Genomic DNA, 57671 nt, shown 5'->3' on the forward strand with positions numbered 1-57671 from the left:
CGGGTGAACTGCAAGAATTTCGCCGAGATGGCCTCGCATGCGCCCGAGCGGGTGATCCAGACCACCTGGGGTGCCCCGGCGCGGGATACGGTCTATCCGGTCGATATCTTCGTGCTGGCCAGTGATCGTCAGGGTCTGCTGCGCGATATCTCCGATATCTTCCTGCGTGACAAGATCAATGTGATCGGGGTGAGCACGCAAAGCGTGAAGGGGCATGCACGCATGGCCTTTACCGCCGAGATCGGTTCGACCGAACAATTGCAGAAAGCCCTGACGGTGATCCGCGATGTGAAGGGTGTGATCGAGGCCAAGCGACAATAGGGGAGGGCGAGCAGGGAAGGATTGCGGGGTAGGGGGTGGCAGGAGGTATGGAAATTATTTTAATTTTTCATCATTTACCTCTTGGCAAATTTTGAAAAGCCTCCTATACTCTCGCTTCTTCGTTAGGCGCGTAGCTCAGCTGGTTAGAGCACTACCTTGACATGGTAGGGGTCGTTGGTTCGAGTCCAATCGTGCCTACCAATCTTTCTTCCCTTTTGGGGGTGTTGGGTTGGGGCGAAGCCAACTGAAAAGGAGGCGCATTCTTGGCTTCCTTTTTTGTTTTCTCATCGGTAATTCTTCGATAGGCGCGTAGCTCAGCTGGTTAGAGCACTACCTTGACATGGTAGGGGTCGTTGGTTCGAGTCCAATCGTGCCTACCAATTCTTCTGTTGCAGTATCGAACGGGTGAGTTGGCGAAGATAAAAACGCAAAAGGAAGCGCATCGGCGGCTTCCTTTTTTGTTTTGTGGCCCCGCATTGACATCTCCCATTGTTCCCGTCTTTCTTTCCCGTATTGCGGGAGATTTGGGGTATGGCTGTTACGCTGTTTGGGCATAGCAGGGCGGAAGAGGGTGTTTTTACGTGTTTGCGTGACATATGTTTCGCGAAAGCATCTAAAAATGCTTTACACTTGCGTCGAATTTTTTGTGAGTTTGCTCCTCAAACTCATATTCTCTACGGATGAACGAATTTTCCTATGGCAGCAGATGATCAGTATTTCCTCGTGGTTGATGACTTTTCGACGATGCGTCGTATTGTCAGTGGCCTGCTGAAGGAACTTGAATACACCAAGATGGCGGAGGCTGACGACGGTACGTCCGCCCTGAAAATCCTGGAAGCAGGTGCCATGCCGATCACGTTCGTGTTGACTGACTGGAACATGCCTGGCATGGATGGCCTGACGCTGCTCAAGAAGATTCGCGCCACGCCATCCATGGCGCATCTGCCGGTGCTGATGATCACGGCCGAAGCCAAGAAGGAAAACATTGTCGAGGCCGCGCAGTCGGGCGCCGATGGTTATATCGTCAAGCCCTTCAATGCGGCGACGCTGAAGGACAAGATCGAGAAGATCCTGGCGCGACGCGCCAGCCTGGCCAAGGCCTGAGGCTGGTAGGTGGTCGGTGAGCAAAAAACGGCATCTGCGGATGCCGTTTTTGTTTTTTGGTGCGGAGGATGGAGGGGCGGGATTCAGGCCAGGCCGAAGTAGCGGGCCACATCGCCGCGCGTCCAGGATTTGATGACATCTCCGTCAAGTAGTACGCGGTACTCCTCATGGCGCTCGCCGTTCTCCAGTTCCACGGTGCGACTCTGCAGGGTGTATTCCCGGTTGTTGATCACGGTCTGGTGCTCGGTGTGATTTTTCTGGTCCGACATGATGCTGGCCTCCCTCTATGGACTTGGATGCTAGCACGGTGGCGCCCCTCTGCGTACGCTGTGGCAAGGGTAAGTTGTGTCGATGGTCGAGGGAATTTGCTATAATAGCTAGCTACGGTCGAGGTCACCTGTCAGTGGCGGCCTCCCGAATATCGATTCATTCCAATCTGTAAGAGCGAGAAAGGCAATCCGGTTATGACACCGCGAACTACCACCGAGGTTTTCACGCGACGCTAGTCGGGTTCTTTTTCGTCCTTTGAAAAAGCGCGGCTGGTCCGCGTTTTTTTTCGTCCGTTTTTTCGCCATTTTCCTTGGCGACCCTCTTTTACCCTCAATAGGCAAGGCAGTCACGCTGCCGACATGGAGTGCACAATGGTTTCAGTTCGTCTTCCCGATGGTTCGCAACGCCAGTTCGACAACCCGGTCACGGTAGCGCAGGTCGCCGCCAACATCGGCACCGGTCTGGCCAAGGCAGCCCTGGCTGGCCGCGTCGATGGCAAGCTGGTCGATACTTCCTACCTGATCGACAAGGATGCCGAGCTGGCCATCATCACCGACAAGGATCCCGATGGCCTGGAGGTGATCCGTCACTCCACCGCCCACTTGCTGGCATACGCGGTCAAGGAGTTGTTCCCGGACGCCCAGGTCACCATCGGCCCGGTCATCGACAACGGTTTCTACTACGACTTCTCGTACAAGCGCCCCTTCACTCCGGAAGACCTGCAGGCCATCGAAAAGAAGATGGCGGAGCTGGTCAAGAAGGATGAGCCGGTGACCCGCAAGGTGTTGCCGCGCGACGAGGCAGTGGCCTATTTCAAGTCCATCGGCGAAGCCTACAAGGCCGAGATCATCGCTTCCATTCCGCAGAACGAGGATGTCTCGCTCTACACCGAGGGCAGCTTCACCGACCTGTGCCGTGGCCCGCACGTGCCCTCCACCGGCAAGCTCAAGGTATTCAAGCTGATGAAGCTGGCCGGTGCCTACTGGCGCGGGGACTCCAACAACGAGATGCTGCAGCGGGTCTATGGCACCGCCTGGGCCAAGAAGGAAGACCAGGAAGCCTACCTGCACATGCTGGAAGAGGCGGAAAAGCGCGATCACCGCAAGCTGGGCCGTGCGCTGGACCTGTTCCACTTCCAGGATGAGGCGCCGGGCCTGATCTTCTGGCATCCCAAGGGCTGGACCATCTGGCAGCAGGTCGAGCAATACATGCGTCGCGTCTACCAGGACAACGGCTATCAGGAAGTGAAGGCGCCGCAGATCCTGGATCGCTCGCTGTGGGAAAAGACTGGTCACTGGGAAAACTATCGTGAAAACATGTTCACGACCGAGTCGGAAAACCGAGCCTACGCGCTCAAGCCGATGAACTGCCCGGGCCACATCCAGATCTTCAACTCCGGTCTGCACAGCTATCGCGACCTGCCACTGCGCTACGGCGAATTCGGCCAGTGCCATCGCAACGAGCCCTCGGGCGCGCTGCACGGGATGATGCGCGTGCGCGGCTTCACCCAGGACGATGGTCACATCTTCTGTACCGAAGACCAGATCCAGGAGGAAGTGGCTGCCTTCAACCGCGTGGTGCGCGAAGTCTACGATTGCTTCGGTTTCAAGGAAGTGGCGGTGAAGCTTGCCCTGCGCCCGGAAAAGCGCATTGGTGCCGAGGAAGTCTGGGACAAGGCCGAGAACGCCCTGCGCGAAGCCATCCGCGCCTCCGGTTCGGAGTGGGAAGAGCTGCCGGGTGAGGGCGCTTTCTATGGTCCCAAGATCGAATACCACCTGAAGGACTCCATCGGTCGCTCCTGGCAATGCGGCACCATGCAGGTGGACTTCTCCATGCCGGCCCGTCTGGGCGCCGAGTATGTCACTGAAGACAACAACCGCAAGGTGCCCGTGATGTTGCACCGGGCCATCGTCGGTTCGCTGGAGCGTTTCATCGCCATCCTGATCGAAAACCACGCCGGCGCGATGCCTTTGTGGCTGGCGCCAACACAAGTTGTCATCCTGAATATTTCCGACGCGCAAGCGGATTATGTGCAAAACGTTGCACAAACGCTGAAAAAACAAGGGTTTAGGGTCGAGACCGATTTGCGCAACGAAAAGATTACCTATAAAATACGGCAGCATTCTATTCAGAAGCCGCCCTATATCCTGGTTGTCGGCGATAAAGAACGGGATGCAAACACTGTGGCCGTGCGTGCGCGGGGCAATGTCGATCTGGGCGTCATGTCCATCGACACCTTGGTGGAGCGCCTCAAGGATGAGGTTGCCACCAAAGCCTGAGTCGGGGAAGCCTAGGGCTTCCTCCCAGCGCAAGAGCACGGCTTAATTTATTGGATTTTAAAAGGAAACTGCAATAGCTACTGACAAGTCGCATCGCCTCAACCGCGAGATCACTGCGCCGGAAGTACGCCTTTCGGGTGTTGAAAACGAGCCTCTGGGCATCGTCAGCCTGGCTGAAGCCTTACGTCTTTCCGAGGAGGCTGAAGTCGATCTGGTCGAGATTGCGCCGACCGCGCAACCTCCCGTCTGCCGCCTGATGGACTACGGCAAGTTCAAGTACCAGGAGCAGAAGAAGGCGCACGAGGCCAAGCTCAAGCAGAAGGTCATCCAGGTCAAGGAAGTCAAGTTCCGCCCGGGTACCGATGATGGCGATTACAACATCAAGCTGCGCAACCTCACCAAGTTCCTGGAAGACGGTGACAAGACCAAGATCACCCTGCGTTTCCGCGGCCGTGAAATGGCTCACCAGGAAATCGGCATGCGTGTGCTGGAGCGTCTGAAGGCAGACCTGGAACCTTACGGCCAGGTCGAGCAGTTTCCCAAGATGGAAGGTCGCCAGATGATCATGGTGCTGGCGCCCAAGAAAAAGAAGTAAATCTTTTTCTGTTGTTCAGTCTCAAGCAGTTAGCCGTATCAGGACGACATCTCTCCGGTGTCGTCCATGCCGCGAAAGCCGCGGCAGCGTAAGGCCGACAAAGGATTTGCAAGGCGCAGGCGACTGCGCTGGGCAAAAGCAGCGGGATTACCCGCTGTCAAATAAGTGAGAGCAGGCATCAAAGAGCAGCGAGTATTTGCTGCCACCTGCAATCATCAAAAAATGGAGCTGTCCGGAAGGACAGAGTTGCTATGCCTAAGATGAAATCGAAGAGCAGCGCGAAGAAACGTTTTCGCGTGCGCCCGGGCGGTACCGTCAAGCGCGGTCAAGCCTTCAAGCGTCACATCCTGACCAAGAAGACCACCAAGAACAAGCGTCAACTGCGCGGTACCGAGGGCGTCCATGAGACGAACCTGAATTCCGTTCGCGCAATGCTGCCGTTCGCTTAACCTCACCATACACTAAGGAGCTACTATGCCTAGAGTCAAACGTGGGGTAACAGCACGTGCCCGCCACAAGAAAGTCCTCGCACTCGCCAAGGGTTACCGCGGCCGTCGCAAAAACGTCTACCGTATCGCCAAGCAAGCAGTCATGCGCGCTGGTCAGTACGCGTACCGTGACCGTCGTAACAAGAAGCGCGTGTTCCGCGCACTGTGGATCGCCCGTATCAACGCCGCTGCGCGTTCGCACGGCGTGACCTACAGCGTGTTCATGAACGGCCTGAAGAAGGCTGCGATCGAACTGGATCGTAAGGTCCTGGCCGATATGGCTGTCACCGACAAGGCTGCATTCGCTGCCATCGTCAACCAGGTGAAGGCCAACATCGCTGCCGCCTAAATCGACAGCGCATGTGCGGTAGCCGGCCGCAACATCCACGACGCAAGTCAGACGAGCAGCCGGCGCTGCAAAATCCTGCGGGGCAGAGGTGTCACACCGATGCCCCGTATGTTTTTGATCCACGGTTTCGTGGATTTTTTTCCTTTTCGACTTCGTCGTCGGATTTTCGATTGGAGCGAGACTTACCGCATGAATCCCCTAGACCAACTCCTGGGCCAACTGGTCACGCAGGCGCAGGCTGATTTCGCCGCCGCGCCGGACGCCGCCGCACTGGAAAACGCCAAGGCCAAGTACCTCGGCAAGACCGGCCAGATCACCGAGCAGATGAAGGGGCTGGGCAAGCTGGCGCCGGAAGAGCGCAAGGTACAAGGGGCGATCATCAACGTCGCCAAGGAACAGATCGAAAACGCACTGACCGCACGCCGTGATGCTCTGGTCAATGCCCAGATGCAGGCGCGCCTGAATGCGGAAGCCATCGACGTCACCCTGCCTGGTCGTGGTCGCGGCGTGGGTGGTATCCATCCGGTGATGCGCTCCTGGCAGCGCGTCGAGGAAATCTTCCGTTCCATCGGCTTCGATGTCGCCGACGGTCCCGAGATCGAGACCGACTGGACCAATTTCACCGCATTGAACAGCCCCGAAAATCACCCGGCGCGCTCGATGCAGGACACCTTCTACATCGAAGGTCACGATACCCAGGGCAAGCCCCTGCTGCTGCGTACTCACACCAGCCCGATGCAGGTGCGCTACGCCCGCATGAACAAGCCCCCCATCAAGGTCATTGCCCCGGGCCGCACCTACCGCGTGGACAGCGATGCCACCCACTCGCCGATGTTCCACCAGGTCGAAGGCCTGTGGATCGCCGAGGACATCAGCTTCGCCGACTTGAAGGGCGTCTACCTCAACTTCGTCAAGGCCTTTTTCGAGACCGACGACCTGCAGGTACGTTTCCGTCCTTCCTATTTCCCCTTCACCGAACCCTCGGCCGAGATCGACATCGCCTTCGGTAGCGGTCCCCTCAAGGGGCGCTGGCTGGAAGTCTCCGGTGCCGGCCAGGTGCATCCCACCGTGGTGCGCAACATGGGGCTGGACCCCGAGCAGTACATCGGTTTCGCGTTCGGCTCCGGCCTTGAGCGCCTGACCATGCTGCGCTATGGCATCAATGACCTGCGCCTGTTCTACGAAGGCGACCTGCGCTTCCTGAAGCAATTCAATTAATCCGATCAAGAAGGGCGCCGCGCCATGTCGCGACGCGCCTCTGGCTGATAGCTGAAAGTCTGAATCATGCAATTCTCTGAAAACTGGCTGCGTACCATGGTCAATCCGACCATGACCTCGGATGAACTGTCGCATCTGCTGACCATGTCCGGCCTGGAAGTCGAGGAAGTCGAACCGGTCGCGCCCCCCTTCACCAATGTGGTGGTGGGTGAAGTGCTGGAAGTGACCAAGCACCCGGATGCGGATCGCCTGAACGTATGCCGCGTCAACGTGCACACCGGCACCATCCTCAACATCGTCTGCGGCGCGCCCAACGTGCGTGCCGGCCTGAAGGTGCCTTGCGCGATGGTAGGCGCGGTGCTGCCCCCGGGCGCCGATGGCAAGCCCTTCGAAATCAAGGTCGGCAAGCTGCGCGGCGTGGAATCGCAGGGCATGCTGTGCTCCGCGCGCGAACTGAAACTGTCGGAAGATCACGGCGGCCTGCTGGAACTGCCGGACGATGCACCGGTGGGTCAGAATTTCCGCGACTACCTGCAATTGAACGATCTGAAGTTCACCATCAAGCTCACCCCCAACAAGGCGGACTGCCTGTCGGTGCTGGGCGTGGCGCGTGAAGTGTCGGCCCTGACCGGGACGCCCCTGAAGGCGCCGGTATATCAGGCGGCGGCGGTCAATCTCGACGAGAAACTGCCCGTGCGCATTTCCGCGCCTGAGTTGTGCGGCCGTTTCGCCGGCCGCGTCATCCGTGGCCTCAATGCCAAGGCAGCCACGCCGCAATGGATGAAGCAGCGCCTGGAGCGCAGTGGTCAGCGCTCGATTTCTGCACTGGTGGATATCTCCAACTACGTGATGCTGGAGCTGGGTCGTCCCTCGCACGTGTTCGACCTGGACAAGATCCATGGCGGCCTGGATGTGCGCTGGGGGCGCAAGGGCGAATCGCTCAAGCTCCTCAACGGCAATACCGTGGAAGTCGATGAGTGGGTGGGCGTGATCTCCGACGACAAGGAAATCGAATCCCTGGCCGGTATCATGGGCGGCGACGCCACTGCAGTCTCGCTGGAGACCAGCAACATCTACCTGGAAGCCGCCTTCTGGTTCCCGCAGGCGATCCAGGGCCGGGCACGTCGCTACAACTTCTCCACCGATGCGGCGCATCGCTTCGAACGTGGTGTCGACTTCGCCACCGTGGTCGATCACATCGAACGCATTACTGCGCTGCTGCTGGAAATCTGCGGCACCAGTGACACCCGCGTCGGCCCCATCGACGACCAGATCGTCAACCTGCCCAAGCGCGAGCCTGTCGCGCTGCGCACTGCGCGTGCAGCCAAGGTGATCGGCGTGGAGATCACCGATGAGATGGTCTCGGACATCTTCAAGCGCCTGGGCCTGTCCTTCGACTATCAGCCTGGCCTGTTCTCGGTCACGCCGCCGTCCTATCGCTTCGACATCGAGATCGAGGAAGACCTGATCGAGGAAGTCGCGCGCGTCTATGGCTTCGAGAACATCCCGGCGCTGCCGCCGGTGGCCGCCAATGCCATGCGCATCGCGCCCGAGAACACCCGCTCGCTGTTCGCCATCCGGCGTCTGCTGGCGGACCAGGACTACCAGGAAGTGGTCAATTTCAGCTTCGTCGATAGCGCCTGGGAAGCCGACTTCGGCGGCAACGCCGATCCGATCAAGCTGCTCAACCCCATTGCCAGCCAGATGAGCGTCATGCGCTCTTCGCTGATCGCCGGGCTGGTGGCCAACGCACGCTACAACGTCAACCGCAAGGCGTCGCGCATCCGCGTCTTCGAAGCCGGTGCGATCTTCCGCAAGAATGCCGATATCACCGATGGCCCGCTGTCAGTGGCCGGTTTCGAGCAGCCCAAGCGCGTGGCCGCTCTGGCCTACGGCCCGGTGGCCGACGAACAATGGGGCCAGCCCAGCCGCAACGTCGATTACTTCGACGTCAAGGCCGATCTGGAAGCCTTGTTCGCACCGCGCACCTTGCGTTTCGTGAAAGCAGAACACCCAGCGCTGCACCCCGGCCGTACTGCCCACGTGCTGCTGGGCGAGCAGGTCATCGGCGTGATCGGCGAACTGCATCCGAAGTGGCAGCAGAAGTACGAGCTGCCGTTGGCACCGGTGGTCTTCGAAGTCGATGCCGATGCTCTGCAGCAGCGGGACCTGCCGGTCTACACCGAGATTTCCAAATTCCCGGCCGTCAGCCGTGATATCGCACTGGTGGTCAAGCAGTCGATTGGCGCCCAGCAATTGCTCGATGTTTTCGCTGCCGAGAAAGAGGCCAACCCCGCATGCGCCATCTTGCAAGCCCTTGTTTTATTTGATGAATATCAAGGCAAGGGTCTGGAAGGCGACGAAAAAAGTCTTGCGTTCCGCTGCACCTTGCAAGATACTCAAAACACCCTTCAGGATGACAAGGTCGACCTTGCCGTGAGTGCGCTGGTGGCCGCTGCGGGCAGCAGGCTTGGCGCCAGGTTGCGTGCCTGACGTGATGTCCGAGAGCGAAAATAATTACAGACCGGAATCGGTTGAGGCCCAGTCATTCATCGCCATGAACAACGTGAATTCGAACGAATTTCAATCCGTGCTGGACGCCGACCTGCATCGCGCCGTGATGGAATCGCAGGCACGCTCGCAGGCCGACAAGAACCTGCCGACTCTGACCAAGGCCGAGCTGGCCGAACTTTTGTTCGAGCAGGTCGGTCTGAACAAGCGCGAAGCCAAGGACATGGTGGAAACCTTCTTCGACGAGATCCGCAACGCGCTTGAGCGTGGTGAGGCCGTCAAGCTTTCCGGCTTCGGTAATTTCCAGCTGCGCGACAAGCCGCAACGGCCTGGCCGCAATCCCAAGACAGGCGAGGAAATCCCGATCACGGCGCGCCGCGTCGTGACCTTCCATGCCAGCCAGAAATTGAAGGAAATGGTGGAACTCTCCAGCGGTAGCACCGTTGAAATGTCCGTCTAATCTATGAACGATCGTGTCAACAAGCCGGCGGCCATCGTGCTGCCGCCCATCCCGGCCAAGCGTTATTTCACGATAGGTGAGGTCAGCGAGCTGTGTGGCGTCAAGCCGCACGTGTTGCGCTATTGGGAGCAGGAATTTACCCAGTTGAAGCCGGTGAAGCGACGTGGCAACCGTCGTTATTACCAGCATCATGAAGTGCTGCTGATCCGTCGTATCCGTGAACTGCTCTACGAGCAGGGCTTCACCATCAGTGGCGCCCGCAACAAGCTAGATGGCACCCATGAGGTCGAGCAAGCGGAAGAGCCACAACCGCCCGCCATCAGTCTGGACGAGGCGGCCATCGACAGCCTGCGTGCGGAGCTGCAGGCGGTTCTGGAGACGCTCAAGCCGGGTGCGGCAGCCTGATGGGCTGATGGGCGACGCTATTCGTATCGGGGTGTCCTGCCTTCGGCAATAGCCTTATCCCGGTTCCGACTGACATTGCAATTCGACGCGCCGCACGCTGGTCCTTATCGACCGCCGTGCGGCGCGTTTCCTTTCAGGCCCGCCATCGCAAGGATGCCGATGGCAAGGGAGATCAATCATGACCCATTACCAATGGCGTGCGATGAAGGCGGACGACTTGTCGCATGTGATGGAGATCGCAGCGCTGGTTCACGCCGGTTACTATGAGGCCCGCGAAGTCTTTGCCGAACGACTGGCCTTGTTCCCGCAAGGCTGCCGCATCGCCGCCCACATGACGCCAGCCGGTACCGAGGAAGTCATCGGTTATGCCTTCATGCATCCGACCCGCCATGGTCAACCTCCCGCCTTGAACCGCTTGCTGCTGGAGCTCGAAGAGCGGGCGGACTGCCTGCATCTGCATGACGTCGCCTTGTTGCCGCAAGCCCGTGGTTCGGGGCTGGGGCGCGCGTTGGTGGAGGAAATCTGCCAGCTTGGTCGCGCCATTGGTCTGCAGCGCGCCACATTGGTGGCCGTCCATGATTCCGGAGATTACTGGCGCAATGCCGGATTCGAGAGCGATGATCGGGCCCATCTGCAAGGGGTCGATGCAATCTCCAGCTATGGAGTTGGCGCTCGCTACATGTCCAGAACCTTGCGCTGACCACTCTGCTTCCATGCGGTGGGAAACTTGATTATTGTCAATGTGGCAAAATTTTCACAAGGACGCGATACTTCATCTTCCTACTTGATCAAGTGACAACTAAACCCTTAGAATTGATAAAAAATTTACAACTATTTGTGTGAATTTACGCGGTGTTTGCCGCGATCAATTCTTGCCTGCGCCAGTTGGGAGATCTGACCGGGCATCACTTCATTGAATCGGGGGTTTCATGCTTGTCCGTTCCAAGTCGGTCCTGGCCACGTTTGCCATCGCGCCGTTGTTGTCGCTCGGTCTGTCCGAAGCCGCCCAGGCGGCCACGACGTCGCTGACTGGCGCCGAAGCGCTCCAGCAATTCAATCTGGTCGTGCTCGGCAGCGCCACGTCCAATTCGCACGTCGATGGTCGTGCCTGGATCGGCGGCTCGCTCACCGGCGGCGATTACGTGCAGCATGTCGGCGACACTCCGGCCTCCAGCTATGCCGGCCTGACGGTCATGGGTACCGCGACCAATGTGCACGTCAACGGTCTGGGCTCGGCTATCGGCGGCTCGCTGGTCAATTCCACGGTCAACACCGGCTCCAGCTACATCGGTGGCTCCGTCTCCAATAGCAATCTGAACGGACCGGCTTATGTGGTCGGTGGCAGCACCAGCACCAATTTCAATGGCGGCCATCTGTCCGCGCCATCCTCGCTGATGCAGACCAACTTCGATGCAGCGAGCTCCACCAATTTCGGTAGCACGCTTGGTGCGCTGTCCAACACACTCAAGAGCGCAGTCGCCAACAGCACGGTTTCGCTCAGTGGTAACAAGGCGACCTTCAATGCCGTTGCCGATGCCAAGGGTGTGGCCGTCTTCAACCTGGATAACACGACTAGCGCTTCGGTGTTCTCGGCCGGCGAATTCTCTTTCGCTGCCAATGGCGCCAGCACCATCATCATCAATTCGAGCGTGAGTTCGGCAGTGATCGGCGCCAACTTCCTGGGCGGACAAGCGCAGTCGCTGGGCAAGTCCATCGTCTGGAATTTCTATAACGCCAGCAGCCTCACCATCAACAACCAGTTTGGCGGCTCCATCCTGGCCACGCATGCCAGCCTGACCAATAACCAGAACATCGAGGGCGGCGTCTTCGTCAACAGCCTGACCCAGAATGGCGAACTGCACCTGCAGTCCTTCACCGGCAACCTGGCAGCCGTGGCTCCGGTCCCGGAGCCCGAGCAATATCTGATGATGCTGTCCGGCCTGGCGATCGTCATTGGCGTGGCAGCGCTGCGTCGCAGGAATGTCCCGATGCCGGCGGCAATGGCTGCCTGAGGGTCGCAGTCACCTGGCAGATAGACGTGATGCGCAAGACATGCCGTTCAGCGGATTGCTGAACGGCATTTTTCATGGTGAAGGGCAGGGCGCCGGCAGTGCAGGCTTACAACGGTTCGTGACGGAAATAGACCTCCGGGCGCCCCGACAGATTCTTGGCCAGTTCCTGCAGGAAGCTCTGTGTGGGTGCCGGTTTGTCGAAGCCGGTCATCAGCAGTGCAGCCGCCAGGCCCAGTGGCAGCAAAAGATGGCGCCAGGGTGGGGGAGAGCGATGCAGCGACAGGCTGAACGCCCAGGCCGCGCCGGCGCCCAGCAGCAGGCCCAGCAACACCTCGGATTCGGAGTGCACCTTGATCATCAGGCGTGAGACGCCGATCGCAGTCACCGCCAGTGCTGTCAATGCGAGCACCAGCGAGCGGCGAGGGCGGCTGCAACCTTGTGTCAGCACCAGCGCAATGGACAGATAGAGTGCACTGGAAGAAGCGGTATGGCCGCTGAAGCCAGTGAAGTTGAGCATGGGAGGGGCGATGTCCCATCCCATGAACAACAGCTTGCTGACGACGACGATGAACATTGCTGTGCCGAAACAGAGCAGCCACGCCAACATCGGACGCCACATCCTGTTCAGGCCCAGCCAGAGCGCAAGGATGCAGGCAGCCGGGATGGTAATGGCGCTGTCGCCGAAGAAGGTGATGGTATGCCAGGAGAGATTCATGGAAGACAAGGAGGTTTGCAAGGCAGTGCGGAGAGGATCTTATCCGCTAGAAGGGGGCTGCGAAAGCGCTGGGACGCTTGATAGGAGATAAACGTTCAGTTTTTGTTGCGTCGCGATATAAATAGTTTATGGTTTTTCTCGCAATAGTTATCAAAATTGAAATATCCCGTTTGTCCTACAAAGGCATCCGTCATTGTCTGATTGTCCCGATTCTAGGGGTGCGTATCCTTACCGCATTGTTTTCTGGAGGGCAATCTTCAGCACAAATTTTTGCCTAAATATCAAAAATGATGCATGATTGACTCTAAATTTTTTCGTGTTGCGATGCAGCAATTCGGATGCAAAATATTGCCATTGTTTTAAAAGTAAAACTAAAAAAAGAAAGGGCGCTGATTCGTGATGCCACGGCAGTTTCGCAATAGCAGCAAGCGCAAGACCCGGGTGCAAGTGTGTGCGCTGCTGGTGTCCGTGACCTGCCCTTTTGCCTACGCGGCAGACCCCGGTCAGGTGGTTGTTCCGTATGTGCAGTACACCTATTTGCATGACGATAACCTGTTGCGCTTGAATAGTCCCGAGGCGGCCCAGGCAGCGCTCGGTTCGTCCAAATTGTCGGACAACGTGCAGAGCCGGCTGGCCGGGATCCGTATCGACAAGAATCTCAGTCGCCAACACATCTATCTGGATGCGAGTGCGACCAAGAACACGTTTGATTATTTCAGGCAGTTCGACAACGACGCGCGTGATCTGAAAGCGGACTGGGGTTGGGCCCTTGGAGAGCGTTTCTCAGGCAACGTCGGTTACGTGTATTCGCGTTCGTTGACACCTTTCCAGAACTACCGGGTGCTGGATCTGAACATCCGCACGATGAGTACGAAATACGCGAACTTGGCATGGCAATTGCATCCCGATTGGACGTTGCGGGTCCAGGCATCGCGGTTTGGCTTGGCGTATGACCTGAGTACCCAGAAGGCAAACAGTTTTACCCAGAACCTGGCTGAAGTCGGACTGGACTACAACCCTGCCAGCGGCAGCATAGCAGGGGTGCAGGTACGTAAGACCACGGGCAATTATCCGTATGACTCCGTGGTCAGTACCGGGACGATCAATAACTCGTTCAGCCAGGAAGACTACAAGGCCAAGATTGTCTGGCTTTACAGCGGCAAGACCAAACTTCAGTTTCTGGGTGGTATCACCCAGCGTGAGCGAAATTCAGCCGCTGATGCCGGTTATCGTGGATTCAACGCTCGCCTGATTGCAGACTGGGCGGCCACTGGTAAGACCAGTTTCAAGGCCAATCTCTGGCGTGAGATCGGTGGCGTGAACGATGTGGATGCGAATTTCGCGCTGACCAATGGCGTCAGCGTTGCGACGACCTATTTACCCACGGCCAAATTGCGCGTGGATGGTTTGATCGATTATGAAAAGCGCAACTACAACGGTGCCTCAATCGTGACTGGTGTGACTCCCACGAATCGGCGAGACAACTATGAGAAGGCGAGCCTGAGTCTGACTTATTCGCCGACCACGTCCTTGTCGTTGATGTTGTCCATCTATCGAGAAAACCTGCAGTCGAACATCAATACCTTCAGCTACCTCTCCAACGGCATTTCCCTGACTTCGCGCTATGAATTCTGAGGCCCCCAAAATGAGTGACCTGCATGATGGCCTGCCGTTGGTCAACGTCAAGCCTAATACCATCACCATGGTATTCAAGCGCTTTGTCGAGCCTGCGCTGATCGTGGCCTATCTGTGGGTTCTGGTCCGCCTGCATGGTCACACCTTTACTGGCGATTACTGGGTGCTGGCCATCATGGCCTTTTTCCTCTCGTCTTATTTCTTCACCGAATTGCATCAGCGTCGCTTGCGCCGCAATCCCAAAGGCCCCTCCGTGCTGGCACCGGTGCTGGACTGGATGGCAGTGGCTGCGGTGCTGGTCCTGGTGGCCTATATCTGCGAGTTCTACCAAAGCTTCTCGATGCGTGCGATCTTCTTCTGGGTGGTCAGCACGCCCATCGGTCTGATCATTTCGCAGCATGTGCAATCACGCGTCCTGCGCGACCTGCATACCAAGGGCGAGGTACGCAAGGCTATCATCATTGGTGTCAATCCGGCTGCGCTGAAGCTGGCAGACCGCATGGAGAAGTATCCCTCCCTGATGATCAAGCTCATGGGCTTCTTCGATGACCGCGAGTTGAACCGCCAGCCGGCTGGCACCTTTACGCCGCTGCACGGGAAGATGTCGGACGTGGCTGCCTACGTACGTCAGAACAACATCAACATGGTCTACATCAGCATGCCGATCTCGGCACAGCCGCGTGTGCTGCAGATGATCGACGAATTGCAGGACACTACCGCGTCCATCTATTTCATCCCGGACATCTATATCTTCAACCTGATCCAGGCCCGCTTCGACTATGTGGGTGGGATGGCGGTGATGGCGATCTGCGAAACACCCTTTACCGGAACCAACAATCTGGTCAAGCGCGTGAGCGACGTGATTCTGGCCTCTGCCATTCTGCTCATGTTGTTGCCAGTGATGATGGTCATTGCCATCTGCGTCAAGCTTACCTCGCCGGGTCCGATCATCTTCAAGCAGCGCCGTTACGGCCTGGATGGCGAAGAAATCGTGGTCTACAAATTCCGTTCGATGACGGTGATGGAAGACGGCGGCAAGGTCACGCAGGCCACCAAAGGGGATATGCGTCTGACCAAGATCGGCGGCTTCCTGCGCTCCAGCTCCCTTGATGAATTGCCCCAGTTCTTCAACGTCCTGCAAGGTCGTATGAGCATTGTCGGACCACGTCCACATGCGGTGGCCCACAACGAGCTGTATCGCAAGCAAATCAAGGGCTACATGCTGCGCCACAAGGTCAAGCCGGGCATCACCGGCTGGGCCCAGGTCAATGGCCTGCGCGGCGAGACCGAAACACTGGACAAGATGAAAGCCCGTATCGAGTTCGATCTGGAGTATCTGCGTCGCTGGTCGCTGGTATTCGATCTGTGGATCATCTTCCAGACCGTACGCATGGTAGTGAAGCGCGACAACGCCTATTGATGGGCGATGCTTCTTAACCGGCGAGTGCGCTCAGTATGAGGTGTACTGGCGCCTGGGCAACAAGTGGTAGCGAATAAACAGAATGAAAAAATCGAGAGCTTGGTGAAATGAAAATCGGGAACGAAGCGGTGATAAAACATAACAAAATGGCGACCAGGATGCTCGTCTCGACCATGCTCTTGATCGGCCTTGCTGCCTGCGGCGAGAAAAAGCCGGCTGCGGCGTCCTCCAGTCAGGTAGTAGCCATCGTCGATGGTCAGGAAATCACGATCCACCAGGTCAACAATGAATTGGCCAAGACCGGTGGTCAGCAGGTCACCAAACAGTTGCTTGATGGCCTGGTCGCGCGCCAGCTATTGATCAATGCCGCCAAGAAGGACAAGCTCGATACCGATCCGGCCGTGCTGGCCGACATGGAGCGCGCGCGCAATCTGGTGCTCGCCCAAAGTTATGCAGCCACCAAGGTGAAGGCGCCTGCCCGGCCCCTGGATCAGGACATCGACGACCTGTATCGCAAGAACCCGGACTGGTTTGCGCAGCGTCGCCAATTTGAGTTCGCACAGTTGATCGTCGCTGGCTCCAGTGTCACACCCGAGCTGCGTGAGTTGATGGATCAGCGTGGCAAGAGGCTTGAGGACGTCGTGGCCTGGCTGGACGCGCATCGTGTCCAGTACGTCCGCCAAAACGTCATCAAGAGCTCGGCAGACCTCCCGCCGCAGATGAATGCCACCCTGAAGAACATGGAGCGAGGAACACTGTTCATCGTGATCGAAGGTCAGACCTCGATCCTGACCTCGTTGCAGGACGTCAAGAATGCGCCCGTATCGTTGGCCGTGGCGACACCTCAGATTGTGCAATATCTGGTGACGCAGAAGCAGAATCAGGCCTCTGAACAATTGCTGGATCGTCTCAAGAGCGAGGCCAAGATCGAGTATTCCGAGCAGGCGAAATCGTTCAAGGATTTGAGTGTCGCGAGCCCTGCTGAAAAGGACGATGCCGGGAAGACAGCCGAGAGTGTCAAGAACGATGCAATATCGCGCGGCGTGGCCAGTTTCAAGTAAGGAAGTATTGATCAACATCCGGGCGTCCGACGCCTGAATCAAGAACCTGATGTACTGCGGAGTAATGACAATGATGAGAAAAATGGTATTTCTGCTGGTCGGCCTGTTGCTCGCCAGCACCAGTCTGTTTGCCAAGGCCGATGACATCCTGCTGGGTGCGGGTGACGTCATTCGCGTCAAGGTGTATGGCAGCGACGACCTGAGTCTGGAAACCCGGATCAGTGAAGCCGGTGTGATCAGCTATCCGCTGGTGGGCGAAGTCAAGGTTGGAGGCCTGTCCACGGCGCAGGCGGAGACCAAGATCGCCAGTCTGCTCAAGAACGGTGGTTACCTGAACAATCCGCAGGTCAACATTCTGGTTACCGTGCCGCAAAGCCAGATGATCTCGGTGCTGGGCCAGGTGACCAAGCCGGGTCGTTACCCGCTGGATGGCCGACGCAACGTGGCTGACGTGATTGCCTTGGCTGGTGGCGTCACCCCCGACGGTGGCGATGCCGTGACCATCGTGCGCCCGGATGGCAAGGGTGGGGTGACCAAGCAACTGGTCGATATCTACAACATCACTCACAGCGGCGATACCACATCTCTGCCGGAAGTCGGCGCCAATGACGTGGTCTATGTCGAGCGTTCGCTGCGCTTCTACATCTACGGCGAAGTCCAGCGTCCCGGTGTCTATAAGCTGGAGCGCAACACCACTGTGTTGCAGGCCTTGTCGGTGGGCGGTGGCCTGACCCAGCGTGGTACGGAGCGGGGCCTGATGGTCAAGCGCCGTGATCCGGATGGCAATCTGCAGGAAGTCCCTGTGAAAAAGGATGATCTGCTGCAGGCCGACGATATCGTCTATGTGAAGGAAAGCTGGTTTTAAACCCGCAATCCCGGCAACGACAGATGTGCGTTTTTTCTTTTAGTGACTGAATACGCCAACCAGGAGGCGTGATCCTATGAACCTATCCCAATTTCTTCTGATCCTTCAGGCCCGTCGCAAGGTGATCCTGCTCATTCTTGCCGTCACGGTGGTCGTGACGCTGGTGGTCAGTCTGGTCTTGCCCAAGCAATACAAGGCGACATCGTCCGTGGTGCTCAACTACAAGGCTTCGGACCCGGTCACCGGTCTGGTGGTCTCGCCTCAGGCGCTACCCGGTTTCATGCCGACGCAGGTGGCCATCATCAACAGCCCCTCGGTGGCGCTGGCGGTGGTCGACAGCCTCAAGCTGACGCAGCAGCAGGCCGTCAAGGATGCCTATGAGGCCGATGATCACGGCGAACTGGACATCCGTAACTGGCTGGCTGCGCTGTTGCTGAAAAAGCTTGATGCCGTTGCCTCCAAGGAGAGCAGCGTGATCGATATCACCTACAGGGCAGAAGATCCGCAGTTTGCCGCACTCGTTTCCAATGCCTTCGCCGCTGCCTACCAGAATGTGAGCATGCAGCTGAAGCTGGACCCGACCCGCAAGGCCTCGGTCTATTTCAACGACCAGGTCAAGGTTCTGCGCGACGCGTATGAGCAGGCTCAAACCAAGCTGTCCAAGTACCAGGAAGAGCACGGCATCACCAACCTGGACAACCGTACCGACGTCGAAAACAATCGCCTCAACGATTTGTCGACCCAACTGGTCATGGCTCAGGGGGCTCTGGCGGAAGCCCAGTCCCGTCGCCGTCAGGCCAGCGGTGGTGGCGCCGGTGAATCGCCGGACGTCAACTCCAACGCCTTGATCCAGAACCTGCGCGCTAATCTTGCCAGCTCGGAAGCACGCTTCGAGCAAGCCGCCAAGCGACTGGGTACCAATCATCCGGACTACCAGTCGGCCAAGGCCGAGCGCGATGGTCTGCGTGCCCAGTTGGCAGCCGCCACTTCCTCGATCTCGGCTTCGGTGGGCAGCAATGCGACCATCCTGGCCAAGCGCGAGGCAGAAATCCGCGCAGAGTTCGAAGCGCAGAAGCGCAAGGTCCTGGAGATGAATCGCACCCGGGACGAACTGTCAGTGCTTACCCGCGAACTGGAAAGTGCTCAGCGCGCCTACGAGTTGACCACCCAGCGCTTCGCACAGACGAATCTGGAGGGGCAGTCCAACCAGTCGGATATTTCCCTACTGTCGGCAGCAGTGCCTCCTGCCAATCCGTCCAGCCCCCGTATTTTTGTCAACCTGGTGCTGTCGATCTTCGTCGGTACCATCCTGGGAGTGATGGCAGCCCTGGGTCTGGAACTGACCAATCGTCGTGTGCGTTCGGAACATGATCTGGTTGAAGAACTGGGTCTGCCGGTGCTGGGTGCCATTACCCGCCCCGTCGCTGCGACACGTCGCGGCCGGTTCGGCTTTGGCCGCTGCAAACCAGTGTGAGTGCGGACCGCTCTCGTTCATCGATAAAAAATATGAATCCCCGGGAATAACATGACTACTGCAACGTTGACCTTCAATGAAGGCGCATCCCTGCCGAACCGCTCCATCGGTGCGATCCTGGTCGATAGCGGCAAGCTCTCCCCCGAGAACGCGGAACGTATCCTGCGCCTGCAGCGCGAGCGCGGTTTGCGCTTTGGGGACGCGGCGATCCAGTTGGGACTGCTGACCCAGTCCGATATCGATCAGGCGCTGTCGCGCCAGTTCGACTACCCCTATCTGCTCAAGGGCGAGAGCAAGGTCAGCGAGAAAGTCGTTGCCGCCTACAACCCGTTCAGCAAGCAGGTCGAAGCCCTGCGGGCACTGCGCAGCCAGTTGATGGTGCGTTGGTTCGACGTCGACGGCAAGCACAAGTCCCTGTCGATCGTGAGCCCGGAGAGCGGGGAAGGGCGCAGTTTCATTGCCTCCAACCTGGCGGTGGTGTTCTCGCAGCTGGGCGAACGCACCTTGCTGATCGACGCCGACATGCGTCATCCTTGCCAGCACGAATTGTTCGGACTGGACAATCGCAATGGTCTGTCGGGCGTGATCGCCGGTCGTTGTTCCGCAGCCGATGCGCTTCAACGCGTGCCGGATCTGCTGGATCTGTCGGTGCTGCCGGCGGGTCCTACGCCACCCAATCCGCAGGAGCTGCTGGGACGTCCGAACTTCACGCAGATGCTCACCGACCTGGCGCAGGAGTTCGACATCATCCTGGTGGACACGCCCTCTGGCGCCCAATACGCCGACGGCAACATGATCTCGGCCCGCACCGGTGCCAGTCTGGTGGTGGTGCGCACCAATGTGACCCATATTTCTGCGGTGCGTACGTTGACGGATAACCTGACCAGTGCGCATGTGGCCGTGGTCGGCAGTGTCGTCAACGAATTCTGACGGCTGTTTATCCGCCGGAGAAAGTCCAGATGACTGCAGAGACCGTCCGCCCGATGCCCGAACCACGATTTTCCGGCCTGCCCTGGCTGGTGATCGCGGCAGGTCTGGCGGCGATGTACATTCCAAGTTTCATCGATCTGTTCCATGGAGTGTGGGGGACCGAGCGTAACGCACACGGTCCGATCGTTCTCGCTGTCGCCTGCTGCTACCTGGTGGTGCGGGTCCGCCAACTGTTGCAGGAAGGATTGATCGAACGCCGCCCTGCGCCAATCCCGGGCATGGCGTTTCTGTTGATCGGGATACTCAGTTTTGTACTCGGGCGGTCGCAGACGGTACTGTTTCTGGAAGCCGGCTCCCTGATTCCTATCCTCATGGGAATCGTGCTGCTGCAATTTGGCGTGCGTACCTGTCGTCGGCTGTGGTTCGCGTTTTTCTTTATGCTCTTCATGGTGCCGCTGCCCGCCTCGGTGGTCGATCTCCTGACGCAGCCGTTGAAGATTGGGGTGTCCTATGTGTCGGAGCAGGTGTTGCGCCTGCTCGGCTACCCCATCGCACGCAGTGGTGTGATTCTCTACATCGGCCCATACCAGTTGCTGGTCGCCGATGCCTGCGCCGGCCTCAATTCGCTGTTTACGCTGGAGGCACTGGGACTGTTGTACATGAATCTGGTGCGCCATCAGTCACTGTTGCGAAACGTGTTGCTGGCGGTTCTGATCGTGCCGATTTCTTTCACCGCCAATACCGTGCGCGTCATGGTGCTGGCACTGATCACCTACTATCTGGGCGATGCCGCAGGGCAGGGCTTCCTGCATGGCTTTGCCGGCATGCTGCTGTTCCTGGTCGCTCTGGGACTGATCATTGCATTAGACGGACTGCTACGCTGGATCGCTGTGCGTTATGCGAACTGGAAGGGGCGGGTCGCGCCGATGCCAGTGCAACGCGAGAGGGTGGACACCAGCCAAGCTGTCCGCGACAAGTTCGTCATGAACATTCGTCTGGCCGTACCGGTGGCCATCGTCATGGCAGTGTCGGTAGCGGTCGCAGGCCTGCTGGTACCCCATGAGATGCAGACCGTGAAGGCCGCCAAGCTGTCCGCCGTCGTGCCGACCCAATTCGGCGACTGGCGGGAAATGCCGTCGCCTTTCTTGCAGGTCGACGTCGGACTGGATGACGGGACCGGTCGCAATTCGGATCAACCTTACGACGATGTGCTCAGCCGCACCTACGTCAACAGCCACGGTCAGATGGTGATGCTGGCTCTGGCCTATGCCAACGAGCAGACCCAGGACGTCAAGATCCACCTGCCCGAGGTCTGCTACGTCGCCCAGGGATTCAAGCTCAGGGATGAGCAACGGGTTGAGATGCCGATGCGCGGACAGGATCATCCGATTGCCGCTTCGCGTTTCGTGGCCACTCAGAAGAATCGTGTCGAGGCGGTCAGCTATTGGGTGCGCATCGGTGATGGTTTCCCCAATGGGGGCCTGGCTGCGCGATGGAAGATTTTCAAGGATGGCATGGCAGGTCGGGTCTCGGACGGCATTCTTGTGCGGGCCTCCAGTTTGATGGCGGAAAAGGATGACGAGGCCGACGCCTTTGCCTTGCAGCAGAAGTTCCTGCAAGACCTGGATGCCGCTGTGCGTGTTGGCCAACCTGGCCTCTTGGTGCCGGTCTGAATTTGGCTGGCAGTCAGACCGATGGGGAGTTTCTCCTGATTCGCAGGCGGCTCCAGCCCCGATTGCAAATGGGCGGATGGTCCCGGTGAAACCGAGGCAGATGCGTATTGCCTGGGCAGACATGATGATTGATCGAATGGCCGGTATGGCAGCCATTCGCCAAGGAAGAAATGATGAGAAGAATCAACCTCCCACCCTCTGAGCTGAAGTTCCTGCTTGCCGCCTGCGTCATTGCAGCCATGGCGGGTCTGGTCCTGCCTGTGGTAGCCGGCCTTCTGGAAGGTAGCTATGCACGCCTCGCTGCATTGCCGGCACTGCTGATCTTCGGGGGGCTGTTCCTCTTCAACAAGCGCCTGCTCTTGTTGATCGTGCTTCTGCTGCGTGCTTCCGGGGACATCGTGCTCGAATCCACGCGTGTCGGTTCCGGCGGCAGTCTGTCGCTGGGTCTGGGCGGGGCTATCAACGGCTTGATCATCCTGATGGCTTTCCTGTTCTTTATCGAGAAGCCCAAGCTGCTGCCGCGCAAGGCATGGCTCTACTGGATGATATTGATGGTCGTCGCCTTTGCGGGTATGGCCGTCTCGCCCGACAAGGGGGCGGCACTCAAGATCGTTCTGGGCCTGTGCTCCTATTTTGCCGTGTTCGTCTGCGCGTTCTACCTGGTGCGTACGCCTGAGGAATTCAGATCGATGGTATTGTTGATCCTCGCGTCTTCACTGATTCCTGCAGTCTACGGCCTGGTCAGCACCGCGCTCAATGCACGCGGTGGACTGAGCGGATTTCGTCTGCAAGGCACCTTCGGTCACCCCAATATCTTCGCTTTCTATCTGACCCTGGTCATCGCGCTGGGCCTGTATGTGATCAAGAGTGCCGAATTCAAGCTCGACCAGTTCAAGCGTTTCGTACTGGCGGGCTATCTGGGCGTGCTCTTCCTGCTGTTGTTGTTGACGCAGACCCGTAGCGCCTGGGTGGCGTGTTTCCTGATCTTCTTCCTGTACGGCGTGAAGTTCGAGCGGCGCTACCTGGTGTACATGCTTGTGCTGGGCACCTTGGCGCTGATGGTCCCCAGTGTGCAGGAGCGTATCCTGCAACTGGATTCGGGCAATACCGTCACGACCTACGCGAAGCTGAATTCCTTCGCCTGGCGAACTTATCTCTGGCAGTCGGGATTGAACTGGATGACGCCTTCGCACTACATCTTTGGCTACGGGGTCGAAGCCTTTCCCTTCTATTCGGGTATGTTCTTCCCCCTGGCCGGCGGCGTAAAGTGGGGGGCGCACAGCGTGTTCGTGCAGTGGTTCTTCGATACGGGATTGGTGGGTATGGTGGCCTATCTCGCCATCTTCTATCAGGTCATGCGGGTGCTCCTTCGCTATTACTCGGTGGACAAGCTCGGCGCCGTGATCCTGATCTGTACGCTGATTGAATACCTGGTCGTTTCGGCGTCGGACAACATGCTTTCCTACCTGGCCTTCAACTGGTATTTCTGGTTGGTGATGGGCATGGGCTGGTCGGTCTATGCCAACAGCGAGGCCGGCAAACAGGAAGCCATGAAGAAGAAACGCACCGCGCTGCAACCGGTTCCCGCCGTATCTTCCTGAAACCAGGTTCGGTCGCTCCATTCCGAACCATCGATATTCGTACTCCGGCCTCGCCGCCGGGGCATGCACTCGCCATCGAATCTGTCATGACAAAAAAAATCGCCTATTTCATCAACCAGTATCCCAAGGTCAGCCACAGCTTCATCCGCCGTGAAATCGCTGCGGTGGAACTGCAGGGCTTTGCCATCGACCGCATTGCGCTGCGTGGCTGGGACGCCGAAGTGGTGGATGAAGACGATCGCGCTGAACGTGACCGCACGCGCTATATCCTCAAGCGTGGCGTGTTTGCCTTGCTGGCGCCGATGCTGCGCCAGGTGCTGAGCAACCCCAAGGGCGCGCTGGCCGCACTGGGACTGGCTTTCAAGATGGCGCGTCGCGGTGAGCGTGGGCTGATCTATCACCTGGTGTACCTGCTGGAAGCAGCCCAGGTGGTTGAATGGACCCGGGATTTCGGTGCTACTCACATCCATGCCCATTTCGGCACCAATTCCACTGAGATCGTGATGCTGGCGCATTGCCTGGGTGGCCCGACCTACAGTTTCACCGTGCACGGCCCTGAAGAATTCGACAAGCCACTGGCCTTGGGCCTGGACGAGAAGATCCGGCGTTCAGCCTTTACAGTGGCCATCACCTCGTTCTGCCAGAGCCAGCTGTATCGCTGGGTGGAGCAGAGCGTGTGGTCCAAGGTGGCGATCGTTCATTGCGGACTGGATCGCGGTTTCTATTCGGATGCGCCGGCACAGGCTCAGGTTGCGGCGCGCCTGGTGTGTGTCGGACGCCTATGTGAACAGAAGGGGCAGTTGCTGCTGGTCGAGGCTGCAGCAGCGCTCCATCGCAAAGGCCTGTCCTTCGAGCTGGTGCTGGCCGGCGACGGTGAGATGCGCCCGCAGATCGAGGAGCGCATCCGTCATCACGGACTGCAGGAAAAAATCCGTATTACGGGATGGATCAGCAGTCGCCAGGTGCGCGACGAATTGCTTGCCGCCCGTGCCATGGTTCTGCCCAGCTTTGCAGAGGGATTGCCGGTGGTCGTGATGGAAGCCATGGCGTTGCGCCGGCCCGTGTTGACGACTTTCATCGCAGGCATCCCCGAATTGGTGATCGATGGAGAGAACGGCTGGCTGTTCCCGGCAGGTGACGTGGAGCGCCTGGTGAATTCCATGCAGGCCTGCCTGCAAGCTTCGCCTGAACAACTGGAACGCATGGGGGAGGCGGCCCACGTCCGTGCAGTGGCCCGTCACTCCATTGATACGGAGGCGGCCAAACTTGCGGCTTTGTTCTCCGGCCATTCCGGGCAAGCAGTCGCTTCCCTGGGAGCAGTGGCATGAGCATGGTGCATACCAAGCATCAGGACATCGCTTCGCTGGACGGGTGGCGTGCTGTTGCCATCATCATTGTCGCAGCCAGTCATGCGGGCCTGGGCAAGATCGTGCCGGGCGGTCTGGGTGTGACCATATTCTTCTTCCTGAGTGGCTATCTGATCACGACCTTGCTCCTGCGGGAATATGCCGCCAGCGGTGCGATCAACATCAAGCATTTCTATCTGCGCCGCTTGCTCCGTTTGACGCCCCCCCTGCTGCTGGTACTGGTGGTGACGTACCTGTTGACCTACTTGGGGTGGTTCAAGGGGTATGCAACCTGGCAAGGTTTTTTTGCACAGCTTTTTTATTTTGCCAATTACTACGGCTTGTTCTTCGACGCCGCTCATACGGTTCCATTGGGGACGGGCGTGTTCTGGTCGCTGGCGGTGGAAGAGCATTTCTATTTCTTCTTCCCCGCCTTGCTGCTGCTGATGCTGCATCGGGCCCAGCGAAGACATATCCCGATCTACCTGGCAGTGGCGTGCTTGTTGTTCCTTGCGTGGCGCTGCTATCTGGTCCTGGGTGTGGGCGTGTCGGTCGAGCGGACATATTACGCCAGCGATACCCGTATCGATTCCATGCTGTACGGCTGCATTCTGGCCACCGTGCAAATATCCGAGCGCTGGCAGCAGACATTGCAGAGGCCAGTAGTTCGTCATGTTGCCGTGCTGTCAGGCCTGATTTTGCTGTTGGCTTCGCTGGTCGTGCGTAATGATGCTTTTCGCGAGACCATTCGCTATTCCCTGCAGGGTATTGCACTGCTTCCTCTGTTCTATTATTCGGTCAACAATCCTGGAATCTGGCCGTTTCGCTGGCTCAATATCGGGTGGATACGCCGTATCGGCATCTATTCCTATTCGATCTATCTGGCCCACTACGTCATGCTCAACAACGTTGACTGGATCTCTCGTCACGCTGTAGTCAACGTCCTCGTTGCACTGATTATTTCCTGCCTGTTTGCCATCGCGGTAGATCGCTTTGTCGATGCTCCATTGCGCGTGCTCCGAGCGCGGCTTCGTTAGTCCGGCACTGGTCGAGAAAGCCCATCACATGGTCACACACAACGAAAATCCTGTTATTGAGAAAGACGCGGCGGATTTGTCTGCGCCTCCCATCACATCGGGTTCCGCCTTGCCCCAGCTGCACCCTAAATACCGCGCCGATATCGATGGCCTGCGTGCTATCGCCGTCGGTTCGGTAGTGATCTTCCATGCCTTTCCGGAGTGGTTCAAGGGGGGCTTCATTGGCGTGGATATCTTCTTCGTCATTTCCGGTTTCCTCATTTCGCTGATCATCTTCAATAATCTGGAGCATGGTCGCTTCAGCATCGTCGATTTCTACATCCGCCGTGTCAAACGTATTTTCCCGGCATTGATGACGGTGATGGTTCTGTGCGCGGTGGTCGGTGGCATCATTCTTTTTGCCGATGAATACCGTCAGCTTGGCAAACACCTGCTGGGTGGCTCTACCTTCATTTCCAATATCCTTTTCTGGCGCGAGAGCGGTTATTTCGACAACTCCGCCGAAACCAAGCCCTTGCTCCATCTCTGGAGTCTGGCCATCGAGGAGCAGTTCTATCTATTCTGGCCGCTCCTGCTGGCTTTCGTGTGGAAACGCAAATGGGGCTTCCTGCGCATCATCGGCGTGATCGCACTGGCATCCTTTGTGGTCAATCTGTATCTGATCGAACATGACCAGACAGCCGCCTTCTATTCGCCCTTCGCCCGCTTCTGGGAATTGATGGTGGGTGGGGCCTTGGCGTATATCAACCTGCACAGGGCTGATCTCAATGCCCGCTACAAGGATGTGCAGTCCTGGCTGGGCGTGATCTTCCTCGCGGTGGGGTTCGTGCTGCTCAACGCGTCGCGCAGTTTCCCCGGATGGTGGGCGCTACTGCCGTGCGTGGGGACCTTCCTGCTGCTCTCTGCCGGTCCGGGCGCCTCGTTCAATCGCAAGGTGTTGGCCAGCAAACCGATGGTCTGGATCGGACTCATCAGCTACCCGCTGTATCTCTGGCATTGGCCTTTGCTGGCCTTCGCCGCGATTATCGCGGGGGAGACCGCCCCACAGGAGTGGCGGCTGATCGCGATGGTCGCTGCAGTAGCACTGGCCTGGATTACCTTCCTCTTCATCGAACGACCGTTGCGCCACGCCCGCGGGACCAAGGTGGTACTGGTCTTGCTGGCTGTCAATGTGATTGTCGGCGCCGCAGGTGCGGCGATCTACGTCAATGGTGGTTTCCCTCAGCGGGCGATCAATGAAAAGCTCGACTATCTGGCACGTGCTGATGTATTCGAAGGTTCGCGCAACTCCGATGGTAGCTGCGCACGCCTGAATCAACTGAGCGAAGTCAGCGAAGAGGTGTGTCTGTCCAACTCTGCACAGCCGGAGGTACTTTTCGTCGGTGACAGCCATGTGATGGCATTGCACTCGGCGGTCTTCGACCGACAGTTGGCGCTTCCTTCCATCATGGTCGCAGGGCACGCCTGCCGCGTCTATCCCAATTTGCCCTACGAAGCTGCCAACGTGCGGCGCTGGTCCAATAACTGCACTGAAATTGCGAAGCAGGCCATCATGGTCGGCGCCAGACTGCCGTCCATCCAGACGGTGGTTATCAGTGGCGCCTATCCACGCGGCAATCTGGAGTCGCCGTCCCAGTACAAGGTCAATGGGCATACTATCTCGCAGCGCGAGGCATTCATGGCAGGCTACGGAGCCTTGATCGAAAGCTTTATCGCACAGGGCAAGCGTGTGGTCTTCGTCGCTGATGTGCCTTACCTGAAGCTGGACCCGCACTCTTGCGTCAATCGGTTCGGTACCGAGCCCACGCGCGAATGTGCGTTCACACAGGCCGAGCATGAGCAGATACGCAAATCTTATGACGCGGCGGTAGCCGAATTACGCCAGCTGCATCCGAAGGCAACGGTATTCGATCCGGTGTCCCTGTTCTGCAAACAGGGCAAGTGCCAGGCCAAGATCGATGGCGCTTATCTCTACAACGATGATCAGCACATCAGCCTGGCTGCATCGAAGTACTTGCTGCAGTCGATGCAACATGACGGCTTGTTGCCGCCAACGTCGTCCAAATAGAAAAGCCGCCGTCGGTACGACGGCGGCTGAGTGAACATGGCGTTCGTCAGTTGGCTTTGAGAAGCTGACCGCCTACGGCAGTGCTGTTGCCCACACCGCTTTGCGCGTAGAGCGCGAGGCGAGGCGAGTTTGCATTCCAGGTAAAGGTCTTGCTTTCGCCGTTGGCCAGATAGCCGCTGTCGAAAACGACTTTGCCCGCCAACTGGTCATAGATGCTCATGCGCAGTTTGCCGCCGTTGGTGGTACGGGCGGTGAGCGTGTAGCTGGCGCCCATGACCGGTTTGGCCCAGGTGACGGCATTCATGCCGCGGTTGCTGTAGTTGACCACCTCCGAGACCGAACTGGTTGCCGGGAAGACGACTGCCTGGTCCCAGGAACTGAACTTGCCCAGGACGCTTCCCGACTGCTGAGTCCAGTTGCCGCGCATGGAAAGCAGGTTGAGGTTCTGGTTGGGCGTGAATTTGTTGCCGTTGCCATCGACCCAGCTTTCTGCGCTGATCACGCGGCGCAGGCCAGCTCGCACGGACTGCAATTCGTTGGCGACGGTGTTGTTCCAGCCACTGGGCGAAGGGTTGGCGTCGGAGCCGATTTCGGCGTAGATGACGAAGGGCGTACCGATGTTGGCATCGACGATATAGGCGCCATAGCGCTTGAGCGTCTCGGCGATGCGGCGCACTTCGGCATTGCTGATACGGCTGGTGTCGAAATCCGGTGGCAGCATGACCAGGCTGCCCTCAGGAATACTGCCTTTGTTGCGTGTGGCGGCATAGGTATCGGCCGAGGTCGCCGGGAAGACATAAGCTGGATTGGGGCTCAGCCCCGAATAGCTCAGGGACATGGCCAGGGCGTGCTTGTAGTACTCAGGCTTCTGCGCTGCTTCGTGGGTACGGATGATACCTGCCGCAGCCGGCACACCCGTGGCGCGCGCGCCCTGGTAGTAATGGCCGGGTTCCGGCCAGCCGCGGCCGTCGATCTTGGTCCAGGCATACATGGCAGCGGTCCACTGGGTGCCTTCCTGCTTGAGCTTGAACAGCGAGTGGACGATGCCTGTGGTCGGGTCGACGATGTCGGCATGGCCGTCGGTGCCCGGCGCGGCGCGGGCCGCAGCGGGCCAGTGCGGGATGGTGACGTCGTGGTAATTCTCGTCGTCGGTATTGAACAGCCCCTTGCTGCCGGTGAGCCCCTTGACGGTCACCGGTGGGTCATCGGGCGAGGCCAGAAAGATGCCGGTGGAATAGGTGTTGTTGGTCACAGCCGGGAAATACGTGTCGGTCGGTATCACGAAATTATCGAATACCGGATTGACCGGGCGGCTGTTCCATAGCGAGTCTGCAGCGAATGGCTTGAGGTAGCTGCCCCATTCCTGCGCCCAGGTGGGTGAGGTCGAAAGCAGGGCGGTCATCGCCAGGGTAAGTTGAAGACGCCGTAGCGTTTTTTGTGGCCGTTGCATGGGCAGCTCCTGTGAGGGTGGAATAGCGATGATCTGGGTCGGAAGATTAAGTTCTACTCAACTGGAAATGTAAGTAGTTTTATGGAAGAGCTGAAAAGTATAGCGAGCATTCCCGCGAAGTATTGTCAAAAAGCGCAAGTGCTCAAGCTTTTTGCTTCAAAATTTCCACGAAAAAGGTGAAGGAAAATTTTTGAGCGCTGAGCCAGATAATAATTGTCGCGATGCAGCAATTTTGTGATTGCGTGTCGCATAATAGAGTCGGCAGAGTTGCGTTACTGTGCGGCAGAGCAGTCGGTGCTGCCCAATGGTAATTGAATTCCGGCAACTGGGCGCTGTGGCGAACCAATTTGCCCAACGACCAGCCTTGCAACTTGCTGCGAGGCAATTGAAATGCGAGCTTATGTTTTCCGCCGCGCCTCCGGTTTTACTTGGAAATGGAAATATTGATGATCATCGTGCTATTGCAAATGATGCTATTGGCGGGCCTGGTACTCCTGGCTGTACCGGTACTGGTGTTGCTGGTACAGGTCCTCTGTGCCCGCTGGGCTGCGCCGCGCTCTGCGGCATTGAGTGCGACGCGACCGCGTATCGCTGTGCTGGTGCCAGCCCACAATGAAGCTGGTGGGATTGGCGAAGTGGTAGCCGGTATCCGCCGTCAGCTGCTTGCCGCCGACCGGGTCCTGGTGGTCGCAGACAATTGTTCTGACCATACCGCTCACATTGCCCGCGAGGCCGGCGCAGAAGTCACTGAACGCTTTCACGATGAATTGCGCGGCAAGGGTTATGCACTCGACCACGGAATTCGCCAATTGGCTGAGGATGCGCCGGACGTGGTCATCATCGTCGATGCCGATTGCTATCTGGGCGCGCAGGCGCTGGAGACGATTGCGCGTTCCTGCGTGCAATCGAATCGTCCTGTACAGGCGCTCTACCTGATGCATGCACCAGAAGGCGGGGGCCCGATGCGCAAGATCGCCGAGTTCGCCTGGCTGGTCAAGAATCTGGTGCGTCCGCTCGGTTTCCAGAAGCTGGGTCAGCCTTGCCAGCTGATGGGCACTGGCATGGCCTTCACCTGGCAGCAGATCAGCCAGGCCAATCTGGCCACCGGTCATATCGTGGAAGACATGAAACTGGGCGTGGACCTGGCCGAAGCCGGCCAGCCGCCACTGTTCTGTCCCGAAGCCATGGTCTACAGTTTCTTCCCTTCCAGCGACAGCGGAGTCAGCACCCAGCGTACGCGCTGGGAACATGGTCACCTGAGCGTGATCCAGTCTTACGTGCCGCGCTTGCTGGGTGGCGCTGTGACGCATCGCAACGCTGCCCTGGCGGCATTGGCGCTGGATCTGAGCGTGCCGCCGCTGGCATTGCTGGTGATGCTGGTGGTGCTGGCATGGGGGGTGAATGCGATTATCTGGCTGGCATGGGGCCTGGTATGGCCCTTGCTGCTGGCCAGCCTGCTGGTGGTGTCGATCGCTGTCTCGGTCTTGCTGGCATGGTCGGGCTATGGTCGCAAGGTCATCGGCCTGGGCGAATTGCTTGGTGCGTTCGGCTATGTGGCGCGCAAGCTGCCTCTGTATGTCAAATTTCTCTTCAACCGCCAGGTGGCATGGGTAAGGTCAAAACGTGACTCAGAATAACGTCTATCAGATCGCACCGGACACGGTCTCGCATGCGGCTATCGCGCATCTGCCCGATTTCAACCGTGATGTCTTCTGTATCCTGGGCCTGCCGTTTGACCGGGTCAGCCTGGCCGACGCCGAACGCATCACGCGCACTGCGGTGCTACAGCGACAGCGCTGCTTCCTGTCCACTCCCAACCTGAACTTTGCAATTGCCTGCCTGGAAGACCCGCAGTTCCGCCTCTCGGTCATCCAGAGCGATCTCTCCATCGCCGACGGTATGCCGCTGATCTGGATCGCGCGTGCTACCGGCTTGCCGATCAATGAACGGGTCGCCGGCTCCTCGCTATTCCAGAGCCTGCGCCAGGCAGCGCTGCCGGCCGGTGGCGAAGCGCTGCGGGTGTACTTCTTCGGCGGCCCTCCAGGCGTGGCCCAGGCCGCCAGCGAGAAGCTCAACGCCAGTGCCTCGTCAATGACAGCCGTCGGCTTCGACAGCCCCGGCTTCGGCTCCATTGAAGAAATGAGCGACCCCGTCAGTATCGAGCGCATCAATGCCAGTGGTGCCGACTTCCTGGTCGTGGCGCTCGGGGCCAAGAAAGGCCAGGCATGGATCCAATACAATCTGCCCCGGTTACGCGTGCCCTTGGTCAGTCACCTTGGTGCGGTCGTCAACTTCGTCGCCGGTACCGTCTCGCGGGCGCCGGTCTGGGCGCAGAAGACCGGCCTGGAGTGGCTCTGGCGCATCAAGGAAGAACCCAAGTTGTGGCGTCGTTATTGGGATGATGGCGTCGGCCTGCTCACGCTGCTGGTCGATCGCGTCATTCCTCTGGCAATGGCAGCTCGGCGGCAGACGCCGGTGGCCACCCAGTTCGAAGCGGCACACATGGCAGTGGAAGAACGGGAGGGCGATTGCATACTGCGCCTGTCCGGCGCCGTGGGGCAAGCCAACATCGGACGCTTGCGTGCACTGCTGCCGGAGGCGGCCCGCTCATCAAGCCCGCTGGTGGTGGATTGCACCGGTCTGGGCCATCTCGACAGCGCAGCCCTGGCGTCCCTGATGCTGTTGTATGGCGCATGTCATGCCGCCAAACGACCGTGGGCCGTACTGGGTGCGTCGCCGGAACTGCGCAAGCAGTTTGGGCTGCACTGCGCTGAATATCTGTTACAGCCGTCGGCATGAGCGGTCGCCGTTTCGCATAGACCGCGAGCGCAGCGGGTAGCCGGCACTTGGTCGGCACCTGTCGGAGTCGTCTACCTGAGTAGCACCGAACACCTATCGTCAATAGAAGAGGCATTCATGAAAGCAATGATTCTGGCAGCAGGCAAGGGTACCCGGGTTCGCCCCCTGACCTATGCGCTGCCCAAGCCGATGATCCCCATCCTGGGCAAGCCGGTGATGGAATACCTGATCGAACACCTGGTGAAGTTCGGCGTCCAGGACATCATGGTCAACGTCAGCTACCTGCATGACCGCATCGAAAATTATTTCGGCGAAGGGCAGCGTTTTGGTGCGCGCATCGGCTATTCCTTCGAAGGCTATGTGGACGACGACGGCCAGGTCTTCCCCAATCCCATCGGCTCGGCCGGTGGCATGAAGAAGATCCAGGAATTCGGTGGCTTCTTCGACGAAACCACCCTGGTCATCTGCGGCGATGCCCTGATCGACCTCGACCTGCATTCGGCATTGTTCGAGCATCGCCGCAAGGGTGCGCTGGTGAGCGTGATCACCAAGGAAGTACCGATGGAACAGGTGTGCAGCTATGGCATCGTGGTCGCCGAGCCGGACGGCAAGGTCAAGTCCTTCCAGGAAAAGCCCACCCAGGAAGAGGCGCTGTCCAATCTCGCCAGTACCGGTATCTACATCATGGAACCGGCGGCACTGGACCTGATCCCCAAGGACAAGTTCTTCGACATCGGCGCCGACCTGTTCCCACTGCTGGTGGAGAAGCAATTGCCGTTCTACGCCCAGAAGCGTTTCTTCAACTGGATCGATATCGGCAACGTGACGGATTTCTGGTCGGTACTGCAGAGCGTTCTGAAGGGCGAAGTCGCGCAGATGTACGTGCCCGGCACCCAGATCCAGGAAGGCGTATGGGTGGGATTGAATACCCGTATCGACTGGGAAGGCACGACCATCGAGGGGCCCGTCTACATCGGCGCCGGCTCCCATGTCGAGGCCGGCTCCAGGATCGTCGGCCCGGCCTGGATTGGTCACGGCAGCCACATCTGCAGCGGCGCAGAAGTGATTCGCAGCGTGCTCTTCGAATATACTCGCGTAGCCAGCGGCACCAGGTTTGAAAATAGCGTCGTCTACGGTGCCTACAGTGTCACCCACGACGGCGAAATGAAACATACGTCCGATCAGCCGGACGAACAATGGAACGATGCACGGGACCGCCGCCTCAAACCGCGCAGTGAAATCAAGGAAACAAGGAGTGCCTAATGTCTAATACCAAAATCTATCCCGTCATTTTGTCCGGTGGTTCGGGTACCCGCTTGTGGCCGCTTTCGCGTGCGGCTTACCCCAAGCAATTGCTGCCGCTGGTGAGCGAGCAGACCATGCTGCAGGAGACCGTGGCCCGCGTGGGCAGCTGGGCCGAGGTACAAGCGCCGCTGATCGTCTGCGGCAACGAACATCGTTTCATGATCGCCGAGCAGATGCGCGAGATCGGGGTACGTCCCCTTAGCATCATGCTGGAACCGCAAGGCCGCAATACTGCGCCGGCGGTCGCTGCCGCGGCACTGCATCTGCAACGCCTGGACCCTGAGGCCGTCATGCTGGTGCTGCCGGCCGACCACGTCATCACCGATGTCCTATCTTTCCACGAAGCTGTACGACGCGCGCTGGTGTCGGTGCAGCAAGGCGCGCTGGCGACCTTCGGCATCGAGCCGACCCAGCCGGAAACCGGTTACGGCTATATCTTGCGCGGTGCTGCGCATGCTGCCGAGAGTAGCAACTTCATGGTGGATCGTTTCGTCGAGAAGCCGGATCTGGCCACCGCCACCGGCTTCCTGCAACAAGGTGGGTACTACTGGAACAGCGGCATGTTCCTCTTCAAGGCCCGTGATTACCTGGCGGAACTGGAAGTGCACCGTCCGCTCATCGGCGCTGCCGTCAAGGACGCCGTTGCCAAGGCCTACAATGATCTCGATTTCTGCCGTCTGGACGAGGCCGCATTTGCTGCATCCCCCTCGGAATCCATCGACTATGCCGTGATGGAAAATACCTCGCGCGCGGTGGTGGTGCCGGCCAGCATTGGCTGGAGCGATGTGGGTTCCTGGAGCGCATTGCATGAAGTGCTGCCGGCGGACGCCGAGGGCAACGTGGTGCGCGGTGACGTGCACCTGAACCAGGTCAAAAATACCCTGGTGCGTGCTGAGAGTCGCATGGTCGCGGTGCTGGGCGTGGAAGACCTGGTCGTGGTGGAGACCGACGATGCCGTGCTGGTGGCGCATCGTGACAAGGTACAGGACGTCAAGTCCTTCGTGGACACGCTCAAGAGTGCCAAGCGCACCGAACACGTCCATCACAAGCGCGTCTTCCGCCCCTGGGGTAGCTACGAAAGCGTCGATTCGGGCGAGCGCTTCCAGGTCAAGCGCATCATCGTCAAGCCGGGCGAGAAGCTGTCGCTGCAGATGCACTACCATCGCGCCGAGCACTGGGTGGTGGTCAGTGGATCAGCTCTGGTTACACGCGGCGAGGAAGTGACCCTGCTGAGCGAAAACGAATCGATCTACTTGCCCATCGGCGTTACCCATCGTCTGGAAAACCCGGGCAAGCTGCCGCTGCACCTGATCGAGGTGCAATCGGGCAGTTACCTGGGCGAGGATGATATCGTGCGCTTCGATGACGTCTACAAGCGTGCCTGAGATAGCGGTCGCGCAATGAAAAAAGGAGAGCATTCGTGCTCTCCTTTTTTCGTTTTCGTCACCCGTGTTGTCTGTGGTGGGCCGATTCAACTGTTGGCAACGGACCTGCCGGATAGGGTCTCTGCGCTTGCACTGCTCGCGTGCAGGGCCACAAGTCGCTCAGCCAGCGCTGGTCCGGCCTGGATGCAGGCTGGGTACTTCCATGTACCTTTTACGAAAAGGGTGCGATCCAGCGCCTCCAGGAAGCGATCGATACGCATCGACATCATCTCATCCACCCCGATGGCGGCGCGCTGCACGTTGGCATCAAGCTGGGCCAGGTCCTTGACCACGAAAGCGATCTCCGGCTTGGAATAGAAGGACTCCCCCAGCACCACGGTCGGCTTCTTGCGGCGTACGGCCTGCAAGCCCACCGACGAGTTGATCACGAACACCATGGTGGCGCGATCCAGCAGCAATTCGATGTCGAACTTGCGCAGCCAGATCACGTCCGGGTATTTCTGGCGCAGTTCACTGTAGTCGTAGCGCCCCAGGTCTTCCGGGTGCTCCTTGACGATGATGGGATAGTCCGGTCCGCAGGTCCGGCGAATGGCGGCATGAACGGTCTCGAAGAACTCCTCCACCGAATGTACCAGCCTGGAGTTGAGCAGTACCTGGGTATCATCGTGGACCTGCAGGGGGACGAAAGCAAAGTGTTCCGGCAGCGTGACTTGGTCGTTCGGGATGGCAGCGCGTTCACGCTTGATCTGCCAGGTCTTGATGCGGCTGGAACCGCGTTGTTCCGGATACTGGGTGTAGTAGCCGAGATTGGCGCGATGGGCCAGCGCGATGGCCGCCAGTTGCGTGCGGGTCAGAGGGCGGATCTCGAGTGCCGGAGCCGTCTGGACATCGGTGCTGGAAGGTGGCTGGGACCGGGCTTGTGCAAGAACGGCATCGTAGTCCAGCGCCGCCAGGGTGGCGGAGGCATTCACGCCGGCCAGGTCGGCTTGCAGTGTGTTGGCGAAGTAACCGTTCTCCAGGTAGACCACCGGAATATCTTTGCGTCGGCACAGGACGCTGATGACCTGGCCGATGTGATCCTGGCCATTCCAGACCACGAACAGATCAGGTGCCTCTGCATCGATGAAGCGCTGTACGTAACGTGCCACCGCATTGACCCGCCCATGCCACTCGGTCAGGCTGCCACCGTGCTTGAGTTGCATGAAGTTGACCATGTCCTTCACGTCGTCCTGCGGGAACAGAATGTTCTGCTCCTGGGCGCTGCCGTCGAGTGTTTCCAGATCGCGCGGGAAGAGCTGCTCCGTGTTCTTGGATAGCAGCTTGTGGTCATGCGGCAGGAAATTCAGGTAGCGTACCTGGTGGCCATGGCGCTGTTCCAGGCAGTTGCCGGTGCTGAGCATCAGCGGCACGAACATGTCGGCCAGGACAAAGATGGCAATTTTCATCGAGGATACCCGTTCGAAAGATGGATCATTTCTTGATTCGTTTGAAGGCCAGGCGGAAGAACTCCTTGGCCGCGGCCCGCTGGAACAGGGCTACCGTGATCAGCCAGAAGAGCGCACCGGCCCCAGCCAGCCACGTAAAGAGCAGCGTTCCCGTGGCCGGGATGCGATCGCGGCAGAACATGACAAAGAGCATCATGCCCACGCCGGAAAGCAGCGACGGCAGCAGCGCAACCAGAAAATCCTTGAGACCCACGGCAATGAGCCGGCAGGCGAAATAGAAGGTCGGGAAAGCCATCACCACCGACACCGCAAGGTAAGCCAGCGCCAGGCCCTGAACGCCATCCTGGCGCGCACCAAGCACGAACGCCAGTACATACAGCGGCGTGCCGATCAGCGACAGGCGCAGCATCCAGCCGGTCTTGCCCAAGGCCATGAAGACCGGTGCGGCCACGCTGGTGATGACCTGCAGATAACCGACCAGGCCCAGGTACAGCAGGATGTCGCCCACCAGTGCCCATTTGGGGCCGAGGAAGACCGCTACGAACAGGTGCGACAGACTGGCTACCCCGAACATCATCGGCGCGGCTACGAAGGAAATCAGGCTCAGGGAGCGCAGCGACAGACTGGACAGATAGGCGCGATCGTCCTGGCGCCGGCTCATGACCGGGAACAGCGAGCGCACCGCCACCCAGGAGATGTTCTGTACCGGGAACAGCATGAGCTTGTAGGCCAGCGAGTAATTGCCCAGGACGGAGGCGCCCAGCATCTTGCCGACCACGAAACTGTCGGCATTGCGAAAAACGTAGGCTGCCATCTGGTTGCCAGCCATCGCTCCGCTGAAGGAAAAGACGCTGCGAATCGATGCGCGGTCGAAGATCATCTTCGGTCGCCACGGGGAATAGCGCCATAGCAGCAGGGTCGTGCAGACTGCCGTGATCACCGCCTGCGCCGTCAGGCTCCATACGCCGGCGCCCTGGAAGGCCAGGACCAGCGCGATGGCCAGCGACAGCAGCGAGGCCGCCGATTCGATCCCGGCAATGAGCCGGAAGCGCGACACCCGCTCCAGCAGAGCCTGATGCACCATCGAACTGGCCGCCACCGGGAAGGTAATGGCCAGTACCCACAGCACATGGGTCAAGCGTGGCTCACCGAAGGTGGACGACATGAAAGGTGCCGCCAGCCACAGCAACAGCATCAGCACCATTCCGCCGATCATGTTCAACCAGAACACCGACGAGCTGTCGTTATCGTGCAGTTCGGCCTTCTGGATGATGGCGGCGGCGGTACCCATATCGCGCAGGATGAACGCCAGATTGGTCGCGATGCCGGCCATGGCCATGAGGCCGTACTCGGAAGGGGGTATCAGCCGCGTCAACACGAACATGTTGACCAGCTGGGAGCCAATCTTGACGAACTGCGTTATCGCGATCCAGCGGACATTGGAAGCAGCGCTCATGCCGCTCCCCGGAACGCCAGGTGGCAAGCCCGCAGGCCAGCGATGGACGCCGACAACGCCGCGCCCGGTGAAAGCTTGGCAGCCTCAATGGGAGCGGCCATGCTCAATGCGTATCCAGCTCAGGCAGGCCCTTGATCAGATCGTCCACTGCCTTGACCTGCTCCAGGAAGGGCTTCAGCTGCGACAGCTTCAGCGCGCTGGGGCCGTCGCACAGTGCCTTGGACGGATCGGGATGCGCCTCCAGGAACAGACCCGCCAGACCCAGTGCCATGCCGGCGCGGGCCAGTTCGGTGACCTGGCCGCGACGACCGCCCGAGGCAGCTGCGCCGGATTCACGCTGTTGCAGGGCGTGGGTCACGTCGAAGATCACCGGCTTGTTGCCGCTGACCTGCTTCATCACGCCAAAGCCCAGCATGTCCACCACCAGGTTGTCGTAGCCGAACTGGGCGCCGCGGTCACACAGCATGACGTTGGTGTTGCCGCCTTCTTCGAACTTCTCGACGATGTTCTTCATCTGCGGCGGGCTGACGAATTGCGGCTTCTTGATGTTGATCACCTTGCCGGTCTTGGCCAGCGCGATCACCAGATCGGTCTGGCGTGCCAGGAAGGCGGGCAGCTGCAGCACATCGCAGACGCTGGCCACTTCGGCGGCCTGGTAGGGCTCGTGCACATCGGTCAGCACCGCCACGCCGTGCGCCTTCTTGACGGCTTCGAAGATCTTCAGGCCGGCGTCCAGGCCAGGGCCGCGGTAGCTCTTGATGGAGGAACGATTGGCCTTGTCGAAGGAGGCCTTGAACACATAGGGGATGCCCAGTTCCTTGGTGACGCGCACGTATTCACCGCAGACATCGACGGCGAATTGTTCAGATTCCAGCACGTTGATGCCGCCAAAAAGGACGAAGGGCAGTTCGTTTCCAACCTCGATATCAAAGATCTTGATCATGTTCCGTTTCCTCATGCAGGAGGTGATTGTTCAAATTACGGCGTCGACCGGGTCGCGCCTGGAGGGGGAGAATACTTCGGTTTGCACCGAAATCACAGACGCTTGGCGTCCAGCAGCTTGAGTACGCCCACCACGTGCTGTTCCTGGTTCAGTGCCACCAGGGCGGTGATGTTCAGTTCCAGCATCTTGGCTTCGGCGTCGACGAACATTTCGCTTTCCGGGACGGTCTTGGGCGAGCGGTTCATCAGGTCGGCGGCGGTGATGTGATAGATGTCCTTGCGGGCGGCCAGGGCGCGGCGCAAGTCACCGTCGGTGATCACGCCACTCAGGGTCTGGCGCTTGCCGTCATCGCTGACCAGGGCCATGCCCAGGCCGCCTTCGGTCATCTGGCCGATCACGTCGATGAGGGGGGTGTCTTGCATGACCCAGGGCACCTGGGTGTGCATCACATCCTTGACGCGGGTGAGCAGGCGCTTGCCCAGGCTGCCGCCCGGGTGGAAGCGGGCGAAGTCGTTGGGCTTGAAATCACGCTTCTCGATCAGCGCCACGGCCAGGGCATCGCCCATCACCAGGGTGGCGGTGGTGGACGTGGTCGGGGCCAGGTTGTTGGGGCAGGCTTCACGCGGTACCGAAACATCCAGGACCACATCCGCATTCTTGCCCAGGGTCGAATTGCGCTTGCCGACGATGGCGATGATGCGCAGGCCGAAGTGACGCAGGGAGGGAATCAGGCGGATCACCTCTTCGGTCTCGCCGCTGTAGGAGATGAGGATCGCGGTATCGGCCTCGGTGAACATGCCCAGGTCGCCGTGATAGGCCTCACCCGGGTGCACGAAGAAGGACGATGTGCCGGTGGAGGCGAGGGTGGCGGCGATCTTGCTGCCGATGATGCCCGACTTGCCCATGCCTGAGACGATCACGCGACCGCGGGTGTTGTACATCAGCTCGACGGCCTGTTCGAATTCGTCGGCCAGGCGCTCGGCGATCATGTTCAAGGCTTGCGCCTGTTCCTGGAATACCCGGATACCGGTTTTTCTCATGGTGTGCTCACTTGTTTCTGTTGGGGCGGGTCACTGCGTCATGCGGCTCATGGCCTGGGCATAACCAGCAACGCTGTCATAGATGGCAGAACGGTTCTGGGCGTTCAATACACTGTCGGAAAATTCCCGGAAAGCACCGTGGCCGCCGGGCTTGGCCAGCACGATGCGGGCATGGCGCTTGACGTAGTCAGCTGCGTCACCGACGGCCACCGGCCAGTCGCAGGCGGCGAAGCCGGGCAGGTCGATGCTGTCATCGCCGATCATGGCCGTGGCTTCGCGACCGACGCCGTATTGCGCCATGATGTCCTGGCAGGCGGCGGCCTTGTCCTTGGCGCCCAGGTGGAATGCGGTGATGCCCAGGTCGGCCAGCCGCCGGCGCAGCGTGGCCGAATCGCGGCCGGAGATGACGGCCACGTTGACACCGGCTTCCTGCAGCATCTTGATGCCCATGCCATCACGCACGTGGAAGCGCTTGAGGCATTCGCCGCTGTCGTCGTACCAGATGCCGCCGTCGGTGAGAACACCGTCGATATCGGTGATCACCAGCTTCAGATCCGCCAGGCTGCCAGCTTTGAGCGCCGGATCGGGCAGGCCAGCCATCAGGGCACGTACGCGCTCCAGGCAGGCTGGAGTATCCACCCCAGTGGCAGCGTGATCGACTTCGATGACGCGGATCTGCCAACCGGCATCCATGATGCGCAGTTGCTCCAGCATTTCCGCGCGCTCCAGCTCGCTGGCGGGCAATTCCGGGAAAGCCGCCAGCAGCTCGGCACGATAGGCGTAGACCCCGATGTGCTTGAAGTAGCGCGTCTTGCCGGTGGACTCGCGTTCGAAGGGAATGCGTGCGCGGCTGAAATACAGCGCGTCACCTGCACGATTGCGCACGACCTTCACGGTATTGGGGTTCTCCGCCTCGCTGGCACTGATCGGATGGCAGAGAGTGCCGACCTGCACCTGCGGTGCGCCCAGCATGGCTTGCAGCAGGCTGCGCAGGTGCGCCGGATTGACCAGCGGTTCGTCACCTTGCACGTTGAGATAGAGGTCGGCCGGATGGTGTTGCATGACCTCGCGCAGACGATCGGTACCGGAAGGATGGTCAGGCGAAGTCAGGACGGCCTTGCCACCGAAGGCGTTGACCGCCGCCACGATGCGTTCATCGTCGGTGGCCACCACCACATCGGCCAGTTCTTCCAGAGTCTTCACGCGTTCGTAGACATGCTGGATCATGGGCTTGCCCAGGATGTCGGCCAGCGGTTTGCCGGGCAGGCGGCTGGAGCCAAAGCGTGCCGGGATGACAGCGATACAGCGCATACGGGACCTCAGCCCAGCGCCGCCGGCCGGGGCGCCAGCGTGTTCGTCATGTCGGGGCGGTGTGATACGGTGGTCATGGAAGTGCTTTCATGTGAGGGAGTTCGGTGCCCCATGGCTGGGTGCCTGCCGCGCAGGGAGGTCATCCTGGTCATCAGCTACGCTTCGGTTGCGGCTCAGGTGTGCCGATCGCTGCCCCTGCTCGTGATTTTGGTAACCGCAGAGGCGGGCAGGTCGGTGACATCGATACGACAGTTTCAGCTGGCGGCATTTGCTCTTGTCATGGGTGGACGTTGCGACGTCGGGTTCACGTGTCCCCGACGTCCGCCCGGTAGGCAAGGCGCGAGGAACTGTGATGTTCTTATCTGGCCAGGTGCAAAGATTCAAATATGAAAGAAAAAGTTCCACAAAAATTTGCTGAGTGGAAATTTCCCGGCATTTGCTTGCAGTTACTGGCTTGTTCGACAAATTTATCATATTGTTGCGCTGCACAGTCGCATTTTTGCCTGAAATGCCGCGCTGAATAGGTGCATACTTTTTGTTGTCATTGAGTGAACTTTTATTCGCAAATAATGACAAGACGTCAAGATAGCGTTTGATGCTGATTGATGCCGAGAGAAGATTGAATAATCAGTGATTTTGAGAGGAAAAAAGATGTCGCGGGACCCTGACTGGCTGGCCGATCTGGAGCGCTATAACTTGCGCCGTCCGTTTCTGAAAGAACAATCGATCTGGGCCATCTGGGTCTATCGCTGGGGGCGGCGTATCGAGGCAAGACCGCCCGGTCTTGCCCGCAAGCTGCAGAACGCGCTGTATTGGCCGCTGTTCCGGCTGACCGAAACCGCTTTCGGTATCAGTCTTCCACGTGGCGCCAGGATCGGTCCCGGCTTGCGTATCTGGCACTTCGGCAATATCTTCGTCAATGAACAGGCTGTCATTGGCGCAGGCTGCACCTTGCGACAGGGCGTGACCATCGGCAATCGTCATGCAGGCGGTCCGTCTCCGGTGATCGGCGATGATGTGGAGTTCGGCGCCTATGCGCAGGTGCTCGGTGGCATCCGTCTGGGAGATGGGTGCAAGATCGGGGCTATGTCGGTGGTGTTGCACGATGTCCCTGCGGGTGCCACGGTGGTCGGGGCGCCGGCTCGCGTAGTTTCGACGGCAGTGAAGATCGACGAAGTCTAAGCGCTCTCGTTTTTGTCGTTCGTTCCGCCAGGCCCGCGCATAACGCGGGCCATTTTTTTTTGAGCCCGCGGCCGGGAAGGAGCAGGATATTTGCCTGCAGGCTTGCATGAAGCTCGCCCCCAAATGAAAAAACGCCCGATTGCTCGGGCGTTTTCTCTACGTATTGCCTTGCTGCTGATCAGGCGGCAGTCATGCCCATGGGCATGGACAGCTTCTGGTCGCCGCGACGACGACGCCATGCCATCATGCCCACCAGCGCCAAGCCACCCAGCATCATGCTGGTGGTGGATGCTTCGGGAACCGAGGAGATCAGGGTCAGGTTGCCACCATAGGAGCCGTTGCCGGTGACGGTCAGCTTGTAGAGACCGGCTGTCAGCGAAGTGGCCAAAATGCCGTAAGTCGTCTCGTACTTAGTTACGCCGTTGGTGGTGGTGATGCTGGTGCTGGAAGAGCTGGCGTAGGTGGCGCCAGTTGCAATGCTGGTCAGCAAGAAGCTGGTCAGCGTGGTCGGGGCAGTGGTCGAACGGGTAACGATGGAAGCCGTCACCGAAGATGACAGATCCGACAGGTTGCTGATCGTGAAGTTGTAGGTATCGCTGAAAGCGCCCGTATGGGAGGCGCTGAAGCCGACCTGATCGTTGACCAGGGTCAGTGTGGTAACAGCTGCATGGGCTGCGGTGCCAGCCATGGACAATGCCAGCGCAATGGCGGAAGCGGCGAGAAGTTTTTTCATGGGATCAATCCTTTAGGTTCACATCTTATTTATGACGAGGATTGCGCGTGGCGCTCTCCATTCAAAAGCAAATCAACTCACTTTGATGCTGGATTGCCCTGGGACAGCTTCGTCGCAGTCAATCTTTTTGTTGCCAAAAAATCATCCTGTCCTGACAAAAACTGACAGGATTTAACAAACAATGTGTTGATGTCGGAAATATAACATTGCGTTCGCTGGCTGAGCAATAAAAATCAGCCTGAAATCAGCTTTTTTTTGAATTTTCTTATCGCCTGAAACCCGCTCCAGTAAAGGATTACGAGAGTTTCTGCCAGGGAATTGATGAGCTTTGTTGCGGTGCGGTAACGAACAAATCCACGGGGCAATTTATTTGTCGAATTAATAACTAAAATCGTCTAAAAATAGATAAAAAGATAATTTTTCTTGCAAAATTAAATTGCATTTTTTGCAATTTTCAATTGCCGCACTTTACATTTGCCGGGCGGTAAAAATTGGCGTGAGTTTATTGACGCACTGTGACCCGCTGTCTTGCCTGAAAAATGTTGCGGAGGCGGGTCGAGAAAAGATAAACGACCTGTTGCGCAATGCCATGCCGCATCAGGTCGCTTCGGTGGAGGGGGGGGCTGGTGTAGCTTGAGTGATGGAAGCTGATCCCGCAGGAATCTGCGGGGTGGGGGATGTCAGCAGCTACGGCCGGCTTGCCACAGGCGCGCCAACTGCTCGCCGCTGTCGCGTAGCAATCCCGGCGCCTGTGCAATGGCGTCTTGCAGGCTCATGGGGCCGAAGCTGATGGAAAAGCAGCCGGAAAATCCGGTCTGCAGCTTTTCCAGCGACGTTCTATCAATGCCTCCGGAGAGCAGAGTTGTGGGGACGCCTGCGCGGCGCGCGCGCTGGCTTGCGATGAAGGGGGCCTTGCCGTGCAAAGTCTGGGCGTCGCTGCGACCTTCGCCCGTGATGAGCCAGTCGGCACCTGCCAGCGCATCATCCAGTCCGATATGGTCGGCCACCGTTTCTGCGCCCGAGCGGAATTGCGCACCCAGCATCAGCAGTGCATACCCCAGACCACCTGCGGCCCCCGCGCCCGGTTGATCCGAGGCCCGGCGGCCGAGTGCCGGCTCAAGGACGCTGGCGAAATGTCGCAAGGCGCTGTCTATTACCGCAACCTGGTCGGCCGCCACGCCTTTTTGCGGTCCGAAGACCGCCGTTGCGCCCTCTTCGCCGCACAGGGGATTATCAACGTCGGACATGGCCACGAAATGGGCTTCCTTGATGCGGGGGTCCAACGCGGACACATCAATGCTGACTACCCGGTGTAGCTGCGCGGGTTGCGGTGGTATCGCCTCGCCGGCACCATCCCGCAATACCGCGCCCAGGGCCACAAGCAGGCCGGCGCCGCCGTCATTGGTGCTGCTGCCGCCCAGCGCAACCAGGAATCGGCGCGCGCCGCGATCCAGGAGACTCTTGATCGCGTCGCCTACGCCCAGGGTGGTGCGCAATTGCACCGCTACGCCCGTTCCTGCCGGGTCGGTCAGTCCGACGATGGCAGCCGATTCCACGACGGCACTGCCATCCTTGAGGATGCCCACGGGTGCGTTCGCGTCTTGTCCGGCGGCATTGCGGCAATTGACGGTGAAGCGTTCGCCGCCCGCATGCATGAGCGCATCGAGCGTGCCTTCGCCACCGTCGGCGATGGGACAAAGACGGACTTGGGCATCAGGAATTGCGGCCGAGATCCCGGCGCCGATGGCCGCGGCGACTTCTTCAGCCGAGAGAGAGCCCTTAAACGAATCGGGCGCGATGACGATGATGGGTTTGGGCAAGGAGGGGCGGGCTGAGGTCATGGTGGGTTCGTAGGCTCAGGCCATGCGCATTGCGGCGTCAGGCGTGTTGGAAAGGTCTCGTGATGTTTTGTGCAGCGGACAATCGGCGTTGCTGCTGCTGGCTTTGGCGTGATTATATAAGCTGGGTCCGGTTTGATTATGGCCTTGCAGGTATAGACAGTAGCAACGGTGGCAAAAGCCGCGGGGCTGAAGATTTCTTCGTAGACTGTCAATTGAATCTGAAGCGCGTAACAAAAGGTAAGGAGGGTGGCTGGTCGGAAGCGACTGAGCGATAGTGCGATGTTGGCAAACTGCGCCCAAGGAGTAATGCCTATGAAGCCCTCTGTCCGTGTACCGCTCTATCGCGGTCTTCTGCTGGCCGCCTTGCCTGCCTCCTTGTTGCTGGGCGGCTGCGTGGCTGTGCCCGTCAGTCCATACAATGGTGCTGCTGTCTATCCCGCCCAACCGGTTTATTCCCCCTATTACGCTTATCCATCCTATCCCGCGTATCCGGCGTACAGCTATCCGTCGTCTTCCTTCTACTTTGGCTACAGCAATGGCTGGGGTGGGCGAGGGCGCTGGCGTTGAGCTGCCTGGTAAGCAGTACCCGTGGCTTGAACTCGCTGTATCCATGGCAAAACCGGCTAGAATGTTGCCTTCCTTGATAGATGGCCTGACAGGGTGGGTGTAGGTTGGGGCGCATGGGCGTTTCATCCGTAGCGTAATGGCATCGACCGCAGATCGGCCGCCCACTGCTGTCGCCACATGGTATGAGTTTTAACGTTTCATCGACCCGATCAGATATTATTTCCCGCTCCCGGCGTCGCACGGTGCTGGGCATCGTGTCGTCCGTACTTGTCCATGCGGCGGTATTCATGTTTGTGCGGGCCAAGCTCAATGAGGCGCCGCTCAAGCTGGAGTCTCCAGGTCGACCCGATGCCCCCTTGCAGGTCAGCTTCGTACGTCCGCCAGCCCCGGTGCGCGTGGAGCAACCGGAGCCACCCAAGTCTGTACCGGAACCCAAGAAAGTCCAGCCTCCCCCCAAGAAGGCGGTGACCAGGTCGGCACCCCGGCACAGTCCGACACCTGCGCGTCAGGCGTCGCCGCTCCCAACGGCGCCCACGCCCAGCAGCAATGCATCCGCGTCGGTTCAGGCAGCACCTGCCGAAGACTTCATGACTTTCGCCAATCGCAATCGCCAAAGGCGTGAAGAAGCAGAGCAGGCGGCGGCGCAGGAGAATGCGGCGGCGCGAGCTGCCGAAAACCCTTCGGCCAATGACATTGCCCGAGCCAACATCGCCTTCCAGGACAAACGGGGGCGCGGCACGAACGGCGTCTTCCAGATCATCAGCATGGGGCCGCGGGTAGCGCAGTACAGTTTCCGCGGCTGGACCACGGATCAGCGCCGGAGTCAGAATCAGTTGATCGAAGTGGATGCCGGCTTTGGCGGCAATGTGCAGCTGGCTGTGGTGGACAACATGATTGCGCTTATCCGCCGTTATTACCAAGGCGATTTCAATTTCGACTCGCAGCGACTGGGTAGAGTGGTGACCCTCTCTGCCCGGCCGGAAGACACAAAGGGCTTGCAGAATTTCTTGCTCAACGAATTCTTTGGCGGTCGCTGAACGAATACGGCGGCGACGCTGCGGGATCGCGGTTGAACAGTGTGTTCGTGCGATCCGGAATGATGCCCTCGCGAAGCTGCCCGAAATATTTAAAAATGTTTTTGAGAAACAGTTGAATTAATAACATATTCGCTGCTATAATCTTTGTCTTCAGTCGGGGCGTAGCGCAGCCTGGTAGCGTACTTGCATGGGGTGCAAGGGGTCGTGTGTTCGAATCACACCGTCCCGACCAATCAATTTGAAAGCGTGACGAAAGTCACGCATATACAGCACTGTGATTAGGCGAGAGCTTGATTTCAGTGCTGTTTTTCTTTGCTGCCTCACTTTTGATGCCCCCGGTTCGGCCCGAATAAGGCATGGCGCTTTGTGCTGTGCGAGAAAAAACTCCGAATTACTGCAACCGCATCGCCTTGCGCGAGGTCTCTACAGAATTTGCGGAGTGACCTCGCGATGAACCAGTCAAATCAGCCCGGGCGATCTACCCAAGCCCATCGGCGCTATCACGACGTTGATATCCTTCGTTTTTGCGCCGCAGTCGGTGTCATGCTGCTGCATTATCTGGTCCGCGGTTTTGCACAGGGGGATGATTACTCTCCAGTGTTCTACGGCGAGGTTGCCAACTTCGTCAAGTACAACTACCTGGCAGTCAATCTGTTTTTCATGATCTCCGGTTTCGTCATCTTGATGAGTTCGGAGAACGTCACGCCTCGTGTCTTCCTGCGCTCGCGCGTGCTGCGTCTGTATCCTGCCTACTGGTTCTGCTGCACAGTCAGCTTCGTTCTCACCTATATCTTCATCAACCATATCTTTCATCTCACCGTGCCGCGATATGTTTTGAACATGACCATGCTCAACGGATTCTTCGGCATTGGTTTTGTCGATGGGGTCTACTGGACGTTGCTGGTGGAATTGAAGTTCTATCTTCTGGTTCTTTTCGTCCTGCTCCTGGGGCAGATGGCAAGGATTGAATGGGTCTTGGCAGCTTGGTTATTGTTGTCGATCCTGCAGATCTTTTTGAAGAGCGAGCTGGTGGAAAAGTATTTCATTACCAATTTCGCCAGCTTTTTCATCGCCGGTTGTCTCTTCTATCGCATTTCCAAGCGAGGTGTTACGTGGTTCCGGCTCGCGCTACTGGTATTGACCCTACCCGTGGGCATCCACTATGAGCTTCTGGATCTGGTGCGGCGGGCTGCCCATTACACGGGCCTTGCCTACTACAATGAATCGGTTGTCGTCATTTGCACGGCGTTCTACCTGCTGTTTGTCGTGGTCATCACCCGTCGATCGACCTCTGCCACCTATGCAGGTGTTTCACGCCTGCTAGGCAGTCTGTCCTACCCGATCTATCTGATCCACTTGAATGTCGGGCTGGTGTTTTACAACCTGATCGGTAACAGGCTGGACAAGTGTCTGTTGTTGGCGCTAGTTTGCGCGACGGTTATCGTTTTTGCCTACCTGATCAACCGGTACGTCGAACGCCCATTGGCTGCTTTCATGGGGCGAAAGATTCCATCAGGTTCGACCCGCGCGAGCTCTTCATTGGCGTGATCGATTTTGCGTGGGGCTTGAACCTGGCGGGAACGGGGGGGGCGAGGTTACATAAACACACAATTCTGCGTCCGCCCGTGCTTAACCCCATCCGTTATCTGATCACCACTTATAAGTGGCAGCCGGCCAACCCTAGCCGGCACATTCCGCCAAACAAGATCAGGAGCGCAAGCATGAAATCCCTACTATTGATTCCGGCCGTGGCCGTGGTCGCGGCCCTGAGCGGCTGCGTGGTCGCACCGCCTACCGTGCGGCCCGCCTACGTGGCACAGCCGACCTACGTTGCGCCCCCGGGTGTGGTCTACGTGCAGCCGACCTACGCTTCGCCCGGACCCGGCTGGGTCTGGGAATACCACTCCTATTACGGCTGGGGCTGGCATCATCCGCACTATGGCTGGCATCGCGGCTGGCGCTGATTGATGCCGAATGCTGCATATAGGAGAAAAGCGACACATAACGCGAAAACAGCAGCCTAGGCCGCTAATACGGTTCAGTTAAGAAAAAATCGCCGCGCCAGATGACTTTGGCGCGGCGATTTTGCTTGTTTCTCTTCCCTAGTTCTCTTCCCGCCATTTGAAACCGTTCGGACTGAGTAGGCCCTTGAGGGCCGTATCGAAGCCTGTCCTGAGCCTGTCGAAGGGGCGCTGCTCAGCTTGTGGCGCGCCTTCGATACGCGGCTACGCCGCTACTCAGGACGAACGGCCAGCGATGGCGCAAACAAAGTCTGAGCAAGCTTTCGGGCTGGTAACAAGCTTAACTGAACGGCATTACGGCCTAGGCCGCTGTTTTTCATTTCTGTGTGTGTGGGGGGGGGGGGCTCACCACGCCGGTATCAGCGCAGTCGCAATTCCAGCGTGAGATGTCGCAGGCCGTCCACTTCCGATAATTTCTGACGAAGCAGATCCTCAGAAGTCGCCTTCGCGGCGGATACGCTCACAATTGCCGCCCGCGCAGTCGGTCCAATGCGCCAGACATGCAGGTCGTCGATCTGTACCTCTGCGCCGGCCAGCACCTGCTCTATGCGGGCAGCGACCTGGGCATCGGTCACGTCGAGCAGCACCGCCGCACTGGAGCGCAGCAGGCTATACGACCAGCGTGCAATGACCACGGCACCCACCACGCCCATCAAGGGATCCAGCCAGGTCCAGCCCAGATAGAGGCCAGCCAGCAGGGCAGCAATGGCCAGCACCGAGGTCAGGGCGTCGGCCACGACGTGCAGATAGGCCGAGCGCAGATTGTTGTCGTGTCCATGGTGATGGTGGCCGTGTCCATGCCCGTCCTGAGGATGGGCATGGTGTTCATGCGCATGCCCGTGATCATGATCGTGATGACCCGGATGACCGTGATGGTCGTGATCCCCATGATGCCCATGATGCCCATCCATCAGCAGCCAGGCGCTGGCGATGTTGACGATCAGTCCGACCACGGCGATCGGGATGGCTTCATTGAAATCGACCGCACTCGGGCTGGCCAGGCGCCACAGGGATTCGCCGCCGATGCCGATGGCAATCACCGCCAGTACCAGTGCGGAGGCGAAGCCGGCCAGGTCGCCGACCTTGCCGGTGCCGAAGCTGAAGCGCCCATCATGGGCATGGCGGCGGGCGAATACATAGGCGCCGGCGGCAATGGCCAGCGCGCCAGTGTGGGTCGCCATGTGAAAGCCGTCGGCCAGCAGTGCCATCGATCCGGTCAGGTAGCCTGCAGCGATTTCGGCCACCATCATCACGGCGGTGAGGGCGACCACCCACAGGGTGCGGCGGGTATTGCGGTCGTGGTTGGCGCCAAGATAGACGTGGTCATGGCGCAAGGGGGAGGTGCTTGGCATGTCGTTTCCTTATTTGGCGTAGCGGCGGATGGCTTCCAGGACTTCTTCCAGTCCTTGCTTGCGTTCCTCGTCGGTCAGCCCGGGGCGGGCCACATGTTCGCGGGCATGGGCTTCGATCAATTCGTCCATCAGGCCGTGCACCGCGCCGCGGATGGCGGCGGCCAGGTGCAGGGTGCGGCCACACTCGGCGTCACCTTCCAGTGCGCGTTCCAGGGCCTGGACCTGGCCGCCGATGCGTCGCACACGGTTGAGCAGGGCATCCTTGTCTTGCTTCAGGTGTGCCATATACCATACCCCCCTATCCTATAAAGCCGCCATTATAAGCTGTCCCGGGCTGCATGAGGTGAGGGGCGTTTTGCCGCAATCCGGGACACTGCATACATTCCCATGCTGTGAAAAAATACTTGCCCATGTGCAGTTTTATTCAGTTATACGTAAGCTCTGCGCTTTAGCCTCGGGACAATGCGGCGTGTTGCGTCATGTTTCGTCCGCAGCCAACTCTGCCCAGGGCGGAAATACAAGAAGCGGGGCTACCCGCAAGGAGACATCGATGGCGAAGAACAAGAGTGCGCGGGCGGCCGGCGCCGGGGTGACGTCGCAGGCCTGGCAGGTGGCATTGCCCTGGTTGGCCGGGCTGGTACTCGGTGGCGGTGCGGCGCTGGCGTTGGATGCCATGGGGGCAGGGCGCTGGCTGGCGGCACCTTTGGTCAGTTGCGTGGCCGTGCTGCTGGGCCTGGTCGGTTTTGCGCTGGCGCGCGGCCGTGGGCAGCCTCGTGGCGATGCGATGGTCGACAGGATCAGCGGCGAAATTGATCACATCATGATCGGTGCAGCTGAAACCTCGTTCTTCGTCGATACCATCAAGAACAAGATCAGCAAGGACGTGGGAGCGGCCGATCGGATTGCTGCCAGCGCCGAGCAGAATGCGGCCACCACCGAGCAGATTGCCGCCAATGCGGAGCGCGCCTCGGCGATCGCCGCCGAAGTGCGTACCGAGAGCGTCAGCGGCCGGGCCGAGGTCGATCGCGGCCTGCAGCAGATCGGGCAGGCGCGCACCGACGCCCTGTCGGCATCGTCGATGATGGCGCAACTGCAGGAAAAGTCGCGCCGCATCCATGGCATTACCGAGGTCATCAGTGAAATCGCCGCCCGTACCAATCTGCTGGCATTGAACGCGGCCATCGAGGCCGCGCGCGCCGGCGAGCAGGGGCGCGGGTTTGCGGTGGTGGCAGGGGAGGTGCGGCAACTGGCCCAGCGCACCAAGGAAGCCACCGACGACATCGGCGTCATGGTGCGCGCCATCACTGAAGAGGCCGAGCGGGCGGCCTCGGGGATGAACTCGCTGAGCAGCAAGGTGTTGGAGGCGGCCCAGAACGTGGAGAAGGTGCATACGCTGCTCAACAGCATCGAGCGTTCTTCCAGCCAGTCGCAGGAGCAGATCGAGGAAATCGCTGTGGCCTCGCGCGAACATGTCCAGACGACCCAGGAAATCGCCGAGGCCATCACCGACATCCGCAACGGCATGCTGCAGACCGACGGTGAGCTGCCCCGCGTGGCGGCGTCGGCGATGCTGCTGTCAGAGCGGGCGGAGGCGGTGTTCGAGGCCATCGTCGATGGCGGTGCGCGCAGCGGTCATGATGAGATCCGCGAGGCCGCCGCAGAAGCCGCGCAGGCGGTGGGGAGCCTGTTCGAAAAGGCGATCCGCGCCGGGCAGATTTCCGAGGCGGCGCTCTTCGATCGCACTTACAAGCCGATTGCCAATACCTCGCCACAAAAACACTCCAGCCAGTTCGACGGCTTTACCGACCGCGTATTGCCCGCACTGCAAGAGGCGCTGCTGGAGCGCATGCCGCAACTGGCCTATGCCGGTGCGGTGGACAACAACGGCTACTTTCCTACTCACAACAAGAAGTTTTCCCAGCCGTTGACCGGCAATTATGATGTCGACCTGGTCAACAATCGTACCAAGCGCATCTTCAGTGACCGCACCGGCAAGCGCTGCGGGGCCAATACCAAGCCTTTCCTGCTGCAGACCTACAAGCGCGATACCGGTGAGGTGATGCACGACCTGTCGGTGCCGATCTATGTCAATGGCAAGCACTGGGGCGGCTTCCGGGTCGGCTATCGGTCCAGCCATGCGGCTGCGCCTGCGGCGGTACCGGTGGTCTCGACTACTACGTCTGCCACCCCGGCGCCGTCCACTGCAGTACGGGCGTCGGCCGCCCCGCGCGGGGCAAGGCCGGTGAGGATTTCCAAGGTTTGAGAAGGGTATGCATGCCCGTGTCGGATTGACTTGTCGCAATAGGGGGGTAAAACCATTTCATTTCCGAGGCTGATTCGCTTGACCCCGTCCGGCGCCTGTTAGATTATTCGACGAGGGGACGCTCGCCCGCATGGGACGGGCGATAGACAGCAAGTGGTCGGCCTGCGAGCGGGCTGCGCGAGGGAAGGAAAGACAGTGAAGCCTACGGTGCCAAGCAAGGGCGAATCATCCGGCAAGGAGTTCGATTTCAATAGCCGTGATTTCGAGCGCGTGCGTGGCCTGATCTACCAGCGGGCCGGGATCGCCCTGGCCGACAGCAAGCAGGAGATGGTGTACAGCCGCCTGGCGCGGCGCCTTCGGGCCACCGGCATCACTTCCTTCCAGCAGTATCTCGACATGCTCGAACGCACCCACGACTCCGACGAGTGGGAAGCCTTCACCAACGCCCTGACCACCAACCTGACCTCGTTCTTCCGCGAGGCTCACCATTTCCCCATCCTGGCGGATTTCCTCAAGACCCTGAAGGAGCCGGCCACCATCTGGTGCTCGGCGGCTTCTACCGGGGAAGAGCCCTATACCATCGCCATGACCGCCTGCGAGGCCTATGGCTCGATGACGCCACCGGTGCAGATCGTGGCCACCGACATCGATACCAATGTCCTGGCCACCGGCGCCAATGGCGTCTATCCCATGGAGCGCATCGAAAAGATGGCGCCCGAACGGGTCAAGAAGTTCTTCCTGCGTGGCAAGGGTAACCATGAGGGTTACGTGCGCGTGCGCCCGGAATTGCGCAAGCTGATCACCTTCAAGCAACTGAACCTGCTGGCCGATGGCTGGCCCATCAACGGTCAGTTCGATGTGATCTTCTGTCGCAACGTGATGATCTATTTCGATAAACCTACCCAGAGCAAGATCCTGTCCCGATTCGTTCCATTGATGAAGCCTCATGCCTTGCTGTTCGCCGGCCATTCGGAGAACTTCCTGTATGTCTCCGATGCCCTCAAGCTCAAAGGCAAGACGGTCTATGAACTCAACGCAACGCAGCGTGGCGCAAGGACCAAGCCATGAGTCAGGCGTCCGAGCAGATTGCCACCAATCTCTACTACGACCGCACCTTCGATTGCGACGCCGCCAAGATCCTGCCGGGCGAGTATTACTTCACCGGCAAGGACATGATGATCGTCACCGTGCTGGGCTCCTGCGTCTCGGCCTGTATCCGGGATCGTGTCTCCGGCATTGGTGGCATGAACCATTTCATGTTGCCCGACGGGGGTGGTGACGATGGCAGTCCGATCTCGGCCTCGGCCCGTTATGGCACCTATGCCATGGAAGTGCTGATCAACGAAGTGCTCAAGGCCGGGGCCCGGCGCGAAAACCTGGAAGCCAAGGTATTCGGCGGCGGCAACGTGCTACGCGGCTTTTCGGCCATCAACGTGGGCGAGCGCAATGCCGAATTCGTACGGCGCTACCTCAAGGCAGAAAACATCCGTGTGGTGGCCGAGGACCTGAACGATATCTATCCCCGCAAGGTGTATTTCTTCCCCCGCACCGGCAAGGTGCTGGTGAAAAAGCTGAAACAGATGCACAACAATACCCTGGTGGACCGCGAAAAAGCCTACGCCAGCAAGCTGGTCACCAAGCCGGTGGGCGGCGAGGTGGACCTGTTCTGACGGCCATGATCAGTCAGCAGGGTAATTCCGAAATTAGAGTGATTGAGTGATGAAAATTAAAGTTCTTATCGTCGACGACTCCGCACTGATCCGCAGTGTCATGCGCGAAATCATCGGCAGCCAGCCGGACATGGAAGTGGTGGGCGTGGCGCCCGACCCGATCATCGCCCGCGAGCTGATCAAGCAGACCAACCCGGACGTGCTGACGCTGGACGTGGAAATGCCGCGCATGGACGGCCTGGATTTCCTGGAAAAGCTGATGCGCCTGCGCCCCATGCCGGTGGTGATGGTGTCTTCGCTGACCGAGCGTGGTTCCGAAATCACCCTGCGGGCGCTGGAACTGGGCGCCATCGATTTCGTCACCAAGCCCAAGATCTCCATCCAGAGCGGCATGCAGGAATATGCCGACATGATCGCCGACAAGATACGCGCCGCCGCCAAGGCACGCGTGCGCGCTCGCCCGTCACGTGCGGCCGAGCAGGCCGCCACCCCCGGCGAGGCTTTGCCGCAGATCCGCAATCCGCTCACCAGTAGCGAAAAGCTGATCATCATCGGTGCTTCCACCGGCGGCACCGAGGCCATCAAGGAATTCCTGATCCGCATGCCTTCCGACTGCCCCGGCATCCTGATCACCCAGCATATGCCCGAAGGATTCACCCGTTCCTTCGCCCAGCGCCTGAACAACCTGTGCAAGATTTCCGTTGTGGAATCGGCCGGCAACGAGCGCGTGCTCCCGGGGCACGCCTATATTGCACCCGGCCATTCCCACCTGAAGCTGGTGCGCAGCGGCGCCAACTACATGACCCAGCTCGACCAGGGCCCGCCGGTGAACCGCCACCGGCCGTCAGTGGATGTGCTGTTCCAGTCGGCTGCGACCTGCGCCGGCAAGAACGCCGTGGGCGTGATCCTGACCGGTATGGGCAAGGACGGCGCACAGGGCATGCTGGAAATGCGCAATGCCGGCGCCTACAACTTTGCCCAGGACGAGGCCTCCTGCGTGGTCTTCGGCATGCCCCGCGAAGCCATCGCCATTGGTGCGGCGCATGAGGTTCTTTCACTGCAGGCCATGCCGGGCAGGGTACTGGCGTGGCTGGCGGAACACGGAAGCCGTGCCCTGCGGGTTTGAAGCCGCGCGATACGCTTATTGTTCTGCCAAATTTGCTGTTGCTGCACTACAATGCGTTGCATATGAGAGGCAGCCTGAGGGTTCACCTCAAGCTGGGAAGATAAGAAGGATTCGGTTCAAGTGAGCCTAGGCACTTGCCGTTATCCACGAATTCAATTGTTCAGATGGAGTCTTAGCATGTCGGGTCCCAATACCAAGTTCTTAGTCGTCGACGATTTCTCGACCATGCGCCGCATCGTGCGCAATCTGCTCAAGGAATTGGGCTACACCAATGTGGACGAGGCCGAAGATGGCGTGCAGGCGCTGCAAAAGCTGCGTAGCGACCAGTTCGATTTCGTCGTCTCCGACTGGAACATGCCCAACATGGATGGCCTGACCATGCTGCAGGAAATCCGCAAGGACCCGGCCCTGTCCAAGCTGCCCGTGCTGATGGTCACCGCCGAAGCCAAGAAGGAAAACATCGTCGCTGCTGCCCAGGCGGGTGCCAACGGCTACGTGGTCAAGCCTTTCACCGCGGCCACGCTGGATGAGAAGCTGGGCAAGATCTTCGAAAAGATGGCTGCAGGTGGCTGAGGTGGAAGGCGGCCTCAATCCCGCCCGTACCGCGTCCACCGAGGGTGCCGCGGTCAGCGAAGAGGTATTGGTCCGTATCGGCCACATGACGCGCAACCTGCACGACAGCTTGCGCGGTCTGGGCTTCGACCGCCTGCTGGAGCGCGCCGCCAGCGACATGCCCGACGCGCGTGACCGCCTGGAATACGTGGCCCGCATGACCGAACAGGCCGCCCAGCGTGTGCTCAATGCCACTGAACTGGCCAGCCCCTTGCAGGAGCGCATCCACGACGGTGCCGGCGAGCTCAAGGCGCAGTGGGAAGCGGCTACCGCCGGCAGCTTCTCGGAAGCCCAGTACCGCGAACTGGGTGCCCGCACCTCGGCCTTCCTGGCGCAGGCTGGCGAAGACAGCAGCGTGACCAAGCAGCAACTGCTGGACATCATGATGGCGCAGGATTTCCAGGACCTGACGGGTCAGGTCATCAAGCGCGTCACCAAGCTGGCACACGACCTGGAGTCGCAACTGGTGCAACTGCTGGTCGATTACTCGCCCTCGGAAACCAAACGCGAAGATACGGGCCTGCTCAATGGCCCCCAGATCGACCCGGCCGGCAAGGATGTCATCGCCAACCAGGGGCAGGTCGACGATCTGCTGGAGAGCCTGGGCTTCTGATCCTGCGGGTATCTTCATCGAAGGCCTTGCATATTGTCTGATGGGCAATATGCAAGGCCTTCGTCATTGTTGCTTGTCTAGCATGTCGTGGAAATGCCACGTATCCCATTCAACATGCAAATCTGACTTTGCTTTGTATCGCCCATGCCCGAAGAAGCGTGCGGTACACCGCCTTCGAGACGCGCCGTTCTGTCCAAGGCAGAGCCTGGGGCTTTTGCCTAGTCCGAAATGGGGGACGTTTTCGCCCCTATTCCCGTGATGATGGCGCCTCCCGGTCGCCAATAATCCTAGCCTATTGTTCTAGAAATCCGTCCAGCGCACGCGACGCCGGGGGGCAAGCAGTTTTGCAGGGGGATACGGCGGATGGCCGAAGACAGCGATATGGAGCGGACAGAACCCGCCACGAGTAAACGCATTGAGCGTGCTCGTGAGCAGGGTGATGTGCCGCGCTCGCGCGAGCTGGCCACTTGCCTGATGCTGCTGGTGGGCGGCAGTTGCGTCTGGGCCTTCAGCGGCCCGGTCGTGACCAGCCTGGACCGCATCATGGTCGCTACCCTGAGCATGGAGCGTGCCGCGGCCTTCGATCCGGTGGTGCTGTTCAACATGCTCAGCGCCCATCTGCTGGATGTGGCCATTGCCATGATCCCCATCGCCTTCATGATGACCCTGGCTGCCATGGCCGCGCCCCTGATGCTGGGCGGCTGGCTGTTCAACGTCGAATCGCTGGCGCCCAAGTTCAGCAAGCTCAATCCCATCAGCGGTTTTGGCAACATGTTCTCGGTCAACTCCCTGGTCGAGCTGGGCAAGGCTGTCCTCAAGACGCTGCTGGTGGGGACCGTTGCCTGGTTGGCCATTCGCGGCCAGATTGATGCCGTGCTGGGGCTGGGCGTGGAATCGCTCAAGACCGCCGGCGCCCATTCGGCGTATCTGCTATGGGTGAGCTTCATCACCATCGTGTCGGCGCTGATCCTCATTGCCGTACTGGACGTCCCTTATCAGATCTGGAACTACGGCCGCAAGCTGCGCATGACGCGTGAAGAGGTCAAGCAGGAGCACAAGGAATCCGAAGGCGATCCTCACGTCAAGGGCAAGATCCGCGCAATGCAGCGCGCCATGGCACGCCGCCGCATGATGGCCGAGGTGCCTACCGCCGACGTGGTGGTGACCAACCCGACCCACTATGCGGTCGCGCTGAAATATACCGAAGGCAAGATGGGTGCACCCAAGGTGGTGGCCAAGGGTGCCGACGACATCGCCGCCAAGATCCGCGAACTGGCGCGCGAGCACAAGGTGCCGCTGCTGGAAGCACCGCCCCTGGCGCGCGCCTTGCACACCCATACCGAGATCGGCGACGAGATCCCCGAAGCCCTTTATACCGCCGTGGCCGAGGTGCTGGCCTACGTGTTCCAGTTGCGCACCTTTGGCAAGTTCGGTGGCGACCGTCCGGTGGAACCGACCGACCTGGCCGTGCCCAAGGACCTCGATCCGGCCACTGCCCCTCCCAAGACACGCGGCCCCAAGAATAGAAGCAGGCAGTAACGATGGCGACCAAACTCAATACGATGAAAATTCCGGCCTGGGTGCCGATCAAGAGCGGCAAGGCCTTCGCCGCGCCGATCCTGATCGTCATGATGCTGGCGATGATGGTGCTGCCGCTGCCAGCCTTCATGCTGGACCTGCTGT

52 protein-coding genes and 3 tRNA genes (2 of these 55 cut by a window edge) are annotated in these 57671 nt (G+C 59.3%); 43 read left to right on the plus strand and 12 right to left on the minus strand.

The window, feature by feature from the left end; translation table 11 throughout:
• From BTM36_RS15525 to BTM36_RS15540, 4 genes are all read left to right on the plus strand, one after another.
• On the plus strand, positions 1-321 hold the 3' portion of the coding sequence (locus tag BTM36_RS15525) for a bifunctional (p)ppGpp synthetase/guanosine-3',5'-bis(diphosphate) 3'-pyrophosphohydrolase (protein ID WP_006712679.1). The gene continues 1932 nt to the left of window position 1, outside the view; only the last 321 of its 2253 coding nucleotides appear in the window; the start codon falls outside the window, past its left edge; the stop codon is at positions 319-321.
• A gap of 124 nt (positions 322-445) precedes the next feature.
• Positions 446-522, plus strand: a tRNA-Val gene (locus BTM36_RS15530).
• A gap of 102 nt (positions 523-624) precedes the next feature.
• Positions 625-701, plus strand: a tRNA-Val gene (locus tag BTM36_RS15535).
• A 316-nt stretch (positions 702-1017) separates the two neighbouring features.
• Positions 1018-1425 (plus strand): response regulator, encoded by a 408-nt coding sequence (locus tag BTM36_RS15540; RefSeq protein ID WP_006712681.1) that lies wholly within the window; start codon positions 1018-1020, stop codon positions 1423-1425.
• Positions 1426-1508: 83 nt separating this feature from the next.
• Here BTM36_RS15540 and BTM36_RS15545 read toward each other — a convergent pair whose 3' ends face one another.
• Positions 1509-1694 carry a hypothetical protein gene (locus BTM36_RS15545; protein WP_006712683.1) on the minus strand — a complete coding sequence of 62 codons (186 nt, stop codon included), beginning with the start codon at positions 1692-1694 and terminating at the stop codon, positions 1509-1511.
• A gap of 372 nt (positions 1695-2066) precedes the next feature.
• On the opposite strand from BTM36_RS15545, the gene thrS reads away from it, so the two are divergent.
• The 10 genes from thrS to BTM36_RS15595 all read left to right on the plus strand — a co-directional run bounded on the left by thrS (position 2067) and on the right by BTM36_RS15595 (position 12012).
• Positions 2067-3974, plus strand: a complete 1908-nt coding sequence (gene thrS / locus BTM36_RS15550) for a threonine--tRNA ligase (RefSeq protein ID WP_077237002.1) — start codon at positions 2067-2069, stop codon at positions 3972-3974.
• Between the two features lie 73 nt (positions 3975-4047).
• Positions 4048-4569 (plus strand): translation initiation factor IF-3, encoded by a 522-nt coding sequence (gene infC / locus BTM36_RS15555; protein WP_077237003.1) that lies wholly within the window; start codon positions 4048-4050, stop codon positions 4567-4569.
• A 251-nt stretch (positions 4570-4820) separates the two neighbouring features.
• Entirely contained in the window at positions 4821-5018 is a 198-nt protein-coding gene (rpmI, locus tag BTM36_RS15560; protein ID WP_006712688.1) for a 50S ribosomal protein L35, read from the plus strand.
• Between the two features lie 25 nt (positions 5019-5043).
• On the plus strand, positions 5044-5406 hold the full coding sequence (gene rplT / locus BTM36_RS15565; protein ID WP_006712690.1) for a 50S ribosomal protein L20: 363 nt from the start codon (positions 5044-5046) through the stop codon (positions 5404-5406).
• A 189-nt stretch (positions 5407-5595) separates the two neighbouring features.
• The gene (gene pheS, locus BTM36_RS15570) at positions 5596-6624 is read left to right on the plus strand and encodes a phenylalanine--tRNA ligase subunit alpha (RefSeq protein WP_077237004.1); all 1029 of its coding nucleotides are present in this window, start codon (positions 5596-5598) and stop codon (positions 6622-6624) included.
• Positions 6625-6690: 66 nt separating this feature from the next.
• Positions 6691-9117 (plus strand): phenylalanine--tRNA ligase subunit beta, encoded by a 2427-nt coding sequence (gene pheT, locus BTM36_RS15575; protein WP_077237005.1) that lies wholly within the window; start codon positions 6691-6693, stop codon positions 9115-9117.
• 64 nt (positions 9118-9181) lie between these two features.
• Complete coding sequence (locus tag BTM36_RS15580; RefSeq protein ID WP_077237224.1) at positions 9182-9595, plus strand: integration host factor subunit alpha; 414 nt, start codon at positions 9182-9184, stop codon at positions 9593-9595.
• A 3-nt stretch (positions 9596-9598) separates the two neighbouring features.
• Positions 9599-10000, plus strand: a complete 402-nt coding sequence (locus BTM36_RS15585) for a MerR family transcriptional regulator (protein ID WP_077237006.1) — start codon at positions 9599-9601, stop codon at positions 9998-10000.
• A gap of 178 nt (positions 10001-10178) precedes the next feature.
• Positions 10179-10700, plus strand: coding sequence for a GNAT family N-acetyltransferase (locus BTM36_RS15590; protein ID WP_077237007.1), 522 nt, complete (start codon positions 10179-10181; stop codon positions 10698-10700).
• 229 nt (positions 10701-10929) lie between these two features.
• Complete coding sequence (locus tag BTM36_RS15595) at positions 10930-12012, plus strand: choice-of-anchor A family protein (protein WP_174616858.1); 1083 nt, start codon at positions 10930-10932, stop codon at positions 12010-12012.
• A gap of 106 nt (positions 12013-12118) precedes the next feature.
• On the opposite strand, the gene BTM36_RS15600 is transcribed toward BTM36_RS15595, so the two are convergent.
• Positions 12119-12727 carry a phosphatase PAP2 family protein gene (locus BTM36_RS15600; RefSeq protein ID WP_077237008.1) on the minus strand — a complete coding sequence of 203 codons (609 nt, stop codon included), beginning with the start codon at positions 12725-12727 and terminating at the stop codon, positions 12119-12121.
• Between the two features lie 399 nt (positions 12728-13126).
• Here BTM36_RS15600 and epsL point away from each other — a divergent pair, with 399 nt between their 5' ends.
• The 11 genes from epsL (at position 13127) to BTM36_RS15655 (ending at position 27837) form a co-directional block, all read left to right on the plus strand.
• A complete protein-coding gene (epsL, locus tag BTM36_RS15605) occupies positions 13127-14362 on the plus strand; it encodes an XrtB/PEP-CTERM-associated polysaccharide biosynthesis outer membrane protein EpsL (protein WP_174616868.1) in 1236 nt (411 codons plus the stop codon).
• Between the two features lie 10 nt (positions 14363-14372).
• Positions 14373-15782 carry an undecaprenyl-phosphate glucose phosphotransferase gene (locus BTM36_RS15610; protein ID WP_077237009.1) on the plus strand — a complete coding sequence of 470 codons (1410 nt, stop codon included), beginning with the start codon at positions 14373-14375 and terminating at the stop codon, positions 15780-15782.
• A gap of 107 nt (positions 15783-15889) precedes the next feature.
• Positions 15890-16843 (plus strand): EpsD family peptidyl-prolyl cis-trans isomerase, encoded by a 954-nt coding sequence (locus tag BTM36_RS15615; protein WP_077237010.1) that lies wholly within the window; start codon positions 15890-15892, stop codon positions 16841-16843.
• 73 nt (positions 16844-16916) lie between these two features.
• Positions 16917-17708 carry a polysaccharide export protein EpsE gene (gene epsE, locus BTM36_RS15620; protein WP_166757967.1) on the plus strand — a complete coding sequence of 264 codons (792 nt, stop codon included), beginning with the start codon at positions 16917-16919 and terminating at the stop codon, positions 17706-17708.
• A 76-nt stretch (positions 17709-17784) separates the two neighbouring features.
• Entirely contained in the window at positions 17785-19182 is a 1398-nt protein-coding gene (gene epsF, locus BTM36_RS15625; protein WP_077237012.1) for a chain length determinant protein EpsF, read from the plus strand.
• 51 nt (positions 19183-19233) lie between these two features.
• Positions 19234-20112: a chain length determinant protein tyrosine kinase EpsG gene (gene epsG, locus BTM36_RS15630; RefSeq protein ID WP_039876320.1), complete on the plus strand. Its 879-nt coding sequence runs from the start codon at positions 19234-19236 to the stop codon at positions 20110-20112.
• A gap of 29 nt (positions 20113-20141) precedes the next feature.
• The gene (gene xrtB, locus BTM36_RS15635; protein WP_077237013.1) at positions 20142-21785 is read left to right on the plus strand and encodes an exosortase B; all 1644 of its coding nucleotides are present in this window, start codon (positions 20142-20144) and stop codon (positions 21783-21785) included.
• Positions 21786-21955: 170 nt separating this feature from the next.
• Positions 21956-23386, plus strand: coding sequence for an O-antigen ligase (locus BTM36_RS15640; protein ID WP_254427020.1), 1431 nt, complete (start codon positions 21956-21958; stop codon positions 23384-23386).
• A gap of 86 nt (positions 23387-23472) precedes the next feature.
• The gene (locus BTM36_RS15645) at positions 23473-24714 is read left to right on the plus strand and encodes a glycosyltransferase family 4 protein (RefSeq protein ID WP_077237014.1); all 1242 of its coding nucleotides are present in this window, start codon (positions 23473-23475) and stop codon (positions 24712-24714) included.
• Complete coding sequence (locus tag BTM36_RS15650; RefSeq protein ID WP_077237015.1) at positions 24711-25769, plus strand: acyltransferase; 1059 nt, start codon at positions 24711-24713, stop codon at positions 25767-25769. Before BTM36_RS15645 ends, BTM36_RS15650 begins: the two co-directional genes overlap by 4 nt.
• 28 nt (positions 25770-25797) lie before the next feature.
• Positions 25798-27837: an acyltransferase family protein gene (locus BTM36_RS15655; protein WP_077237016.1), complete on the plus strand. Its 2040-nt coding sequence runs from the start codon at positions 25798-25800 to the stop codon at positions 27835-27837.
• 46 nt (positions 27838-27883) lie between these two features.
• Here the strand turns inward: BTM36_RS15655 and BTM36_RS15660 are convergent, their stop codons facing one another.
• Positions 27884-29287 (minus strand): Atrophin-1 multi-domain protein, encoded by a 1404-nt coding sequence (locus tag BTM36_RS15660; RefSeq protein WP_233207657.1) that lies wholly within the window; start codon positions 29285-29287, stop codon positions 27884-27886.
• 446 nt (positions 29288-29733) lie between these two features.
• Here BTM36_RS15660 and BTM36_RS15665 point away from each other — a divergent pair, with 446 nt between their 5' ends.
• The 4 genes from BTM36_RS15665 (at position 29734) to BTM36_RS15680 (ending at position 34776) form a co-directional block, all read left to right on the plus strand.
• Positions 29734-30924 (plus strand): glycosyltransferase family 2 protein, encoded by a 1191-nt coding sequence (locus BTM36_RS15665; RefSeq protein WP_006712717.1) that lies wholly within the window; start codon positions 29734-29736, stop codon positions 30922-30924.
• A gap of 40 nt (positions 30925-30964) precedes the next feature.
• Positions 30965-32086, plus strand: coding sequence for a WecB/TagA/CpsF family glycosyltransferase (locus BTM36_RS15670; RefSeq protein WP_077237243.1), 1122 nt, complete (start codon positions 30965-30967; stop codon positions 32084-32086).
• A 126-nt stretch (positions 32087-32212) separates the two neighbouring features.
• The gene (locus BTM36_RS15675) at positions 32213-33349 is read left to right on the plus strand and encodes a sugar phosphate nucleotidyltransferase (protein ID WP_077237018.1); all 1137 of its coding nucleotides are present in this window, start codon (positions 32213-32215) and stop codon (positions 33347-33349) included.
• On the plus strand, positions 33349-34776 hold the full coding sequence (locus tag BTM36_RS15680) for a mannose-1-phosphate guanylyltransferase/mannose-6-phosphate isomerase (protein WP_077237019.1): 1428 nt from the start codon (positions 33349-33351) through the stop codon (positions 34774-34776). The genes BTM36_RS15675 and BTM36_RS15680 overlap by 1 nt, the downstream gene beginning before the upstream one ends.
• Positions 34777-34862: 86 nt before the next feature.
• On the opposite strand, the gene BTM36_RS15685 is transcribed toward BTM36_RS15680, so the two are convergent.
• The 5 genes from BTM36_RS15685 to kdsB all read right to left on the minus strand — a co-directional run bounded on the left by BTM36_RS15685 (position 34863) and on the right by kdsB (position 40971).
• The gene (locus tag BTM36_RS15685) at positions 34863-36221 is read right to left on the minus strand and encodes a capsular biosynthesis protein (protein ID WP_077237020.1); all 1359 of its coding nucleotides are present in this window, start codon (positions 36219-36221) and stop codon (positions 34863-34865) included.
• Positions 36222-36246: 25 nt separating this feature from the next.
• On the minus strand, positions 36247-37677 hold the full coding sequence (locus tag BTM36_RS15690) for a lipopolysaccharide biosynthesis protein (RefSeq protein ID WP_077237021.1): 1431 nt from the start codon (positions 37675-37677) through the stop codon (positions 36247-36249).
• A 103-nt stretch (positions 37678-37780) separates the two neighbouring features.
• Positions 37781-38620, minus strand: a complete 840-nt coding sequence (gene kdsA / locus BTM36_RS15695) for a 3-deoxy-8-phosphooctulonate synthase (RefSeq protein WP_077237022.1) — start codon at positions 38618-38620, stop codon at positions 37781-37783.
• 92 nt (positions 38621-38712) lie between these two features.
• The gene (locus tag BTM36_RS15700; protein ID WP_174616859.1) at positions 38713-39660 is read right to left on the minus strand and encodes an SIS domain-containing protein; all 948 of its coding nucleotides are present in this window, start codon (positions 39658-39660) and stop codon (positions 38713-38715) included.
• Positions 39661-39690: 30 nt separating this feature from the next.
• Positions 39691-40971 carry a 3-deoxy-manno-octulosonate cytidylyltransferase gene (gene kdsB / locus BTM36_RS29350; protein ID WP_077237023.1) on the minus strand — a complete coding sequence of 427 codons (1281 nt, stop codon included), beginning with the start codon at positions 40969-40971 and terminating at the stop codon, positions 39691-39693.
• A 651-nt stretch (positions 40972-41622) separates the two neighbouring features.
• Between kdsB and BTM36_RS15710 the strand changes: the two genes are divergently transcribed.
• On the plus strand, positions 41623-42153 hold the full coding sequence (locus tag BTM36_RS15710; RefSeq protein WP_077237024.1) for a serine O-acetyltransferase: 531 nt from the start codon (positions 41623-41625) through the stop codon (positions 42151-42153).
• Positions 42154-42331: 178 nt separating this feature from the next.
• Here BTM36_RS15710 and BTM36_RS15715 read toward each other — a convergent pair whose 3' ends face one another.
• Together BTM36_RS15715 and BTM36_RS15720 are read right to left on the minus strand one after the other, a co-directional pair.
• Entirely contained in the window at positions 42332-42886 is a 555-nt protein-coding gene (locus BTM36_RS15715) for an FxDxF family PEP-CTERM protein (protein ID WP_077237025.1), read from the minus strand.
• Positions 42887-43566: 680 nt separating this feature from the next.
• Positions 43567-44727, minus strand: a complete 1161-nt coding sequence (locus tag BTM36_RS15720) for a glycerate kinase (protein ID WP_077237026.1) — start codon at positions 44725-44727, stop codon at positions 43567-43569.
• A 312-nt stretch (positions 44728-45039) separates the two neighbouring features.
• On the opposite strand from BTM36_RS15720, the gene BTM36_RS15725 reads away from it, so the two are divergent.
• The 5 genes from BTM36_RS15725 to BTM36_RS15745 all read left to right on the plus strand — a co-directional run bounded on the left by BTM36_RS15725 (position 45040) and on the right by BTM36_RS15745 (position 48295).
• Positions 45040-45294, plus strand: coding sequence for a hypothetical protein (locus BTM36_RS15725; protein ID WP_077237027.1), 255 nt, complete (start codon positions 45040-45042; stop codon positions 45292-45294).
• A 182-nt stretch (positions 45295-45476) separates the two neighbouring features.
• A complete protein-coding gene (locus BTM36_RS15730) occupies positions 45477-46331 on the plus strand; it encodes a hypothetical protein (RefSeq protein WP_174616860.1) in 855 nt (284 codons plus the stop codon).
• Positions 46332-46486: 155 nt separating this feature from the next.
• Positions 46487-46563, plus strand: a tRNA-Pro gene (locus BTM36_RS15735).
• Between the two features lie 218 nt (positions 46564-46781).
• The gene (locus BTM36_RS15740; protein WP_077237028.1) at positions 46782-47879 is read left to right on the plus strand and encodes an acyltransferase; all 1098 of its coding nucleotides are present in this window, start codon (positions 46782-46784) and stop codon (positions 47877-47879) included.
• Positions 47880-48052: 173 nt separating this feature from the next.
• Positions 48053-48295, plus strand: a complete 243-nt coding sequence (locus BTM36_RS15745) for a hypothetical protein (RefSeq protein WP_077237029.1) — start codon at positions 48053-48055, stop codon at positions 48293-48295.
• A 416-nt stretch (positions 48296-48711) separates the two neighbouring features.
• Here the strand turns inward: BTM36_RS15745 and dmeF are convergent, their stop codons facing one another.
• Both dmeF and BTM36_RS15755 read right to left on the minus strand, forming a co-directional pair.
• A complete protein-coding gene (dmeF, locus tag BTM36_RS15750) occupies positions 48712-49704 on the minus strand; it encodes a CDF family Co(II)/Ni(II) efflux transporter DmeF (protein ID WP_077237030.1) in 993 nt (330 codons plus the stop codon).
• A 9-nt stretch (positions 49705-49713) separates the two neighbouring features.
• Entirely contained in the window at positions 49714-49989 is a 276-nt protein-coding gene (locus BTM36_RS15755; RefSeq protein WP_006712746.1) for a metal/formaldehyde-sensitive transcriptional repressor, read from the minus strand.
• 331 nt (positions 49990-50320) lie between these two features.
• On the opposite strand from BTM36_RS15755, the gene BTM36_RS15760 reads away from it, so the two are divergent.
• The 8 genes from BTM36_RS15760 to flhA form a co-directional block, all read left to right on the plus strand.
• Complete coding sequence (locus BTM36_RS15760) at positions 50321-51967, plus strand: methyl-accepting chemotaxis protein (RefSeq protein WP_077237249.1); 1647 nt, start codon at positions 50321-50323, stop codon at positions 51965-51967.
• A gap of 195 nt (positions 51968-52162) precedes the next feature.
• On the plus strand, positions 52163-53035 hold the full coding sequence (locus BTM36_RS15765; RefSeq protein ID WP_077237031.1) for a CheR family methyltransferase: 873 nt from the start codon (positions 52163-52165) through the stop codon (positions 53033-53035).
• The gene (gene cheD, locus BTM36_RS15770) at positions 53032-53637 is read left to right on the plus strand and encodes a chemoreceptor glutamine deamidase CheD (protein WP_077237032.1); all 606 of its coding nucleotides are present in this window, start codon (positions 53032-53034) and stop codon (positions 53635-53637) included. Before BTM36_RS15765 ends, cheD begins: the two co-directional genes overlap by 4 nt.
• Positions 53638-53686: 49 nt before the next feature.
• On the plus strand, positions 53687-54763 hold the full coding sequence (locus tag BTM36_RS15775) for a chemotaxis response regulator protein-glutamate methylesterase (RefSeq protein ID WP_039876336.1): 1077 nt from the start codon (positions 53687-53689) through the stop codon (positions 54761-54763).
• 177 nt (positions 54764-54940) lie between these two features.
• Complete coding sequence (cheY, locus tag BTM36_RS15780; RefSeq protein WP_006712751.1) at positions 54941-55336, plus strand: chemotaxis response regulator CheY; 396 nt, start codon at positions 54941-54943, stop codon at positions 55334-55336.
• Positions 55329-55988 carry a protein phosphatase CheZ gene (gene cheZ / locus BTM36_RS15785; RefSeq protein WP_006712753.1) on the plus strand — a complete coding sequence of 220 codons (660 nt, stop codon included), beginning with the start codon at positions 55329-55331 and terminating at the stop codon, positions 55986-55988. The genes cheY and cheZ overlap by 8 nt, the downstream gene beginning before the upstream one ends.
• A 363-nt stretch (positions 55989-56351) precedes the next feature.
• The gene (flhB, locus tag BTM36_RS15790) at positions 56352-57527 is read left to right on the plus strand and encodes a flagellar biosynthesis protein FlhB (protein WP_039876338.1); all 1176 of its coding nucleotides are present in this window, start codon (positions 56352-56354) and stop codon (positions 57525-57527) included.
• 2 nt (positions 57528-57529) lie between these two features.
• Positions 57530-57671: the start of a flagellar biosynthesis protein FlhA gene (gene flhA / locus BTM36_RS15795; protein ID WP_077237033.1), read on the plus strand. The gene runs 1967 nt beyond the window's last position; the window shows 142 of its 2109 coding nt (coding positions 1-142); its start codon is at positions 57530-57532; its stop codon lies off the right edge, out of view.

Source organism: Herbaspirillum sp. VT-16-41 (assembly GCF_001994935.1).
Lineage (GTDB): Bacteria > Pseudomonadota > Gammaproteobacteria > Burkholderiales > Burkholderiaceae_D > Herbaspirillum > Herbaspirillum frisingense.

Excerpts from the sequence above, each read along its gene's own strand:
- BTM36_RS15540 (WP_006712681.1), top strand. The coding sequence starts at position 1,018 with ATGGCAGCAGATGATCAGTATTTCCTCGTGGTTGATGACTTTTCGACG.
- BTM36_RS15545 (WP_006712683.1), bottom strand. The coding sequence starts at position 1,694 with ATGTCGGACCAGAAAAATCACACCGAGCACCAGACCGTGATCAACAAC.
- thrS (WP_077237002.1), top strand. The coding sequence starts at position 2,067 with ATGGTTTCAGTTCGTCTTCCCGATGGTTCGCAACGCCAGTTCGACAAC.
- rpmI (WP_006712688.1), top strand. The coding sequence starts at position 4,821 with ATGCCTAAGATGAAATCGAAGAGCAGCGCGAAGAAACGTTTTCGCGTG.
- rplT (WP_006712690.1), top strand. The coding sequence starts at position 5,044 with ATGCCTAGAGTCAAACGTGGGGTAACAGCACGTGCCCGCCACAAGAAA.
- pheS (WP_077237004.1), top strand. The coding sequence starts at position 5,596 with ATGAATCCCCTAGACCAACTCCTGGGCCAACTGGTCACGCAGGCGCAG.
- pheT (WP_077237005.1), top strand. The coding sequence starts at position 6,691 with ATGCAATTCTCTGAAAACTGGCTGCGTACCATGGTCAATCCGACCATG.
- BTM36_RS15580 (WP_077237224.1), top strand. The coding sequence starts at position 9,182 with ATGAACAACGTGAATTCGAACGAATTTCAATCCGTGCTGGACGCCGAC.
- BTM36_RS15585 (WP_077237006.1), top strand. The coding sequence starts at position 9,599 with ATGAACGATCGTGTCAACAAGCCGGCGGCCATCGTGCTGCCGCCCATC.
- BTM36_RS15590 (WP_077237007.1), top strand. The coding sequence starts at position 10,179 with ATGACCCATTACCAATGGCGTGCGATGAAGGCGGACGACTTGTCGCAT.
- BTM36_RS15595 (WP_174616858.1), top strand. The coding sequence starts at position 10,930 with ATGCTTGTCCGTTCCAAGTCGGTCCTGGCCACGTTTGCCATCGCGCCG.
- BTM36_RS15600 (WP_077237008.1), bottom strand. The coding sequence starts at position 12,727 with ATGAATCTCTCCTGGCATACCATCACCTTCTTCGGCGACAGCGCCATT.
- epsL (WP_174616868.1), top strand. The coding sequence starts at position 13,127 with ATGCCACGGCAGTTTCGCAATAGCAGCAAGCGCAAGACCCGGGTGCAA.
- BTM36_RS15610 (WP_077237009.1), top strand. The coding sequence starts at position 14,373 with ATGAGTGACCTGCATGATGGCCTGCCGTTGGTCAACGTCAAGCCTAAT.
- BTM36_RS15615 (WP_077237010.1), top strand. The coding sequence starts at position 15,890 with ATGAAAATCGGGAACGAAGCGGTGATAAAACATAACAAAATGGCGACC.
- epsE (WP_166757967.1), top strand. The coding sequence starts at position 16,917 with ATGAGAAAAATGGTATTTCTGCTGGTCGGCCTGTTGCTCGCCAGCACC.
- epsF (WP_077237012.1), top strand. The coding sequence starts at position 17,785 with ATGAACCTATCCCAATTTCTTCTGATCCTTCAGGCCCGTCGCAAGGTG.
- epsG (WP_039876320.1), top strand. The coding sequence starts at position 19,234 with ATGACTACTGCAACGTTGACCTTCAATGAAGGCGCATCCCTGCCGAAC.
- xrtB (WP_077237013.1), top strand. The coding sequence starts at position 20,142 with ATGACTGCAGAGACCGTCCGCCCGATGCCCGAACCACGATTTTCCGGC.
- BTM36_RS15640 (WP_254427020.1), top strand. The coding sequence starts at position 21,956 with ATGATGAGAAGAATCAACCTCCCACCCTCTGAGCTGAAGTTCCTGCTT.
- BTM36_RS15645 (WP_077237014.1), top strand. The coding sequence starts at position 23,473 with ATGACAAAAAAAATCGCCTATTTCATCAACCAGTATCCCAAGGTCAGC.
- BTM36_RS15650 (WP_077237015.1), top strand. The coding sequence starts at position 24,711 with ATGAGCATGGTGCATACCAAGCATCAGGACATCGCTTCGCTGGACGGG.
- BTM36_RS15655 (WP_077237016.1), top strand. The coding sequence starts at position 25,798 with ATGGTCACACACAACGAAAATCCTGTTATTGAGAAAGACGCGGCGGAT.
- BTM36_RS15660 (WP_233207657.1), bottom strand. The coding sequence starts at position 29,287 with ATGCAACGGCCACAAAAAACGCTACGGCGTCTTCAACTTACCCTGGCG.
- BTM36_RS15665 (WP_006712717.1), top strand. The coding sequence starts at position 29,734 with ATGATCATCGTGCTATTGCAAATGATGCTATTGGCGGGCCTGGTACTC.
- BTM36_RS15675 (WP_077237018.1), top strand. The coding sequence starts at position 32,213 with ATGATTCTGGCAGCAGGCAAGGGTACCCGGGTTCGCCCCCTGACCTAT.
- BTM36_RS15680 (WP_077237019.1), top strand. The coding sequence starts at position 33,349 with ATGTCTAATACCAAAATCTATCCCGTCATTTTGTCCGGTGGTTCGGGT.
- BTM36_RS15685 (WP_077237020.1), bottom strand. The coding sequence starts at position 36,221 with ATGAAAATTGCCATCTTTGTCCTGGCCGACATGTTCGTGCCGCTGATG.
- BTM36_RS15690 (WP_077237021.1), bottom strand. The coding sequence starts at position 37,677 with ATGAGCGCTGCTTCCAATGTCCGCTGGATCGCGATAACGCAGTTCGTC.
- kdsA (WP_077237022.1), bottom strand. The coding sequence starts at position 38,620 with ATGATCAAGATCTTTGATATCGAGGTTGGAAACGAACTGCCCTTCGTC.
- BTM36_RS15700 (WP_174616859.1), bottom strand. The coding sequence starts at position 39,660 with ATGAGAAAAACCGGTATCCGGGTATTCCAGGAACAGGCGCAAGCCTTG.
- kdsB (WP_077237023.1), bottom strand. The coding sequence starts at position 40,971 with ATGCGCTGTATCGCTGTCATCCCGGCACGCTTTGGCTCCAGCCGCCTG.
- BTM36_RS15710 (WP_077237024.1), top strand. The coding sequence starts at position 41,623 with ATGTCGCGGGACCCTGACTGGCTGGCCGATCTGGAGCGCTATAACTTG.
- BTM36_RS15715 (WP_077237025.1), bottom strand. The coding sequence starts at position 42,886 with ATGAAAAAACTTCTCGCCGCTTCCGCCATTGCGCTGGCATTGTCCATG.
- BTM36_RS15720 (WP_077237026.1), bottom strand. The coding sequence starts at position 44,727 with ATGACCTCAGCCCGCCCCTCCTTGCCCAAACCCATCATCGTCATCGCG.
- BTM36_RS15725 (WP_077237027.1), top strand. The coding sequence starts at position 45,040 with ATGAAGCCCTCTGTCCGTGTACCGCTCTATCGCGGTCTTCTGCTGGCC.
- BTM36_RS15730 (WP_174616860.1), top strand. The coding sequence starts at position 45,477 with ATGAGTTTTAACGTTTCATCGACCCGATCAGATATTATTTCCCGCTCC.
- BTM36_RS15740 (WP_077237028.1), top strand. The coding sequence starts at position 46,782 with ATGAACCAGTCAAATCAGCCCGGGCGATCTACCCAAGCCCATCGGCGC.
- BTM36_RS15745 (WP_077237029.1), top strand. The coding sequence starts at position 48,053 with ATGAAATCCCTACTATTGATTCCGGCCGTGGCCGTGGTCGCGGCCCTG.
- dmeF (WP_077237030.1), bottom strand. The coding sequence starts at position 49,704 with ATGCCAAGCACCTCCCCCTTGCGCCATGACCACGTCTATCTTGGCGCC.
- BTM36_RS15755 (WP_006712746.1), bottom strand. The coding sequence starts at position 49,989 with ATGGCACACCTGAAGCAAGACAAGGATGCCCTGCTCAACCGTGTGCGA.
- cheD (WP_077237032.1), top strand. The coding sequence starts at position 53,032 with ATGAGTCAGGCGTCCGAGCAGATTGCCACCAATCTCTACTACGACCGC.
- BTM36_RS15775 (WP_039876336.1), top strand. The coding sequence starts at position 53,687 with ATGAAAATTAAAGTTCTTATCGTCGACGACTCCGCACTGATCCGCAGT.
- cheY (WP_006712751.1), top strand. The coding sequence starts at position 54,941 with ATGTCGGGTCCCAATACCAAGTTCTTAGTCGTCGACGATTTCTCGACC.
- flhB (WP_039876338.1), top strand. The coding sequence starts at position 56,352 with ATGGCCGAAGACAGCGATATGGAGCGGACAGAACCCGCCACGAGTAAA.